Here is a 57,671-nt window from a genome sequence, read left to right as displayed (position 1 = left end):
ACTTCGACGCCGTCGGCGGCAGCGAGGTTGGCATGAAAGGTATCTCCAGGACCAAATACCAAATCAGCTTGGGTCTTTCCGTCCTTCTTCTGCTCCCATTCGCCCGTAAGGGATGGGGATTGGATCGTACTGCAGCCGGAGAGAATTACGGTTATTGCGAGGAAGGAGAGGAGGGTATAGGTTTTCATGACTTAATGGTCGTGGGTTTGATCGGTTCGGGTGACGTGACTTTGAGGGGGGGCGTGGGGACATCTCCATTGAAAGCAATCGCCTGGACAATGTGGCGGTACTCTTCCCGGTCCAGGAGGGTGAGAGCGTGATGGAGGCGCACGTAATAGAGTTTCTGGGAGATGGCCTTTTGAGTGCCGAGAATTTCATCGATGGCTTGCTCCCGCCGCTCACGGAATTGGTTGAGGTTGAGGTGCCAGGCGGTTCGAAGGGTTCGGATCTCTTCTCGTGACCGCTGTGCTGGGGCTGCGAATGACTCCAACTCCGTCATATCTGCCTTAACTTCATCGCGGTACCGGACGAATCTTGCCGGAGCCTCCTGTCCATCGAGGATGGATTCGATGTCGTCGATGAACCCCGGGCGGATGATTTCGGCAACGTATTCGGGGTCGTAGGACAGCCGTAATGCGAATGCGCGGATGAGAGGATGCATCTTCATCCGGTCGATCATGGCGAGGGCATCGTCCTGATCCTTTCCGAGGACCCGTTGGAGAACTTGTTGGCCCTGGCTGCGGAGAGATTCCGGAAGTTCAGGGAATTGGCGGTGATAGTCGTTGTCCGCGTCTCCGGGGCGCAGAAAGCTGGAAGCGGTAATCAGGGCGTCGGGAAATGCGGCATCGACCTCTAAAAACGAGCGTCCGGATTGAACCATGACCTCCCGACAAATTCCCGCCCGCCAGAGTTTCTCTTCCATGGCATCGAAAAGATTGGTGATGTGAAACAGGATGTCTGAGTGGCGGGTGAATCGGGAGGGACGCAGGTAACGGGGGAGAGACCGCTTCCCGCTTTTTACATCCTTCAGCGCCTCCCTGAGGACCGGATGACCTTGAAACTGTTCGTCGATCTTCGTGTCCGAGGTGTGGAAGGGAGCTCCGTCGAGATAGTCGAGCAGAAGGGAGAAGTCGTAACCGGTCACCGCACGGGTAGCGGTTTCCGAAAGCGGGGCCGCGAGTCCGGAGTGGGCAGTAATGAGGAAACCGGATCGGGAGGCCTCGACTCCGTTGCTCAATGGGTGTTGCCTGACGAGTCCGTCGACGAGGTCCGATCCTTGGGTGGCCCCGAGCCAATGAAGGGTTTCGGGGGACAAATCGTCGAGGTGTGAGGTGATCTCGTTCTGACGTTCCTGAATGGCCCTTTCCTCGATATCCCGGGCTTCGGGATCGTGAATTAAGGCGGATTCGTGCCGAAAGACGCGCTCTTCCAGAGAATCGAGTAAGACCGGGAGCCGTTCTTTGCGGTAGAGCTCCAGCTGGTCGAATCCCCGGGCTTCGGCGGTGGTTAGCCTTTTCTTGGAAAAGAAGATGGGGAAGAATTTGAGAGCAAATCCGATCGCGACCAGCAGAAAGGCTACAAGCATCGGGGTGAAGGGCAACGCACTCTTGCCGCCTCCGAGGGCCTTGTTCCCAACGATCATCGTTAAGGTTAGTGCAAGTGCCGGCAGAAGGGTGCGTATGCCGTAGCGGATCAGATAAGTTCCGGCGAGAACGCAGATATCCTTCGGCTGAATCACACGCCGAGCGCAAATGACGGAGGAGCGGAGTCCCGGGCTCTCTTTAATCTTAACCATTTAAGTCGTAAGCAGATGAATGGTTTCACAGGAGGATAAGGGAAGCAGCAAGAGGAAAACTCCAGCAAGATATCTATCGCAAATTCAAATGGATCAATCGGAGTTCGAAATTAAATTCTCTTGTCCTAGCTTTGCTCTAATAATAGAAAGCTATCGAATGAATCGTTACCTACTCCTCTCATTTGCGGCGGTTGCCTCGATTGTATCTCTACTCGTTGCCTGTGCAGAAGGTAGTTCTGCCGAACCGAATCCTATCACGGTTTTTGAGATTCAGGAGATGACTGATGGGATTCTCTCATTAATGCGAGAGAAAGAATACGAAGAGGTTCAAGCCATCATTTCTCCCTACAAAGAGGAGAGGCTGAATACGCGAGATGGTTTTTCAGCCTATGATTTATTTGTGTTTACCTTGGCCAGTCGTAGAGAAATGGGAGCACTTTTAGAGCATTGGATTGCGGCAAACCCAAAGACCTCAATTCCCTATACTCTCTACGGGGAGTGGGCAACAAAAGAGGCGTGGCGTTTTCGCGGTGGCAGTTGGGCTAGCCAAGTTACCGATGATGGATGGGATGGGTTTGAAACCTATTTGCAAAAAGCAAAGGATCGCTTGTTGATGGCCTACAAGATTGATCCGACGGATTATGTTGCCTGTTCGGAGATGATCACAGTTTCGATGGGCTTATCCGACAGAGAAGGAGTGGATCTCTGGTTCGATCGAGCTGTATCGATTGATCCCTTGTATTTTTCACCCTATGCAAAGAAGGCCTATGCACTTTATCCCAGATGGCTTGGTTCTTCTTGGGAGGTTTTCAGTTTTATCCAAGAGTATGCAGGTCTCGACCCTCGATTTGGCCAAATTGAAAGCGCTTGGTATGAAGCTGATTTTGAGGAAGAGGTAGAAGATCCAAACTCCGAAAAAGGAAAGCGTTGCCAACAAATCATCGAAGAATACCGGAAGGAATACCCGGATTCGGCCTTAGCTATGAGACTTCAGGCAGAATTGTATTGGCTGCAGGGAATGCAATCTGAGGCGTTAGAGTGGGCGAAGATGGCCGCAGAACAAGATCCGAGATCTCAGAATCTCTACCGGTACAGTCTATACCTATACAAAACGAATCGAGACCGAAAGGCGCTTGAATTGGCTGAGCGAGCTTTCGAATTGAATCCGGACAATGAAGATATTTCCACTCTCATCGGAAGGATAAACCACTACGGATTTGGAAATTACCGAGAAGCCATTGATGCTTATTCGCGGGCAATTGATCTTAAAAATGGGTTGAGGGTAACGACGCGAAAACGTGCGGATTGTTACTACTATATTGGAGAATATGAGAAAGCAGTAGCAGACTACCAGGCTTCGATCAACTATCGTCCCGATTATGCAAAGGCTCACAGGGGATTAGGCTGCGCCTACTACCGGATGGGAAATATCTTAGACGCCCAGAGAGCTTTTTCCACGGCAATGTATTTCGATCCGTCCGAGAGTGAGGAAATTAGTCAGTTCTTGGATCAGTTTGGAAATCTTTGATTCGGCATTTTTGCCGTCCTTGAATCTTTAGCGAAACTTCTTCCCGAGGATCGGAATTTCCTTTCGATGGAGGAAGATGACCACGAGTGAAGAAACAAAAACGGTGACGGCGAGGGCGAAAAGTGAGCCGTGGTCCGATTGACCGTCGATGGTCAGGACGATGCCGAGGACGGTTAGGTGTGCGACCAGGGCTCCGGAGATTACTCCGAGTGAGAGGATTGCTCCATAGATCACGGTTCTGGGAATCAGGATCATGATTCCCGCAAAGAGTTCCATGGTCCCCGAAAGATAGCGTCCCCAGGGTTCCGCATCCAGTTTTGTGAAAATGTAAACACTCTCTGGGGCTCCGGTGAATTTGAAGTAGAGGGTTTGCAGGAGAATGATGGCGGCTAACAGTTGGAAAACGTAGCTCACAATCCAAATTCCCGCTGAGTAGTGTTTTGCAGCAGTTTCGAGCATGATTTTGAAATCATCCGGCGGACCGGAGGATCGGGCAAGCTTCATTGTGCGGCAGAAAGAGCGGCATCTTCTCTGGGATAGGAGATCGGTGGATTTTGGGTGTGTGGAGGTCGAGACATGGGAGCTCGCGCTACTGGGGCAGTTCGTCTCAGTGGACGGGAGTAGGGTCAAAATACGAGTTGTCCTAATTCGCGGGATCGTCATTCTCCTTCATCATGAAGATAGTTTCGGCTCTTGGTTTGGCGTTCCTGTTCGGTCTCGTCGGTTGCGTGCAGTTTCAGGATAATATGGAATCGGATGATTATGATTCGAGTATCTCCGGTCTGAGCAAGAATGAGGAGCAACAGGTCAATGACTTTGAAGCCGCTGGCCAGTTGAATTCTTACGAGGCCAAGGAAATGGACGAATCGATTTCCGGTTCGGATATGTAGGTTCAGGAAAGAGGCGAAGAGGGTCTCTCACCGGGCTACAGCAAGTTGATCAGAAGGATAACTCCCAAAAGAAGGGCGAGGCCGATCAAGGCGAGCCGATCCCTGGGAGTCGTCGAAAGCATCGGGTTAATCCAGGGTTATTTGCGAGCCGTCGAATAAAGACGGGGCACGCGCTTGGTCACGCTGCAGAAAACCTCCCAAGGAATCGAGTCGGTCCATCGACTAAACTCGCTGACCGTGATTTCGGACGATTCCGATCGGCCGATGATCACCGCCTTTTCCCCGACTTCGAGGTTTTCAACTTTCGTGACGTCGACGACGGTCTGGTCCATCGTCACGCGGCCGAGAATCGGACAGCGTTGACCGCGGATCAGGACTTCGCCGCGATTGCTCGCCGCGGTTGGGATCCCGTCCCCGTATCCCGCCGTTAAGATGGCGGTCCGTATGCGTTCCTTGGTGACATAGGTCCGCCCATAACTGACCGGAGTTCCGGCCGGGAGAGACTTGATTAGGCCGACTCGGGTAAAAAACCGGAATACGGGTTCAATGGAAACCGAGTGAAAAACAGAGGACGGGTATTGGGTGACTCCGAATTGCAACAATCCGACGCGGACGGCGTTGAAGGGGTTGTTGCGGTCGAACGCTTCGGTGCCCGCGCTATTGTCGGCGTGGATGAGGAGGTCGTTCCTGTCTTCGAGTCCGGCCGCCCGTACCGCCTGCACAAACCGTGCTCTTTGCTCGCGAGTAAATTCGGGAGACTCGACGGCATCGGAGTAGTGGGTGTAAATTCCCCGAAGGCGAAGATTTTCAGACGAAGCGATTGTTTGAAAGACGCGAGTGGCTTCCTCATGCCAGACTCCGAGTCGACCCATGCCAGTATCGATTTTGACGTGGACGTCGAGCGTTTGGCCGAGGTTGCCGGCGGATTCGCTGAACCGGATGGCTTCCTCGCAGGAGGAGACGGTGGCGACGAGGCCGAGCTGGATCAGCGCATTTTCCTCCTCGGGAAGAACCGGTCCGAGGACGAGGATCGGCCAGCCCCGGGCGATTTCGAGGAGGCGGGCGCCTTCCTCTACATTGGCGACGGCAAATGCGTCTGCATTAGCCTGCATGAGCCGGGAGGCTGTCTGGTGGACGCCGTGGCCGTAGGCGTCGGCCTTGACGACGGCGACGTAGCGGACGCCTTGCGGTAGGTTGTCGCGAATGCGGCCGAGATTTCGTTCGAGGGCACCGAGGTCGATTTCAACCCAGCACCGATGCTGGTTGCTGTAGCTCATTGGGCGGGGAGAGTGGGGGTCCACTTTTTGTATTCAGTGGTGCCGGATTGCAGGGGTTCGATTGTGTTCGTCTCGACAAGAAAGCCCGGTTCACCGATGTGATGTGCGAGTGTCTCAATCTTGGGAAGGGATAGGGTCTGGCTGCCAGCCGGAGGGATCGCGCGGAGTCGTTCTCCGAGGACATATGCCGGGAGATCGATGTCAGCGGCGGGATCGCCTTCGACCACTTCGAGGGCGGATTCGGTCGCTGGATGGTTCTCCACCCGAAGAACGTTCCAGGCGTTGGTTCGCCAGGGGCTGATGAGGAGAAAGGGTTGATCCGTAATCGTTCGCTGGATCTCCCTGGCCGTCCAGACGAGCCCGGAATAACGGTATTTGGAAATTGAATTCGCGTGATTCGAAATTTCCCAGGTGGCCAGAAGCATCGCCAAGGAGCGTAGCCCCAGCAGGGATCCAGGGCCGCCGCTGTAAATCCAGGTGTGGAGGTCTGCGGGCTTGGTCTTTGTGCGGGCCAGAATTGCGCGAAGGGCTGGCGCGAGATTTTCGACGGAATTGCCTTCGACCGTTTCGGAGTCGATCCATTCTCGCCCCTGAAGAATCGCCGCATCGACACGGCGGCCTTCGGCGTTGACGACGAGGCGAAGCGAATCTCCGTCTCCCGGGTTCACTGGTAGGCGCGGCGAAGGTTGGTCGGGAGGATCCCGAGTTCGTCCCGGTATTTAGCGACGGTGCGGCGCGCAATCTTGAATCCCTTTTCCTTTAGGATCTCGACGATCGCCTGGTCGCTATAAGGTTTGGCAGAGTCTTCTCCTTCCACAATTTGCTGAATGGTATCCTTGATACTCCGGTTGGAGACAGATTGCCCGTCCTCGGTCAGATAGCCGGCGGTGAAGAAATACTTGAGTTCGAATATCCCATGGGGCGTATCGATGTATTTATTGGCGATAGCCCGCGAAACGGTGGTCTCGTGGACGCCAATGATTTCGGCGACTTGATTCATGGTCAGCGGTCGCAGTTTGGAAACGCCGTCCTCAAAGAAAGGTTTTTGCAGTTCGAGGAGTTGCCAAGCGATGCGTTCGACGGTCTGTTGCCGTTGCTCGATTGAGTTCATCAGGAATCGCCCGGAGCGGATTTTCTCACGCAGGTATTCCTTCTCCTTGCGGGGGAGTTTGCCTTGGGCGATGAGATCCTTGTAGACCCGGCTGATCCGGAGTCGAGGGATGTAGTCGTTGTTGAGGATGATGTGCCACTCCTCCTCTTCGTCCTTAAAAATCTTTACGTCTGGTACGATGACCCGGTTGTTATCCTCCGCAAAGCGGCGGCCGGGAGCGGGGTCGAGGTTGGCAATCTCTCCGAGAGCGCGATGAATGGTGTCTGCGTCGACTCCGAATTTGCGGGCAAGCTCGGGGATGCGGCGACGGAGGAGAAGGGCGTATTCCTCCCGCAGAATGCGGGCGGCAAGACTCTTTTCTTTGCCGGAAAGTTCCAGCTGCACGAGGAGGCATTCCTGGCGATCAACGGCACCGATCCCGACCGGATCGAAGGTCAGGAGGAGTTCGCGGGCCTTCTTGACCTTGTTCAGCGGTAGGTCTCCGAGGAGGGCGATGTTCTCGACGTCCTCATTGAGGAATCCTTCACGATCGAGGCTGCCGATCAAGTATTCCAAGGATTTCCGGTCCAAGGCATCCATTTCGGAAAGATCGGCCTGAGAAAGGAGATGCTCTTGCAGAGAGACTTCTCCGACAAAGGAATCGAAGAAGTGCTTGCGGCGCTCTTCCTCGTCGGAGCTCGGAGTCCGGACTGCGTAATCGCTGCCGATGTCGTCGCGCCAGTCTTCGTCCATCCGGTTGAGGAGCTCGTAGTCCTCTTTTTCAAAGTCCATCTCCCCGTCGGGTTCACTTTCGTTGGAATCCGGGGCCTCGCCCGTGTCGTCCAGGCTGACTCCCTCCATTGGGAGCTCCTCCAGAGTAGGATTAATCTGCAATTCTTCCAGAATCGAGGAACGCAGTTCCATCGCCGGTGCCTGAAGAATCTTCAGCGACTGACGTAGCTGCGGAGCGAGAACCAGGGACTGGGTCTGCTTCTGTAATTGCTGGAATCCTTGTTCGGGCACGGTATGATCCTTGCTAACCGATTAGATTCCCGACTGCAAGCGGTTCTGGAAGATTGTTGTTAAAAAGGCCCAGAAAATGCTTTAATCAAGATGATGTGTGTTTTGGCCGGAGCAATTGCCACCGGATCGAAGCATGCTCGGTCACTCCGGGGAATCTTTTCATAGATTTCGAGGATCCGCAGTAACTGGCATCGGATGGCCACGGTACACCAACCTCCTGCTCGAGCACGGGGAGATCTGGCGACCTGATCTCGATGGATCAGGCCGCAGACCAAATCATTCCCTTTACGACCTTCCCGGAGAGACATGGAGGTCTCTGGCTCGGGAGTCCGCAGAGCCCGGGTCTATCCTAGGCGAAGCGGAAGTGAACGACGTCGCCGTCCTCGACCAGATACTCTTTTCCCTCGAGGCGGTAGCGTCCGGCATCCCGGGCGGCTTGGATGCTGCCGGCAGAGATCAGGTCATTGAAGGAAACGACCTCGGCCTTGATGAAGCCTTTCTCAAAATCGGTGTGGATGACACCTGCGCACTGTGGGGCTTTCATCCCGACCCTGTAGGTCCACGCGCGAACTTCCTGAGGGCCAGCGGTCAGGTAGGATGCTAGGCCGAGGAGGTTGTAGGTGTTTTGGATGAGTCCACTGACTCCGGAGTCGGAGACGCCGAGTTCGGATAAATACTCCTTAGCTTCCTCGGGAGAAAAATCGATCAATTCGGACTCGGTTTGGGCACTGATGACGCAGACGCCGGCGTCGCCGCGATCCTTGGCATGCTTGCGCACGGCTTGGACGGTTTCCAGGGAATCCGGGTCCGCCAGGTCGGTGTCGGAGACATTGCAGGCGTAGAGAACCGGAATGGCCGAGAGGAGGTTCAGGCGAGGGAGAATCTCGTCTTCGCCTTCTTCAAGGGGGAGGGTAAAGGCGGCATGGCCCTCGTTGAGATGGGGGGTGAGGCGCTGGATGAGGGCCAGTTGCTTGGCCGCTTCCTTGTCGCCGCCGCGGGCTTTCTTCTGAACCTTGACCTCTTGACTCGAAAGGCTTTGCAGGTCGGCGAGTACGAGCTCGGTTTCAATGACCTCAATGTCGCGCACCGGATCGATTTCGCCCATATTGTGGACGACGTCGGCGTCTTCAAAACAGCGAACCACCTGTACGATCGCGTCGACCTCGCGAATGTTGGCGAGGAATTGATTTCCAAGGCCTTCTCCTTTGCTGGCCCCGGCGACGAGTCCGGCGATATCGACCATCTCAATGGCGGCAGGGATGATCTTCTGGCTGTTCTCAAGCTTGGCCAGAGGCTCGAGACGTTCGTCCGGAACGTTGACCACCCCTACGTTGGGCTCAATGGTGCAGAACGGGTAGTTCTGAGCCTCCGCCTTCCGCGTGCGCGTCAGGGCGTTGAACAGTGTGCTTTTTCCCACATTGGGGAGACCGACGATTCCAGCTTGTAGCATGGACTTTATCCATAGAGAATGATGGCTCCTGTCGAGCGATTCTTTTCATTTCTCTGATAAGCCTTGACAGTTTTTAAGGTTTTCGACTTTCTCCACTCTTTTTTCAAGAAATGGCTCTTAAGATCAGACTCCAAAGACACGGCAACCGTCACAACCCGTTCTATCGGGTAGTCGTTGCAGAGAACACCGCCCGTCGTGACGGCCGGTATGTTGAATTGCTCGGCACCTACGACCCTCAAAACAAGACTGAGGAAAAGCAGTGGAAGCTCGATCTCGATCGAGTCGACTACTGGCAGGAACACGGCGCCAAGCCAACCGACACGGTTCGCAGCTTGATTCGTCGCGCTCGCAAAGCGGCTCCCGAAGCTGCTGCAGCTCCTGCTGGCGAGGAAGCTCCTGCCCAAGAGAGCTAATTGAGTCGGGAGGTGTCCGGACTATTTCCGGGTACTTCTCGAAATCAAGTCGCCACCTCACGCTGCGGTTGTCACCTTGTCTGGTGATTAGTCATGCGCGAGGACAAGCAAGGGTATCGGGTCACGGCGGTCAGCTTCGCGCTGAACCTCGTACTCGGTAGTGCCAAGCTCGGAGCTGGACTCTGGTTCCACTCGAGTGCCTTGCTGGCGGATGGATTACACAGCCTGACGGATCTCGTATCCGATCTGGCTGTTTTTTTTGGTCTGGCCGTAGCCGGGATCCCCGAGGATGAAAATCATCCTTACGGTCACCACAAATTTGCGAGTTTCGCCCAGCTCTTTATCGGAATCCTCCTTTTTGCCCTTTCCGTGGGACTGGTGATCGCGGCGGTGATGGATTTTCAGAGGGATGAGTGGACCACCCCGGGAAGCGGTGCAGTTTGGGTCGCGGGCTTTTCTCTCCTCGCCAAGGAATGTATGTATTGGTGGACCCGTGCGGTCGCGGTCAAGATGCAGTCCGACCTCTTGATGGCCAATGCCTGGCATCATCGAACGGACAGTTTTTCCTCATTGGCGGTTTGTGTGGCACTGGTCGGTATTTGGATCGGTGGCCCTGGCTGGTCTTTTCTCGATCCGCTTCTTTCCTTGGTTCTCGGCGTGTGGTTGATCCGCGAAGCCTTCCGGATCTGTGCCCGTGCCGGAAATGATCTTCTCGATGCGGCCCCGAAGCGAGAGATCGTCGAAGATCTTCGTGAGCACATTCTTCCGATTGAAGGGGCGCGAGCTTATCACGATTTTCGGGCCCGGAAGATCGGGGATTTTTATGAGATCGATCTCCATCTGCAGGTGGACCCCCATATTTCGGTCGAGGAAGGGCATCAAATTGCCAAAGAGGTGAAAGATGAAATTCTTCGCACCCATCCGGAGGTGATTCGAGCCCTCGTTCACCTGGAACCGGCTACCCGCGAACATCTGTTGGAGAAAGGAATCTCCGATGTCCAAGAATCTCAGTAGCGCGGGTACTTGGGCCGAAGCGAGATAACGGAGACTCGGGTAGGCGGAGGTGTGATCGCCGATCAAGCTCCTCACCAACCCGAATGCGCCGTCAAGGTGGGGCAATTTCCCGTTGATCCGAGTCCCCACCGACAATTCCTGAAAATACCGGTTGCCCAAGGCGGTTCGGCTGCTAGAGATTGAGGGATGCTCGACATTCAAAAGCTGAGAGAAAACCCCGAGTGGTTTCGTGGACGCCTGGGCCGTAAGAAATTTTCTGCGGACCTTGATGAGGTGCTGCGCCTCGACGAATCGAGACGCCGGGCGGTAACCGATGCCGAAGCGGCACGGGCGAATCAGAATGCTGCCAACAAGGAAATGGCGGCCTTGAAAAAGGGCTCCGAAGAATTTATGGCGAAAGTCGGAGAGATGAAAAAGCTCTCCGCCGAGACCAAGTCTCTCGAAGCCTCGGCCAAGGAAGCGGACGAAGCCTTTAAGAATGCTTTTATGAAGCTCCCGAATGCGCCGTCGGATGAATCTCCCGATGGTCGGGGAGACGCGGACAACGTCGAAATCCGGCGGAGTGCTCATGATCTCGATTCCTATGCCACGGCGAAGGCTCACTTTGACCTTCCAGGGATCGACAAACTCCTAGATTTCGAGCGCGGGACCAAAGTTTCCGGAGCGGGTTTTCCGTTCTATCGGGGCGATCTGGCTCGGTTTGTTCGGGTGTTGATCGGCGCTTTCCTGGATCACAATGCATCCCGCGGGTATTCCGAAATTGCCGCTCCCTTGGTGGTCAATGCCGACAGTGCCCGGGCAACGGGGCAGCTGCCGGATAAAGAGGGACAGATGTATTCCTGCCGCGAAGAGGAGCTCTACCTCATCCCGACGGCAGAGGTTCCGGTCACGAATTTCTATCGCAACGAGATTATCGGTTCGGCCGATCTTCCCCTTAAGCATTCGGCTTACACCCCTTGTTTTCGCCGGGAGGCGGGAAGCTGGGGCGCTGACGTCCGCGGGCTCAACCGTCTTCACCAGTTCGACAAGGTCGAGATCGTGCGATGGGAGAAACCCGAGGACAGTGAGGCCGCTCATCTCGAGTTGCTCGGCGACGCGGAGGCCATTCTCCAAGCTCTCGACCTTCCGTACCGAGTGTTGGAAATCTGCAGTGGAGACATGGGCTTCCCGCACTTCCGCCAATTCGATTTGGAGGTCTTTGCAGCTGGGCAAAAGCGTTGGCTCGAGGTCTCGAGTTGCAGTAATTTCACCGACTTCCAAGCTCGCCGGGCCAATATTCGTTTCCGTCGTGAAGAAGGAGCCAAGCCAGAGTTCGTTCATACTTTGAACGGTTCCTCCTTGGCGATCCCCCGCGTCCTCGCCGCTCTTTTGGAAAATGGTTTCGACGGGGAATCGTCGGTGCGACTGCCCGAGTTCCTCGCCAGCCGTTTCGGGTCGGATGTCTTGAAGCTGCCGGTCTAAGGAAAAGAGTCCGGCGCACTTTCCGGACTTTTCCAGCATTTCCTTTTTCGCAAATCATTGATCGCCTAAATTTCATGAGAGCGGCTGTCCTCCCGTGTGGATGCTGCTAGCTCTCCCTGGAGCGGAAGCGCGATAGCGATTTCGACAAGGTGAGGCCAGGCAAAGGCCGGATGGGGAAAGGTTGAGACCGTGCTCAGATTCCAGTGGGGCATGGCTTCAGCCTTGTCCGCGCACAACCCAAATGGGATGTCTCTGACCAAGGCTATTCCCTCCGCGTTTCGATTTCGGGGTCTATCTGCTCGGACAAACCGCACCATCGGCCCACAGGAGAAGGAGGGGCTTCGCTTGCGAAATCCGCCGAAGCCTGGAGTGGTTCGACCCCAGTCCGGGCTGACGGCAAGGAGCCAACCCGAAGAAGAATGTGCACAAGGGCGACCTCCCAGAAGGTGGCGCTTCCACACTGCGCCAGTTTCCTGAGTGGCGGGAGAATCTGTCCCTGACTTCTGCCTGTCCTACGGTTGAACCCTCTTCGTCTATGAAGAGGGTTTCTCTCCGACCAGCTGGGCCATATCAGAGGGCAAAGAGGCGACGAGGGCAGGAAGTTCGAGGTTATTCTCCATTGACCAATCTCCGCAGTGCAGGGCTTGTCGATGGAAAGAAAGAGCGTGGGTTAAGCGCTCGGTCCAGCCCTCCCGGCAGAATTCCAGGTACAGAGTCTCGTCGGATCCGTACAGCTTCTCGCCGACGAGGGGATGGCCCATGTGCTGGGCATGTACGCGAATCTGGTGCTTGCGTCCCCCGTCGGTGACGACTTTGCAGAGAGTTTGGCCGTTGAAGGTGCGTAACGGATGGAAGTGGGTGCGGATCTTCGGATCGCGCTCGGTCGGCAGGGCGCGCATCTTGACCCGGACTTCACTCGTCTTGTCCGGGACGATGCGGTTCTCGATGACTTGCGATTCGGCTAGCTCTCCGTGAAGGACCGCGAAATAACTCTTCGTAACCTTGCGAGCCTCGACGCCCATCTGAATCGTGCGGGCGGCTCCCCGGTCTTTGGCAAAAACCACGATGCCGCTTGTTTCACGGTCGAGTCTGCTGACAAGGTGGAGCTTTTCGAGATTGAGGTACCGTTTGGCAGCGCCAACGAGGCTCGACCCGGGTCCCTTTTTCGAGGGGTGGCAGACGAGCCAACCGGGCTTGTCGACAGCGAGGACCCGATCATTTTCGAAGAGGATGGATTCGATAAATTCGCTTTCCGCAATCTCGGGAGCGTCGACTTGGACGGCGCGGGGATCGGGGATGATGGGGTTACTCATCGCTTGATCTGTTTTGAGGCTTTTATCAGGCAAGGGTTTTGCATCATAGTAAATCCATGGACCACTCGAACGATACCGCCAAGCCTCATCTGTGGAAGTTCCGCAAGGTGGGGAAGACATTTCAAGTCCAGCTGGAGTCACCTGACGATTTGAGGCATCTCAGGGAATTGGATCCAAAGTTATGGGTGGCCTTGAGTTGTCCGGTGGATGGGCTGGAGATCGATCGAAATACTCTCGCACTCATTGATGCGGATGGAGATGGACGCGTTCGCCTGGAGGAGGTAATTACCGCGGTCGAGTGGACTCTGCATCGGATGGGGGATCCCAGTGCTCTTTTCAATGGTGGCGATCTTCCGATTGATGCGATTTCTTCGGAAACGCCGGAGGGGAAAGCGATCACCATCTCGGCCCGCCAAATTCTGGAGAACACCAATGATCCGAATCCGGTGGACATTTCCGTCGGGGAAGCCGCGAACACGCGCGCGATATTTGGCCAGTCGAGGTTCAATGGGGATGGTATCATTGCCCGCGATGCGGTTGGGGACGAAGATTTGGGCCAAACCTTTGATGACATTATCAAAGTGAAGGGTTCGGTGCCCGACCTCAGTGGCCAACCGGGAATTGATTCGACCCGGGTGAAGGAATTTTTCGCCGAGCTCAGAAGTTATAACGAATGGTGGACTCAAGGGGAGAAGAGCTCGGCAGAGGAGGGCGAGGTCTTTCCATTGGGCTCCGAGACTCCGCCAGCATTTCAGGCCTTGGTCGCGGTAGAGAAAAAGATCGACGACTATTTTGCCCGCTGTCGATTGGCCAGTTTCGATGATCGGGCGTTGGATGCTCTCAATCGTGAGGCATCGCTCTTCGAGGCTGTCGCTAAAGAGGACTTCTCCATCTCACGCGCGGAAATTGTCGACCTGCCGCTTGCGAAAGTGGGTCCGCTTCAAGAGCTTCCGCTGCAGTCGGGAATCAACCCCGAATGGGCCGCTCGGATGAGCCAATTGCAGTCCAAGGTCTTGGGGCCGCTGCCGCTCGAGATTGGCGACACGCTCACGGCAAAGGAGTGGAGTGGGGTGAAAGAGGCATTCTCCCGCTACCGGAGTTGGCACGAATCCAAGCCTCCTGCGGCGGTTGAGGTTCTGGGAGTCGACCGGATTCGGAGCCTCATTGAATCGGATCAGGAATCCAGATTTCAGGAAATTCTTGCCGAAGAGGCGGCGTTGGCCGAACGAATGAAGGCTGTCACGGAGGTGGAGAAACTGGCCCGGATGAATCGTGACCTGATCCGAGTCCTACGCAACTTCGTGAACTTCGATGACTTCTACGAAGAGAATGAGGAGGCTATATTTCAGGCGGGAGTCCTTTACCTCGACGGACGGGAATGTCGACTATGCCTGAAAATCGAAGATCCGAACAAGCATGCACCGCTGGGAGGTTTGGCACGGGCCTTTCTCGCATATTGCGAATGCCGCCGAAAAGACTCCCCGAATAAATTTTACATCGCCGCGGTTTTTTCCGCTGGCGACTCTTCGAACCTCCTCGTCGGCCGTAATGGAGTCTTTCTCGATAAAAAAGGAAAGCTCTGGGATTCGACCGTCGTGAAAATCGTAGAGAACCCCATCAGCATTCACGAGGCCTTCTTCTTGCCCTATGTGCGAATCGGTCGGTTCATCAGCGAACAGGTCGAGAAATGGGCGACCTCCCGCGACAAGGCGATGCAGGAAAAAATGCAAACCGGAGTGACTCAGGTGAGTGCCAAGCCGAAAGGGCCCCCTCAGATGGGGCAGATCGGTGGAATCGCCGCCATGCTGGCAGCAGGAGGGATCGCTCTCGGTGCCGTCGGAGCAGGATTGGCCTCGCTCTTCTCAACTTTGGGAGAACTGCGCTATTGGGAGCTGCCCCTCGTTTTCGTCGGATTAATCCTTCTCGTTTCCCTTCCCTCCATGTTCATTGCCTGGATGCGTCTGCGAAAGAGGACCCTCGGTCCATTGCTGGACGCGGCCGGGTGGGCGGTTAACGGGAAAACCTTGATTAGCTTCCGCCTCGGGAAGTTGCTGACCCGACGGGCCACCCTTCCTCCGGGGGCGACCATCGAATTGGTCGGCGGAGCTGCGGCGCGGACCTGGCTTTGGGTGCTGCTCGGTCTCACTGTGGTGGCATCAGCGCTGGGTTGGGGCTTTATCCTCTTTCTGTAAAACGATTTCCGAAACTTCTCACTTTTGTTTTGCGCAGGGCACCGACCCCTCTCAATCTACTTTTCCAACATGGCGACAAACGGGATGGATACATTGGGCAGTCAGCTTGAAGAGGCACGAAAGAAAAAAGGTGTCTCCCTGCGTGAGGCTTCAGAAGCAACGAAAATTCGGATGGAATATCTGTCCCAATTTGAAGGCGACGACTTTGATATTCCACTCCCTCCGATCTATCAACGCGGCTTCGTAAAGATCTACGCCCGCTATCTGGGCGAGGACCCCGCTTGGTACGCTTCCGAAATTCAGGCCCGCCTGAACCGTAAGCAGGCGATTCAGACGAAGAATGACGTCCGCGCCTCTCTCGGCCAAATGGATTTGGCCTCCCGCCGCCGTCGCCAACAGACACCTTCCGCAGAGGGAGAGGGTGGGGCCGCCGTCGTCGAAGATGGTCCGGTGGAAGAAAAGCAACGCTGGGGCATGCCTCGGATTAAGATGCCGAACCTCCGCTCCAACAGCAGTGAAGTTGAGCCGGAGTATGATGACTTTGAAGAGTCCGGCGAACCCCTGGACCGTACCTTTTACATGAAGGTAGCCGCAATCGTCGGTTCGGTGACTGTTGCCGTGGTTCTCTTGATTGCCCTGGCTAAACTCATTCTCTCCGGAGGCGAAGAAACGCCAATAAATCCCGATTTGGCAAATGACTCAAACTCGGCACAAATCGTAGGAGCCGATCCAGCCGCGCCTTCCGCCGCCCAATCAGAGATCACCCTTCGCGCAACCGACGGCACGACCTATGTGCAGGTGAAAGATGCCGAGACCCAAAAAGTGTTAGGCCAATTTCCTCTAAATGCCGGCCAAAGCCGCACCGTTTCGGCCGATGGGGAGGTGATTATTCTCTACACCCAAGGAGAATTTCTGGAAGTTGAACGCGGAGGAGAAACCTTCGCACCAACCCGTTCGGGAACCGGCAAAATTCGAATCCAATAGTTAAGGAAAATCGTCGATGGATGAGGAAGTCAAAGAGCTGCAGGAAAACCTGAAAGAAAAGGAATCCCAGCAGGAACTCTTCGAAAAAAAAGTCTTCCTCATTGGCGAGTTACACACCCGTCGCGCTCTTCTCGCGAACCGATTGGGGCGGGTGAAAAGTGAATCGATGATGCGTCATGACGATGTCGAACACGAAGCCCGCAAGGAAGCAGAAGAACTCGGAGAGGAGATGGCCGGCATCTCAAAATCAATCACGGATTTCCGCCCAAAATCTCTGGATGATCTAAAATCTTTCCAAACGTCGACGCTCGAGCGGTTTGACGAGATGGAGAAGAAGATCGCCGTAGCGGAATCGAAACTGAGTTGATACGAATAGGCGATTTGCCACTTGGCAAACCTTATTGTAGGATGTTATTATATAACAGTTCTAAAAAATTAACGGATATTTGAATCCAAAAGTTATATCGGTATTATGGGTAGGAGAAGACATAAGGAATCGGACCAATTGGCGTATCATCATCTGATGAGTCGGACAGTGAATGGGGAGGCTCTCTTTGGTGACCGGGAGAGGGAGGTTTTGCGGAAGATGATTTGGCAGGTGGCTGATTTTTCTGGGGTTCGGGTGGTTACTTATGCGGTCATGAAGAACCATTTCCATATTTTGGTGGAGGTGCCGCCAGCAGGGACGGAGGTTTCGGATGCGGAGTTGGTTCGGCGGTATCGGAAGCTGTATCCTAAGCCTACTCCCTGGAATCCAATGCCTGCGGAGGTTTTGGAGGGGCATTTGAAGGATGACTTTCTTGATGGGAGGGAGTTGCGGAAGGAGCTGACCCGCCGGATGCATGATGTTTCGGAGTTTATGCGGACTCTGAAGCTCCGTTTTACGCTTTGGTTCAATCGCTCACGGGATCGGTTTGGGCCGCTTTGGTCGGCTCGTTTTAAGAGTGTTTTGGTCGAAGGGGATCGTTGGGCGCTACGGACGGTGGCGGCCTATATTGACTTGAACGCGGTTCGGGCGGGGTTGGTTTCGGATCCTAAGGATTATCGGTTTTGTGGGTATGCGGAGGCTCTTGGAGGTGGCCGATTGGCTCGGGCTGGGCTCTCTGTGGTGGATAAGGACCTGGCGGGGTATCGGCAGACTTTGTATGGGGCTGGCGGTGGTGAGAAAGAAGGGAAAGCGTCTATTTCTCACGAGGAGGCGGTGCGGGTTTTGCAAGAGGAGAAAGGGAAGTTGCCCTTGTCTGTGGTTTTGCGGTGCCGGGTGCGGTATTTCTCGGACGGGATGGTGCTGGGATCAGAGGAATTTGTGAGAAAGACCTTGGAAGACGAACCGGACGGGAAGCGAAATCGAAGGCCTCATTCTCTGCGAGGGAGCGACTGGAAGGGGCTGGCTGTGGGGACTGGCTTGCGGAAACGGTTGTTTCAGTAGGTTTTTGGGGGGAGGGCTTGTGAGTTTAACTTCCTCATTCTTTTGGCAGTAGATCGGATTGCAGTTTGACGAGGGCTGTGGCCGATAATCTTTGTTGATCCTCTTGTTCGACTGGCATTCAATCCGCGTAGATGTTCTATGCAGTGCCCTGAGTTAGTTTTGCGGCGTAACGGCCGGGGATTTACGCTACCCGAGGTGCTATTGGCGCTGGCTCTTTTGACGGTCGCTGCTGTTGCTGTCGGGGGGGCTGTTCGTTCTTCGCTGAACTTGTTGGGGCGAGCGCGAGAGGTCCGGCAGCCTCCGATCGGCTGGAGTGTTGCCCGGGATCAGGTTCTACTGGCAGAGAGTCGGGAGGAACTTGAGGAAGGGGACCGGATGAATCTGCCGAATGGCGATAGGGTTCGTTGGAGCGCGAATCTCGATGAGACGGAGATCCCCGATCTCTTTATGGTTGAGTTGGAGATTGAGGCGGGGGATCGGGAATCGAAAGAGAGGCTCTTTCTCTTTCGGCCTGACTGGTCCGTTTCGGTGGATCGGGGACCGTTGATGGATGATGCGAGGCGCGAGATTCAGAAGCGTCTGGATGAGGTAAATCGATGAGAGGGAGCGGGCGCAATGGATTCACCTTGGTCGAGGTGCTGATTGCTTTGGCATTGTCGGCTGCGATCTTTGCTGCGGCTTTGAATCTACTACTTGGCATCGTGGGAGCGTGGGAAAAGGCCCGAGCGGGCGATCTTCGGGCTGATGAGGATTTTCGTCTCTTTTCGTTCCTCCGCACTTATCTCGAGACTTCAGACGAAGAGGGGCTTGAAGTCAGGAATCTACCCGGAGATCGAGGGGAGATGTGGCTAACCTTTTCCATTGAGAACAGTCCATTGACCCGGGCTCTTTCGGAGGAGTGGTCCACTGAGAAATTTGCTTTGGTGACCGACCGGGATGCAATCCGTCTGGTGCCGGTGGTCGGAGATCAGGAGGATCGCCCCCGTATTGACGATGGCCTCGCCCTGTTCTCTGAGGGAGTCGAGCTTGAGTATTGGAACTGGGATGAAGATCGGGAGCGTTGGGAGGATGTTGAGCGATTGGAAGCTAGAGGAGTTCAGGAAGTTGAGGTGCCTCGGTACTTGCTGGTTCATTTTCCAGACGAGACGATCCGATGGATCAAATTAGGAAATGCTGAGGGAGATCTGGCGCTATGGTAAGAATGAATTTTCGCCAAGGCGGAGTTTTGCTGGTGGTACTCGGGGTTCTGGCGGCGATGGGGATGGTGGTTTCACTCTTGGCGAGTTATGCTCTTGAGCGATCCCTGCTTGCAGAGACCCGGGGTGGGGAGTCCCGGTCGGGAGTTGGATTGAGGCTTTCAAGCGCGATTGAAGCGGGCATGGCTTCGCTCCATGCGTTTGAGGAGATTGCGGAAGGGTTGCACGATCCTTCCGAGGGCTGGGGGCGGCCTGCTGAACTTCTGAGCGGCTGGCCGACGGAATTGGACGGGATTGAGGTGCAGATCTTTGATGAATCGAATCGTCCCGGTTTATCTCTTCTCGGGGAGGATCAACTACTGGATCTTTTAGAGGAATCGGGTTTCTCGAAGGGGGAAGCCTCGGAATTGCGGGATTTGCTTCTCGATTGGATGGATGAGGATGATGACGAGCGTTACCAAGGTCGGGAGAACTCGAATCTGGGACGCGGTCGTGATCCCTGGGTGCCGAATCGAATGCCAAAGTCCTGGAATGAGATTTGGTCGATTCCGGAGTGGGGGGAAGCGGCCTTCGACGGGCAAGGTGCGCTTTTGCCTTGGGCAGAGGAGTTTTCCTCGCGTTTCAGTCTCGATCACGATTCTCCAGCCAACATCAATTCGGTAGATCGGGAAATGGTGGAATGGTTGCACGATGCCGATGTCATTTCTTACCCGAGCTGGCTCGATGAGCGGGATGGTATCGATAATGAAGAGGGAACCGAAAATGATCGGGTTTTGACCGAATTGCCGGGAGGCGAGGACGGAGAGATGGGTGAACTTTTCTCGTCGGAAAGTCAGGTTCTTCGAATTCGCGCAAGTCTCCTCGTGGGCGAACGCTATGTTTGGAAGGAAGCCTGGATCGCGAAGGATTCCGAAGGTGAAGAACAAGAAGGTCAGCGTCCTGAACCCGTGAACTCGGAAGAGGGTGAAGCTGCCTGGGGGAATTGGAAACTCATCGATGTGCGGGAAGGGCTGTCCTTGGTTCTTGATGATGAGAAAAAAGAAGGGTAACTTTCCTGACATGAACGAGAAAGGAAAGAAAGGAGAAGGAGGACGCGTCGTCTTGGCGGCGAGTCGTCATTTCGTCTTTCAATCCTTCGAGCCAGTGGAAGGGATCCTGCCCAATGAGGCGGAGGAAGCCGCGGTCCTGGCATTTGAGGAAGAGCTCCCGTTTCCCGGGGAACAGGTGGCGATTGGTGTCTACTCGGATGTGGCGGGACGCGTGGCAGTATGGGGGTGCGATCGATCGGTGCTTCCCGAATGCGGAGGGGACGAGTTCCTCTTGCCGGAGTTTTTTCCGCTTTTGGGATGGAGCCGGAAAAACGGAACAATCGAGTATCTCGAAACGTTAGAGGGCGGTTGTCTGCTTTTCTTTGAGACGGGAGGAGTCATCCCGTCGGAAGTTATCGGCCTACAAAGCGCACCCGACAGTCCTGAATTTCGCTCAGAAGTGGAGTCTTCCTTTGAATTTTTGGGGCGGAAATTTTTGGGCATTGATTCGTTGACGAAGGTTTCGATTCAGAAAGTTTCGGCAGATTCCCGGGATCGATTTGTGGCGGTGGTTTTGTATCCGGACGGGGAGGAACGTTCGTGGTCGGTGGCGGATGAATCGCTGTGGAAAGCAGACCTGCGCCCGACCGAAGAGATCCAGAAATTCAGGACGGACAAGAAGTCGGCTGAACGCATTTGGGTCGGGGCCCGGATCGCTGCGGCCTTCATTCTCTTCTTGATCGTGGGTCAAGGTCTGCTCTGGGGGCTTGATTACTGGGTCGACGGGAAGGAATCGACCCAACGTCAATTGGCCCCGCGGGTCCGTTCGGTTGAGGAGAGAGCCGATCTCGCCGCGCGGCTGAATGATTTGGGCGAGTCGCGGGTGTCGGTCTTCGAGCGACTGGGAGATTTGAATCTGGTGCGGCCGGATGGAATTCAATTTCTGGATGTGACGTTCGATGAGCCGGACACCTTTCGGGTCGAAGGTCGCGTAACCAATGTCCGGGTGCTGAATGAATTTGTTGAGCGGTTGAAGAGCGACGAGCGCTTCTCCTTGACCGACGCCCCGCCACCGCGTACTCGCGATGGAAGGGTAGAGTTTGAGCTGTCGGTCCGCGTACCGAATCAGGGGGGAGCTCAGGGATGAATATCCGGGAACGGTTTTTTCGATTGAGCCTGCGCGAGCGTTTGATCGCGGTGGTTCTTCTTCTGGGAGTGGGAATCTTCTGGGCGTCTTCGATGTTGTCCGGCTATCGCGCGCTCATGGAGCGAAACCAGCGGGCTTCCGCAGAATTGGAGTTTCAGAAGACCGTCCTTTCGCGCGAGGATTCAGTTGAGGAGGAAATCGCTTCCCGCTTGGAGAGGATGGAGGCCCAGCGCACCCTGACGGCTTCTTCTTTCGTAGAGGCGGTAGACCAGTTTTCACGGGGTGTCGGACTCCGCCCCGATATGGATCCGGTGGAAACGATGAGCGGAGAGATGGTTTCGGTTCATCGGCTCGAGCTCTACTTCGACAATGTGGCAATTGTTCCGCTGATTGACTTTATTCGACGCTTGGAAAATGACGGCATTCCCGTTTCGATCGACTCGATGCTGCTTTCCGTTAACGAGAGATCGCCGGAGCGTCTTGACGTCTCCCTGCGCCTTGATGGCTTTGAATTTAATACCGGGCCAACCGGTTTAGCCTCCGCTCCATGAATCGTTTCTGCAAAATCCTATTTCTCTCTTTGATGGGGCTGATATTGATCGGCCCCGTAGCCCTCCGCGCTCAGCAGCCGGATCCGTTTCTCTTCGTCGATGCAGACATCGATACCGTTTTCCAGGAATTGGAGAGTCTGACAGGCCGATCCATTTTGCGCCCTCAGTCGATCCCCGCGATCCAGATCACCTTTCTCCCGAATCAGCCTCTGACCGAGGAGGAGAAAATCGTCGCCTTGGAGAGTCTGTTGAGTCTCAACGGCATCTCGCTGGTTGAGCTCTCGGAGAAGTTTTTGAAGGCGGTCCCCAGTGCTTCGATCATGAGCGAGGCCCCGACCTTGATTGTCGGATCCACGCTTGATCGGGAGCCGACGGAGGCCGTGTATGCGAAAATCTTTAAACTGGATTTTCTCACCGCCGAAGAAGCCACAACCGCAATCCAGCCGATCCTGGGAGGGGGGGGGCTCTTGTCGCTTCAGAAATCCAACTGGCTTTTGGTGACGGATTCGCTGACGAATTTGCAGAGGATCGAAACGATCCTCGACCAGATCGATAAGAAGCAGGCTTCGAAGGAAGAGGTGCGTTTCTTCCAGATCCGAAATATGCCTGCTGCGGATCTTCAGCAGAGTCTGGAGTCTTTTGCCAGTGGACCGCTGTCCCGGTATTTCTCCGGCAATACCGTCATCACCTCGGTCGAGCGGTCGAACCAGTTGGTCGTCGTCGCCCATCCGGATAGTATGGAGATGATCGAGAAGCTCATCGGAGAGTTCGATGTGGATGTTAAGCCACTGACCTCAAGCAAGGTTTTCTACATCCGTCACGCGATTGCGGAGGAGATCGCAACAGTGATTGAACAGCTGGTTTCGAACCAGCGGGAGAAAGAAGACGACGAGGTTACCGTCGACCGAGAGGGATCTCGCAACGAGGGTCCTTTGGGCTCGGCTCCCAACGCCCAAGGGCAGACGACCGTTGAGACATCGCGGACGACTCCGGAGGCAGCGGCTTTGGCCACCGCCGCGGTTGCGAAGAACGCCGGGCGAATGCAGTTCAGCCAATTTGCGAGCTTGGTTTTCGACGAACGCAGTAATGCCGTGATCGTATACGGGACGGATAGTGACATCGAGCAGATTGGGAAATTGATCGATCAGATCGATATCCTCCTCGCTCAGGTCCGCATCGAGGTCGTGATCGTTGAAGTGACCCTGGATGAGGACCAAGTGCGGGGCATTGATGCTTTCGGGATCCAGTACAATACCAACGGAGAGAATACTCTTAGCTTGGCCAACAACGGTGATGGCGGTCAGATCCCACTCAACATTGGTGGGTTGGCTGTGACTGCGTTGACTCTGCCCGATTTCTCAATGCAGACCGTATTCAACGTAGCCCGCGGGAATGGGGATGTCACCGTCCTCTCGGCACCGACGGTGATGACGACTCACAATCGTGAGGCTCATATCATCGTCGCGGAAACCCGGCCGATCGTAACGGGCTCGGTCATTAGTAATGATTCCAGTGCGACTCGCAGTAATGTGGAGTTTAAGGACATCGGGATTGAATTGACGGTGAAGCCCCTGATCGCCGAGACCGGGGTCATCCAGATGGAAATTCTCCAGACGGTGGAGAACATTGTTTCGATCATTTCCGATTCGGACAACCCGGATCTCAACGGTCAGCCGATCATTGGTACCCGAGAGGCAGAGTCTTTTGTCAGTGTGAAAGATCAGGAAATTATCGTCCTCGGAGGATTGCAGGAGCGGCAGCGAACTCTGGCCAAGAACAAATTGGCGGTCCTGGGAAATCTGCCCATTCTGGGGGACTGGCTCTTCACTCGCCGGACGGCTCAGGTTCGCACGCGCGAACTGCTGATCTTTATTAAGCCGAACGTTATGCTCGCACCTTCGGAGGCCAATCGGGATGCCATTCGTATGCTCGAAAATTTGGATGAGAAGGAGTCGGTGAAGAACTACCTTGAGAAGGGAGAGTTCGATTCGATGAAGATCCCGCGCATCAACCCCGACGTCGATGCGGTGGAGCCGATCGACAAGCAGATCGAGAACGAGACGGGAGAGGGGCCAGAGGAATGAGGAGGCTGCTGTCAGCCAGTTGCCTTCTTCTGGTGGGAGTCTCGCTGTGGGCGGAGACGGACTCCATTGAAAGCTTGGTAGAGCGTTCTCCCTTCTTACCGCACGGTTATCGCAAGTCTGAACCACCGCGTGAGCAAACATCGAGAGCTCCGGTCGCTGCGGCTGCGAGTCGCTTTGAATTGATTGGCGTTGTTGCCAAGGATGGGGAAGTGACGGTTTCGCTACGCCGCCGAGGAGAGAAGCGGGGGACATGGTTGGCTCCGGGCGAGTCGATCGAAGATGTGAAATTTATTCAATTTCATCTGGTCCGTCGGGAGGCAGTCGTCGAGACCGGTGGACGTCGAGAAACCATCCCTTTGAAGGCTCCGACCGTTACCGGTGAAATTCCGGCTGTGATCCCTCCACCGCCGGGAAGGGGAGGCTTTCCGACTTCTTCCTCGGCTGCGCCTAAACCGCAGGACGATGGCAATAGTTCGGTAAAGATTCCCGTTCGCCGTCGGGTAATCGTTCCCCAGAAATGAGCGGATCCGAACCAGAAGTCGTCTCGGAAGGTGTCGTTTCCGAGGAGGGGTTGTTGAAGGCCCTGGGAATCGAGTCCGACGAAGAATGGTTTGGCTGTGACCGATTGGGGAAGATTCGATACCTTTCGGAAAGACTGGGAATTTCAGAGAATGAGACTTCACGCCGGGTTGCGGCGGTCGCCAATCTCCCTTTCGTGGAGGACTTCGTCGTCGACGAGGACGCTCTTGTCGCCGTGCCGAGCAAGCTTCTGCACTCGCTGCAGTTCCTTCCGGTGAAACAGGATGAGGACTCTGAGGAAGGATTTTCCCTCGAGACGATGGTGGTGTGGCCGTTGAGCCCGTTGGAGAAACGCTGGATCCGCACTCTGAGCGGACGCTGGCCCACGGTCAAAATGAGCACACTCGACAAGGTGAGTGAGCGCATCACGGAACGATATGGAGTCGGTTCGGCAAGCCTTGAAGGCCAGCAGTCTTTGACCTCTCTGGAGGACGAAGAGGAGGTTGAAGACGAAGACGCCGCGGTGATCCGCTTCGTGAATGAGGTGATCCGACAGGCGTTGGAGAGCCGCGCCACGGATATTCATTTTGAACCTCATCGGGAAAAGCTGGCGATTCGCTATCGGATCGATGGCGAGCTGACCAAAGTGGCGGTCCCGGAAAATCTGCAAAGCTTTCAGGCCGCGATCATTTCTCGAATCAAGATCATGGCCCACCTGAATATTTCTGAGAGGCGTCGCCCTCAGGATGGCCGGATCGGATTCCATTTCGGCAAGGATGAGATTGATATTCGTATCTCAACCTTCCCCACACTTTACGGGGAAAGCGTCAGCTTGCGTTTGCTGAACCAGAAGAGTCAGGCCATGAGCGTCGATGATCTCGGCCTCCGGGAGTTTGAGAAGAATATCGTCGGGGAAGTCTTGAGGCGCCCCAACGGGATCATTTTGGTGACGGGTCCCACGGGGTCGGGGAAATCGACCTCGCTAAATGCATTCATCCGCATGATTCACTCGCCGAGCAAGCGGATCATGACGGTGGAGGATCCCGTTGAATATGAAGTGCCCGGCGTCAATCAGACTCAGATCCGCGAGGACCTAGGGCTGACCTTTGCGCGCTCGCTACGGCATATCTTGCGGCAGGATCCGGATATCATTATGGTCGGGGAAATTCGGGACCGCGACACGGCGGAGATCGCGATTCGTGCTTCTCTGACCGGGCACCTCGTGCTTTCTACGCTTCACACCAATGATGCCCCCGGGGCACTTACCCGGCTAATCGACATGGAGATCGAGCCCTTCCTGATCGCTTCGAGTGTCGAGCTCGTTATCGCTCAGCGCTTGGTTCGGCGACTCTGTTCGCACTGCTCGGAGAAGCGTCCGGTGCCTTCGGAAAGAGCTCTGGCGATGCGGCGCATGCTCGACTTGTCCCTTGAGGGATTTGATGCCGAGAACTTAGAGCTCACCTATCCGGTGGGTTGCGAATGGTGTCGTGGCCTGGGTTATCGCGGTCGTGTTGGAGTTTTTGAAATGCTGCAGGTCCAGAGAGCTGCGCATGATTTGGTCCTTGAGCGAGCGTCTTCCAAGAAAATCCGCGAGGCGGCGGTGGGTGATGGCATGAAGACGCTGCAACAAAGCGCTTGGGATCTGATGTTGTCAGGAATTTCATCTCCTGAAGAAGCGCTGCGGCACGTTCGCACAATGGAAGAGGACTCTTAGTCATCCGCATCGATGGCAAAGTTTAGCTATACGGCGCGAGACGCTTCCGGCCAGTCAACCCGTGGAGAGGTCGAGGCCTCGGACCGAGTACAGGCCACTCGAAGGCTACGGGGCATGGGGCTGCGTCCGACGAGTATTCAGGAAGCGGTTTCGAAAAAGCGAACGACTCAGAAGGAGAAATCCGGCAAGAAAGTGGCACCCCCAGGGGATGTGCAGGTGGATGCCTTCCTGAAAATGCTCTTGGGTCTGGTGAAAGGGGGAATGGCCATCGGAGATGCTGTGCGCAACCTGCGAGACCGCGCGACTTCTCCGCGATTGCAAAGCCTCGCGGCAGCGGTGTGGGCGAGGTTGAGTGATGGATCTACCTTGGGCCAGGCTCTCAAGGATGCGGCCCCGGGCCGGAGTCGTGATACCATGAATACGGTCATCGAGATCGGCGAGCAGACCGGAAACCTTCCACCAATCCTCGAGGAGTTGTTGGCTCAGCGGGACGAGAGCCGCGACGTGCGACGAAAGCTCATCGGGAGTCTGCTGTATCCGACATTTTTGTTCGGCATGGCGCTGGCCGTGGCGGCGTTTCTTTTATTCTTTTTGATGCCGCGGGTCCAATCCACTGTCGAAGGATTGGGTTCGGGGCTTTCTCCCTTTGCGGCCTTTTTGATTGGGGCCTCCAATGTCCTCCTGCTGGCAGCTCCCATCCTGGCGGTCACGGTATTGATTGCCTTTTTGATTTCTTTGGTCGTGCGCCGGACGCCCGAGGGGCGGTTCAAGTATGACCGATTCTTGCTGAAGGTTCCGATCGTGGGAGCGATTGTTCGTGATTCGGAAGTTTACCGTCTCTGCAGTATTCTTTCCTTGCTGCTCGGGAGCGGAATCCACGCATCGCAGGCTTTTTCGCTGACCCGACAGGCAATCCGGAATCTGGAGCTACGCAGGCGTTTTGAAGAAGTGCGTAACCTCGTGAATGAGGGTGCCTCGGTGGCCGTCTCCTTGCAACAGCACGGCCTGCTCAATCCGACGGCCTCCGACCTCTTGAAGGTGGGCGAGGAGACCGGAGAACTCTCTTCCGGGTTTGAGACCCTGCGGGAAGAATACCGCGAGTCGTTGAGCAATCGACTCCGCAATCTGACGATCATTGTCTCTGGAGCGGCGATCGGGGGAGCCTTTCTCTTTGTGACCATGGTCGCCTTGGCGGTGGTCACGTCAATTTTCCAAGTCGGGAATTCGATCGGGTTGTAGGGCGGTCCTTTTTTTGAAAAAGATGCGAGATGCTCTCAGCGGGAGTATGGATGCAGCATCGAGGCAGTTGAGAGATGCCGAGCGGGAGAGTTCTATACGGAAGGTTTAGAGCACCGGATTTCCAGCACGAGGAGCTCCTATTATTTCGAAGTTTTTGAATGAGTGAGGCATAAAAAGTAGCACAGGCTGCCAGCCTGTGTTTCCCGCTCGGAAAAGGCCTCGCCAGAGCCTAGAAAAGAAAGGAGTGGTGAGCGGCGACTCCGACGGTGACGCCATCTGCGGTCGCCCAAGTGGCATTTTGTTTCGGCCGGGCAATGTCTCCGGCGGCAAAAACTCCGGGGACGGTGGTCATGCGCTCTTCGTTGGTCTTAATGAATTCCCCGAACGGACCTTCCTCGAATTCGCAGCCGAGCTGTTGGGCCAGATCGCTATTCTGGCGGGTTGCCGGTGCGATGTAGAGGGCGTCTACGGGAGAGTGGCGTCCATCTTCTAGTTCCAAATAGGCCAGCGATTCTCCTTCTCCCTGAAGAGCGGTGACGGGAGCGGGTTCGATCTCGATCCCGCGTTCGTGCAATTGTGCCAGGGACTCCTCCTCTGGCTGGGATTCTCCATTGAGGTAGAGGGTGGTGGGACCCCAGTCCGAGACGACAATGGCTTGGAGAATGGAGATCGAGGATAGATAGAGGACGCCCAAATGACGGTCGCTGAACTCATACCCGTGGCAGTAAGGGCAGTGGAGGACCGTCTTGCCCCAGCGCTCTTGAAGGCCGGGTATGGTCGGGAGCTGGTCGGAGAGGCCGTAGGCAAGAATGAGTCGGGAGGATTTGAACGTGCGCTCGGTGGATAATTTTACCGAGAAACCGTCGGGGATCGCTTTTGCCTCCACTGCGCGTTTGTCGATGAAATGAACCGAAGGGTAGGAGGTAAGCTGTTTACGAGCTCGGGTGAGAATGGTCTGTGGGTCGACCCCATCCATTCCGAGGAGGCCATGGGAGTGGTCTGCAAAGCGGTTGCGGGGTGAGCCCTTATCGACGATGCAGACTGATCGACGAGCGCGGGCGATGTACAAGGCGGCGCTCAATCCAGCGAAACTGCCTCCAATGATGATAACGTCAAAATCCATGATGGCGGCAAGGGGCAGGTCGTTGCGGAAAACAACGAGTGAATAAGGGGTTGGGAGGCATGGGTAATTTTTCGTGGGGGGAATCTCAGGCAATGATCGATGCATCATCCTGATCAACGAGGAATAAGGGTGAATGGGATCTGGAGTAGCGGAGGGGCGTCGTAAAGTACAGCATTAGGAAAAGTTGTGACATGTCGATTCCGGAGCGAGTGTTTCGGTGAATCAAAATAGAGTTAGGTTTCATTTCTCGCTTGCCTGAAATAGTGAACAAAATATCACTATAAATCATGAGCCTCTCTTCTCGTTCCTTTGACCAAATCTGCACCGAAGTGAGGGCTCGGTTTCCCTCGGCTTTTTCGTCAACACGGAGAGGCTCGGAGGAGACGGGCGAGGACCTCTCTTCCTGGATTCGGGGTTGCATCGAGACTCCGGGGTTAACGCAGGTGACGACTCGACCTCGAAGGACTTCGGGAAGCTTGGAGGTGCTTCTGGAATTGGTGGAGGAGACACAGCGCCGCCGTCTGCGCATGGTTTGGGTGGATCCCTGCAACTGCCTCGACCCAGTGACGGCGTTTGATCGCTCCTACCCGCACCTGTTGTGGACGCGCGGGGGCGGCCTGTCAGAGGCGATTCGCGTTGCGGATACTGTCTTGCGAGACGAGAATTTCCCCTTTGTCTGCCTGGATGGAGTCCTCTTGTCGGCAGAAGAGTGGAAGAGGGTGCCGTTGAATCGCTGGTACCGATTGCAACGCCTGGCGCAGCGGAAGGGGGCCAGTCTGATCCTTTGGACGCCGCCAATGGTGGTTCCGGCAGCGACTCAGCGTTGGCACCTCTCTGCAGATTGGGCTTTTCCCGACTGCTTCAATGCGTCCCGAGAGGATTTGAGGGGCGGAATTTCACTCGTTTCCGCCGATGGACAAGCTGCGACTCAGGACGCCGGTCCTGCTGATGGAGGGCCATTCGTTTCGGCGATGGGCAGGGAGATCGGATCCGAGAAGGCAGGATGAGGGAGACGCGGTGAGGTGTTTGCGGTTATCCGAATTCCCAATTTTCCTCTGGAGGCTGCTCTTTGGCGTCAGGAGGAGGATTCGCCATCTCCTTGCGCTGTGGCAGTGCGAGAGGATCGAACGTCCGTGTTGGCCTGTGTCGACGATGAGGCACGGAAGCAAGGAGTCGCCCCGGGGATGTCCACGGCGCGGGCTCTGGCGCGGTGTTCGCATCTGGCCGTCTTGGAGAAGAACCCGTCGGCGGAAGAGTCGGCGATGGGATGGCTGATTGCTCTCGGTTTCGGGGTCTCTCCTCGAGTTGAGGCGACTGCCGCCGGAGAGGTTACAGTCGATCTGCGCGGGGTGAAGAATCTTGAGGAGATGGCCGGGCAGATTGCGGACCGGGCAGATCGGGCCGGGATCGCGATCCGGGTGGGCATTTCGGACACTCCGGAGCGAGCCCAGTGGGCGTCTTACGGGAGGTCACATCTTTCCCATGCGGTGACGGATGAAGGGCTTTTCGGGGGGATGGGGCTTCACGAGATTCCATTGCCGGCAGAGATTCTCAGGCGCTTGCGGGAGTGGGGGTTGACCTGTCTTCTCGAGTTCGTCCGCTTTGCCAAAGGGGCTGTTGCCAGCCGTCTCGGGCCTGAAGGGGTTCTCCTCTGGGAGCGGATGAAAGGACGCCGTGCCCGGCTGCTGACCGTCATTGAGGAGCCCCCTGTCTTTCGGCGGGAGATGGAGTTGGAGCATCGGGTCGAGACCCTCGATCAGGCTCTGTTCATCATTCGTCGCTTGTTGGAAGAGGTTTGTTCCTCGCTCCTGGCTGCAGGAAAGATCGCCCGCTCTTTGGAGCTTTTCTGGCGCACGGAGGCCAAGGTTGAAGGAGGCCATGGCTTTGCGCTCCCGGAAGCCACGGCACGCGTGACCCCGCTCTTTGCCATGATCGAGGCGTATCTCTCGGGGGTGCGGACAGAGGCGGCACTCCAGCTCATCGGTCTCGAGGCTGAACCGGGCGATCCACTCCCCGAGCAGCGGGACTTTTTCGAGATTTCGGCGAAGAGCCCCTTTCAGTTTCAAGAAACGGTGGGAAGGATTCAGGGCTTTCTCGGCGAGGAAAAGGTAGGAGTCCCCGTCCGCGAGCCCACCCATCATCCCGACGCCTGCGAGCTGGTGCCCGCCTCGACCCGAATCCAGGTTGAAGAGGGAGCCATGACGTACGGGAAGAACCTCGGGCCCGCCTTGCGACGCTTCCGTCCTCCGCGGCCCATTGAGGTCTGGTGTGAGGAGGGGAGGCCGGTGCGTTGTATCTGGAAGCGCTCGTCTCATCGCATCCAGGCCGTACGGGGCCCGTGGCGCATCTCCGGAGATTGGTGGGATCCTCGCTACCGATGGTCGCAGGAGGAGTGGGATGTCGAGTGGGGTAGCCAGTTCTTCTGTCGATTGGTTCGTGTTCCCAGCGGAAAATGGCGCTGGGAGGGGGTGTATGATTAGCAGAAATACTAATCTTTTTTGAGAGGTTGTCGGATGGCATCCGACTTGCTAGCTTCCAGACCCGTGAAAAGCCTTCTCCGATTTCTCGCAGCCTCTTTATTAATAAGACTGAATCTCAGTAGCAAGTTTTTTCAAAGATCTTTGAACAAAAGGGTTGCTTGGGGAGAAAACGGGCCTCTAACGTTTTTTAGTAGTTTCCTTTATGCCCTCCATCATTCCTGAGGAGGGCTTTCGCACTTTTATTTATCAACCTGAGATCTCCGAGAATTGAAACGGTCATCCTTTTTAGGACGCTTGGCAGCCGGCATAGGCGCAGTCTTGCTCTTCACCCGTACCGGGGCTTCGGCACGGCCGGAGAACGGTTCGGTGTCGAATCCTGCCACCAACGCTCACTTTCGCCCGGCACCACGCCAGGTCCAGCGCCCGGAAGGGGATTTCCAGTAGAATCTCATGGCTAACGTCTTCCCCTCCTGGATAAACCGAGCCCCACTCCGAATCATTGGCTGCCTATTGCTAGTGGTCGGTGGGATCATCTCTGGTATCTACTATTACATGACGCCGAAGTGGGCGCGGGTTGGATACGAGCCGGTGCAGCCGGTGGCATTCAGCCACGACATTCACGTCTCCCAATTGGGGATGGATTGCCGTTACTGCCACACTTTTGTCGATCGCTCCGAGCACTCGAACGTGCCGGCGACGAACACCTGCATGGCCTGCCACAGCATGGTGCAGACGGATTCTCCGGCATTGCAGCCCGTGCGTGATAGTTATGCGAACGGTGAGCCGATCCCCTGGGTTCGCGTTCACAAGACTCCGGATTACGTATTTTTCAACCACTCCGTGCACGTGAATCGCGGAGTCAGCTGCGTGGAGTGTCACGGACAGGTCAACGAAATGGAAACGGTATACCACGCCAAGCCACTTTCGATGGCCTTCTGCTTGGATTGTCACCGCAATCCGGAGAAGCACATTCGCCCCTTGGACAAAGTTTACGACCTCACCTGGAAGCCCGAGTCGGAAAAGGCTCAGCTGGAAATGGGTGAGGAGCTCGTTCAGCACTGGAAAGTCAACCCACCGGAGTCCTGCTCTGGTTGCCACCGATGAAGGAGGAGATGGATAACGAATTCAACGCCCTGGAGGGCAAGACTGGTTCTCGCTACTGGAAGAGCCTCGATGATCTCGCGGACACTCCGGCATTTCAGGAATGGGCCGAACGGGAATTCCCTCAAGGGGCTTCGGAGCTGCAGGGATTCAATCGTCGCCATTTCATGAAGATCATGGCCGCCTCCTTCGGGTTGGCGGGAGTCGGATTGACGGGGTGCCGTCGTCCGAAGCACGAGATCCTTCCCTACGTGCAGCAGCCGGAAAACATCATTCCGGGCGTGCCTCAGTTCTACTCTTCATCCCACCCAACACCTTGGGAAAACGTACCGGTCGTGGTCGAGACGCACCAGGCCCGTCCGACCAAGATTGAAGGGAACCCGAGCTACCTCGCAGGCGGGGGAGCGACCGACAGCTTTACGCAGGCCAGTGTTCTGGATCTCTACGATCCATCCCGCGCCAAGCGGAATGTCCGCGGGCCCAAGAGCCTCGACCGTGCCGCCGTGAAGGATTTGCTGGCAAACTGGTCGGGTCAAATGGCCAGCACTCAAGGAGCGGGATTTGCCTTCTTGGCCGAGCATAGCACTTCGCCCAGCCGTCGTGCCCTTGTTGCGGACCTGAAGAAAAAATTCCCGAAGGCCATTTGGTCTGAGTATGAGCCGCTCGACTATTCTGCCGCTGATCGTGCCTCCGAAACCTATTGGGGGGAGCCGGTCCGGGTGATCAACGATTACTCGAAAGCCAGTCGCGTGCTGTCCGTAGGAAGCGACTTCATGGGAACGGATCCAGGTTCCACGGAGGCCACCCGATCCTTCAGCCGAGCTCGCAAGGTTGACGATCCGAAGAAGGCCGACCAGATGAACCGCCTCTATGTGGTCGAAGGTGACTTTAGCCTGAGCGGTGCCGCCGCCGACCACCGTCTCCGTCTTTCCGCTTCACAGCATGAAGCTTTCCTCATCGCCTTGGCTCAGGAACTTCTGAGTTTGGGAGCCGAAGGGAATGGAGACATCGCAGGCCTCGTTCGAGGGATGCCAGTCGACGATTCGGTTCCGCTCGATTGGGTGAACGCTTGCGCCAAAGATCTTTATGATCACCAGGGCGAATCGGTCTTGGTCGTTTCTCCGGGAGCGGAGGAGCGGGTACAGTGGATCGCCTTCTTCATTAATGAGTTGCTCGGCGCTCCAGGAAATACGCAGCGCTTGCTGAAACTTCCTGCGTCCCAAGCCGTTTCCATCCAGGATCTGGCGAAGGAACTGAAGGCCGGTAAGGTTGATACTCTTTTCATCCTCGGCGGAAATCCCGTCTATAATGCCCCGGCCGACCTCAATTGGCCGTTGGTGCAGCAGCAGGCGGGTGAAGTCGTTCGTTTCGGTTACTGGAACGATGAGACCTCGGCCTCGACCGGAACCCACCTTCTCGTCCCTCATTATCTCGAGACTTGGAGCGACGGGGAAACGCGGGATGGCACCCTCGTTCCGGTTCAGCCGATGATCGAACCGCTGATGGACTCCTTCAGCGAAATCGAAATTCTCGCCAGCCTTTGTGGGAAGACCGAGACCGACCCTTATGCCATCGTGCAGGCGACCTATGCCAAACGCTCCGGCAACGGGGGCGCGGGCTTTGCCACCTTCTTGGCGGTAGGAGTTCTTCCCGAGAGCGGCTATGATGAGATCAAGCCATCTGTGGCGGGCGGCGGAGTCATCGCAGCCCTAAACGCGAATCCGGCTCCAGCACCCGGCGTCGTTTCCGCGAAGAACCTCGAAGTTCTCTTCACCCCGAGCAGTCACACTCTCGACGGTCGTTACGCCAACAACGGCTGGATGATGGAGTGTCCGGACTCAATGACCAAGCTGACTTGGGACAATGCGATCCTCATCAGCCCTCGATTGGCCAAGGAGCTGCAGGAAGAGAGCGGACTGGAAATTTTTCAAGACCCGAACGTGATGACCGAGACCGGTCAGCTTCAGCGCAATACCGCTCAGTTTAAGCGGGGCAAGGAGCAGGCCTTGGTGGGAGTCCTTTCCGTCAATGGCACCGAACTACGTGGACCGATCCACGTTCTTCCCGGTCTGGCGAACTATACGGTCGTTGTTCCGGTTGGTTTCGGCCGTGACATCAGCGGTCCCGTAGGGCAGGGCGTTGGTTTTAACGCCTATCCGGCGATGCCTTCGACCAATCGCTGGTCGACGACTGGAGCGAGCCTCCAAGTTACGGACGAAGTCTATCCGCTGGCAAACACCCAAGAGCACTGGTCGATGGAAGGCCGCGCGCTCATGCGGGAAGGCACCGTTGAAGAATTTGCCGAATCTCCGGACTTCGTTTCCAAAATGGGGATGGAATCGCACTCGCCTCCCATCTACGGGAATGCGAAGGACATGCCTCTCCAGCAAAAGGTGACCGAGATTCCCAAGGGGGGATCCCTCTACAAGACTCCGGAGTTCACCGCTCCGCAGCAATGGGGAATGGCGATCGACTTGAACCTTTGCACAGGGTGTAACTCGTGCGTCGTCGCCTGTCAGAGTGAAAACAACATCCCGATCGTCGGTAAGGACCAGGTCCTCCGCGGGCGCGAGATGCACTGGATTCGCCTCGACCGCTACTTTGCCTCTCAGGAGAAGGATGAATCCGGGATACCGGAAGAAGTCCAAGTCGCATTCCAGGGCATGGCTTGTAACCACTGTGAACTGGCTCCCTGTGAGACGGTTTGCCCGGTCAACGCCACGGTTCACGATGAACAGGGCTTGAACGTGATGGCCTACAACCGTTGCGTGGGAACCCGTTATTGCGCGAACAATTGCCCGTATAAGGTGCGCCGCTTTAACTTCTTCGATTGGAATAAACGTTCCGACGGACATTTCTACGAAGGGCCTCTTGGACCCTCTGGGCCGGCAAAACCGATCAAGATGCAGAAGAATCCCGACGTGACCGTGCGTATGCGTGGCGTCATGGAGAAGTGCACCTACTGCGTGCAGCGGATTGAATCGGCCAAGATCAACCAAAAGGTCAAAGCCAAAGACTCTGCCGATATCAAGGTTCCCGATGGCACCATCAAAGTGGCTTGCCAGCAGGTTTGTGCCGCCGACGCCATCTCCTTCGGCGACATCACCGATACGGAATCCGAAGTCTACAAGTGGAAGCAATCTCCGCGCGACTATTCCGTCTTGGGCTACTTGAACACCCGTCCTCGGACCACCTATCTGGCGAAGCTTCGCAATCCGAACCCTTCGATGCCGAAGAAGTATCGCTACGACCAGCCCTTCGGACGTCAAAATTACGAAGAGCGTTTCGGGCATGGTTCCGGACACGGCGAGCACGGGGAAGGACATGGCCATGACAGCCACGTAGACGAGCACGGCCATGGCGCGGAACACGCAGAGCCAACCTCAGGAAAATCTGAACACTCCAATCACGGAGAATCATCCGCCCATTGACAATCAACGGAAGAGTATTTGACCCGACATGCCAACTTTAGCGGAAGCATCCGATAACACGCCACGGCCGGCCGTCCTGAACAAGGTAAAGCCGATCGAACTCCCTCGTCGGCCCCTGGTTCTCAATGATCGCAGTTACAATTGGGTAACGGAGAAGGTCTGCGGAATCGTCGAAGGCAAGACCCCCACCTGGTGGTGGATCTCCTTCGCCATTGCCGGAGGCATGGCCAGTTTCACCTTAATGGGACTCATCTACCTCGTATCGACCGGGGTAGGGGTTTGGGGCCTCGCCAACCCAATCAATTGGGGTTGGGCCATCGTCAACTTCGTGTTCTGGATTGGTATTGGCCACGCCGGAACTCTGATTTCCGCCGTTCTCTGTCTTCTGAAGCAGCGCTGGCGGACCTCGATTAACCGAACGGCGGAGGCGATGACCATCTTCGCGGTGGTCTGCGCGGGGATTTTCCCGCTCTTCCACGTAGGTCGTGTCTGGTTTGCGTGGTGGCTCTTCCCGCTGCCGAATGCCAACTGGATTTGGCCAAACTTCCGCAGTCCGCTGGAGTGGGACGTTTTCGCGGTCTCGACCTACGGAACGGTCTCCATCCTTTTCTGGTACATGGGGATGATTCCCGATTTGGGGACTCTTCGTGACCGGGCCAAGGCGACGTGGCGAAGGGTGTTCTACGGAGTGCTCGCCATGGGCTGGCGTAATTCCAGCCGTCACTGGCACAATTACGAAATGGCCTACCTGCTCTTGGCAGGGATCTCCACTCCGCTTGTGTTGTCCGTGCACACCATCGTGTCCTTCGACTTTGCGGCTTCGGTTCTCCCCGGGTGGCACACGACCATTTTCCCACCTTACTTTGTGGCGGGGGCGATTTTCTCCGGGTTCGGAATGGTCCTGACCCTGATTCTCCCGCTCCGGGCGGTCTATGGGCTTCACGACCTGGTGAACCAATATCACATCGATGCGATGTGTAAGATCGTCTTGGCCACCGGGAGCATGGTCGGCTACGCCTACATGATGGAGTTCTTCATCGCTTGGTATGGAGCCAACCCGTATGAAGGATTCGCTTTCATCAACCGTGCGTTCGGCCAGTATGCCTGGGCCTACTGGATCATGGTCTCCTGCAATGTGATCTGCCCGCAGCTCTTCTGGTTCAAGAAGATCCGCCAGAACATTGGGCTGGTCTGGATCATCTCGATCTTTGTGAACGTGGGAATGTGGTTTGAGCGTTTCGTGATCACCGTCTCTTCGCTCGCAAACGACTTCCTTCCCAGCTCCTGGGGATACTACTCACCGACGATCGTCGATATCTTCACCTTCTTTGGAACTTTCGGAGTCTTCTCCGTTCTCTTCCTTCTCTTCCTTCGGTTCCTTCCGTTGATTGCCTTCTCCGAAGTGAAGGCGCTCAGCTTGCCTCAGGCCGATCCTCACAATCATGACCATCCGCAGAATCGTAACCCGAAAGGAGCTCATTGATGTCCGTTAAAGATAAAAACATCTTTGGCATCGCGGCGACCTTCCGGACCGCACCCGATGTTTACCACGCCTGTGAAAAGGTGAGGGATGCCGGTTATACCCGCTGGGATTCTTACACACCTTTCCCGATCCACGGCATCCACCACGCCATGGGCCTAAAGCGCTCGAAGGTGCCTATTTTCACCTTCCTCGGGGGGATGACTGGATTTCTTACGGGGCTCTCGATCGTCTCCTACATGAATTTCAATTACCCACTGATCGTGGGCGGAAAACCGTACTTCAGTCCGGTCTTCCCGTTTCCGATCTTTTACGAATTGACCATTTTGCTCGCGGCCTTCGGAACCCTCGGGGGCATGTTTATTCTGAACCGTCTTCCGCGGCATCACCACCCGCTTTTCGACTACGAACCGTTTTTGAAAACCTCCGACGACAGTTTTATGATCGTCATCGAGTCGACGGATCCCACCTTCGATGAAGAGAAGGTGCGATCGGTCCTGACAGAAGCCGGTGGCGAGGACATCAACATCATTAAGGCGGAGGACTGATCACGATGCGTTACTTTTTCGCCATTTATATCGCCGTTGTCATCGCGGTCGTCGCCATCCTCGGATTCCGTGGGGATAAGAGTGAAAAGACTCCTTGGATGATTTTTCCGGACATGGATAATCAGCCGCGGTACAAGCCGCAGGCGACCAACCATTATTTCCAAGATCGCATGAACGACCGTCCGAAGCCAGCGGGTGCCGTGATTCGCGGCCAGGGCTGGGAGGTCAAAGAGACCTTCAGCGCCGATTTCGCTGAAGACTTTTCCGACTCGACCGTTTTCTACGAAGGGAAGAACGAGGATGGATCTTGGGCCACTGAGTTTCCGATCGACGTCGATAATGCGACGATGGAACTGGGACGTCAGAAATATGATATTTTCTGCAAGGTCTGCCACGGTGCTGTTGGAAACGGCAAGGGCATCACTTCGAAATACGGGGTGATTCCGGCCAACCTCCTGCAGCAGAATTATCACGAAATGCCTGCGGGCCAGATTTTTAACACCATCACCAACGGGAAAAATACCATGTTTGGCTACGGTGAGAAAATAACGCCCGAAGAACGTTGGGCCATTATTCTTTATGTTCGTGCACTGCAGCTCTCTCAGAGCGCCTCAATCGAAGATGTTCCTGCTGACAAAAGAAAGGAGTTGGGACTATGAGTGAGGCAACCACCAAGACATATTCCGGCACGATGGCCGGAGAGGGCAGCAAGTGGCCGCTTCAGATGGTCTTCCTGGTAATCGGGTTGGCCGGAATGGGCCTCGCCTTGATCGGGTTGATTCTCGGTCTCGTCAATCACGACGCCCGCCCAGTGTTGAGCTGGCTGATCGGCGTGGCTTTCTGGCTTTCGATCCTTCTCGGGTCGCTCTTCATGGTCCTGCTTTTTCATCTTTTTGATGCAGGTTGGTCCGTCATTGCCCGTCGGCAGTTGGAGCACCTTTTAGGGGGGCTTAAATGGGTCGCGATTATCTTCCTCCCGCTCCTGATGATTACCTGGTTCTATTCAGACCCCGGCATCCTCTGGAAGTGGATGAACCCTGACCACATGCTTCCTTCCGGGCACACGGTGGCGCAAGACGTTCTCTATGAGTCGAAGTCGGCTTTCTTGAACCGGTTCTCGTTTACCCTGCAGGCCTTCATCTTCTTTGGAGCGTTCCTCTTTTTCGCTTCGATGATGCGGAAGCACTCCTTTGGGTTGGATCGTGACGGTGATGCGCGTCATGTTCACGCAATGCGGAAACTGGCCGCGGCCGGGATCTTCGTCTGCGCCTTGTCCGCTACCTTCGGTGCGATCAACTGGTTCATGAGCTTGGAGTACCACTGGTTCTCGACCATGTATGGGGTTTGGTTCTTCGCCGGATGCATGCGCTCCGCGATCGCCGTCCTCCTCATCATTCTCTTTTTCCAGTCGAGTCGGGGAGATCTGAAGGGCATTCATAACGAATCCCACAACTACCTCCTCGGGTGCATGGCGCTGGCGTTTACCGTCTTCTGGGCCTACATCAGCTTCTCGCAGTATTTCCTAATCTACCAAGCGAATATTCCGGAAGAAACCTTCTGGTACAAGATTCGTCACGTGAACGCGGACGGAGCGACCAACTCCTGGTGGTGGATCGGCCTCTGCCTGATCTTCTGCCACTTCCTCCTGCCATTCCTTTTCCTTCTCTTCTACAAGACCAAGGTGAAGGTGAAGCTAATCCTCTTTGTGGCGAGTTGGATTTTGGTTTTCCACTTGGTAGACCTCTACTTCAACATCTTGCCTACGAAGATTGCCCCGGCTGACAACATCCTGAATTACGAAGTGCGTCAGTTCTCGATCACCTTCTGGGATCTGTCCATGATCGTCGGCCTCGGTGGAATTGTCCTCTGGGCCTATCGCAAGAGCCTCTCCGAAAACAGTCCAATTCCGCTGCGCGACCCGCGGATCGACGAGTCTATTCACTGCCATGAGTGATTCTGAAATCGAAACTTCCTGGGGAAATCGTACCCTGTCCGTCATCGGCGGGGTGGGGTTCATCCTCCTCTTCCTCTTAATTCTCTGGCTGGCCTATCTACCGTACCGGCCGGAGCCCATCTCCGAGGTCCTGGCCGAGACTCGCCTGCAGAACCTCCAAGAGATTCGCAATGCCAGTGCGGAGGTCATCGACTCCTACGGAGTGGTGAATCCGAATGAGGGGATCTACCGGATCCCAGTCGAGGAGGCTATGAGATTGACGGTCGAGCAGTACCGGACATCTTCCTCCGAGAAGGAATCCGAATAGTATGCTCGAGTGGAACAACCTGCTGATTATTGCCGTCTTGGTTCTCGCCGCCGCGCTTTTTGCCTCGGCGGTGTATGCCCTTTTTTGGGCGGCGAAGAACGGTCAGCTGGACAACTTCGAGAATAGCGCGAAATCCATTTTTACAGAAGAAGAGCCGGAAGGGGAGGTCATTGACTCCTTTCCCGGCAAGAAAGCCTCGGCGAAAAAATCGCCAAAAAAATAGTCCATTTGAATGTCAACCGAATCTGTCACCATTGAGCCTCCTAAGCCGGCTGCCGAAACCAAGGGCATTTACGGCAATCGTTCGGCGGATGAGCGGGTCGCCCTCAGTGTAATTGACTCGTCGATGAAAGTCGGCGGCGTATTTTTCGTCTGCTGTGGAGTCGCCTGGCTTTTGATCGGATCCCTTCTGGGGTTTGCGGCTTCCTTTAAACTCCACAATCCCGATTTCCTCGCCTCGATCCCGGAGTTGACCTTCGGCCGTGTTCGTTCTGCCCACCTGAACGCCATGACCTACGGTTGGGCCAACAATGCCGTGTTTGCGGTGGGTCTCTGGATCATGGCACGCCTCTGCCGGGCTCCCGTCCGTCACGGTGGTCTCCTGATCATTGCCGGAGCTATGTGGAACATCGGTGTCTTGATCGGCGTCCGAGGCATCCTCTTTGGCGACATGACGTCGGTTGAGTGGTTGGAAATCCCAACTTACATTACTCCGGTTCTTGCCCTGTCATACGCGTTGATCGGGGTCTGGGGTATTCTTGCCTTTCATCATCGGAAGGGGGAGCACGTCTACGTCTCCCAGTGGTACATTCTCGGGGCGCTCTTCTGGTTTCCGTGGATCTACACCGTGGCGCAGATGCTCATCTTTTTTGCTCCGGCCCGTGGAACCGTGCAAGCGATCACCAATTGGTGGTTCGCCCATAACGTTCTGGGTCTCTGGTATACTCCCGTGGGTTTGGGCGCGGTTTACTACTTGATCCCCAAAATTCTGGGCCGTCCGATCCACAGCTATTACCTTTCGATTCTCGGGTTCTGGTCACTCGCCTTGTTCTACAACTGGGCAGGGGTTCACCACCTGATCGGTGGCCCGATTCCCCTTTGGCTCCAGACGGCCGGGATCGTCGGTAGTATCGGAATGGTCATTCCGGTGGTCGTCGTCGCGGTGAATCACCATATGACGGTGACGGGATGTTTTCGGCAGGTCTGGAACAGTCCGACCTTACGGTTTATTGTCTTCGGGGCGGTTTCCTACACCGCCGTCAGTCTTCTTGGCTCAATGATGGCCATTCCGGAAGTCAACGTCGTCACCCACTTTACGCACTTCACCGTTGCCCACGCCCACCACGGTGCGTACGCGTTCTTCACCATGGTGATGTTTGGTTCCATTTACTTTATGGTTCCACGCCTCATTCAACGGGAATGGCCGTCTGCGACGTTGATCCGCATTCACTTTTGGACCTGCGGACTCGGTGTCGGAATCTACATTGTCGGACTCTCGATCGGAGGCTGGATGCAGGGGATGATGATGAACAACCCGGAAATTCCCTTCCTGGAAATTGTTCAATACATGGTTCCCTGGCTTATGTCCCGGTCCGTCGCTGGTATCCTCATGACGATTGGGCATTGCGCTTTTGCGATCAACGTTGCCTGGATTCTTCTCGGGCCGAAAGTAGCTGAGCCGAAGGTAACCTTCGCCAAAAAGGCGACCGCCTAAAATTGAAGAAGACGATCCGATGAAGAATCTTCCACTCCTTTTCCTGGGCATCTTTTTCACCGTGGCCTTTTCCTGGTCCGGATTGATCCTTTCCTCGCAGATCCAGTACGGCGGATTGACGCCGACCACGGCGACCGAGAACGAAGAAGGTGTTCCCACTCCGGGTGAAACCCTGTATCCACGGACCCCCTCGGGGATTGCCGAACAGGGTAAGCGGGTATACATCCGCGAAGGCTGCATGTATTGCCACTCCCAGCAGGTCCGACCACAAGGCTTCGGGGCCGACTTTGAGCGCGGTTGGGGCCCAAGACAGACCGTCCCCCGGGATTATATCCTCCAAGACCGCGTCCTTCTCGGAACGATGCGTACCGGTCCGGATCTAGCCGACGTCGGCGGACGCGGATTGACAGCCACTTGGCATCACCAGCACCTTTACAATCCGCAGATCACCTCTCCTGGGTCCATCATGCCTCCTTTCGCCTACCTATACGAAGTGCGCAAGATCGACGGAAAGCCGTCTCCAGACGCCATCCCCGTATCCGAGGACACCGGATACGCACCCGGCCCCGGCTACGAAGTCGTCCCAACTGAAGACGCCAAGACCCTCGTCGCCTACCTCCTGAGTCTCAAGGTGAACTACGAGCTGCCCGAAGCGAAGTTCACCGAGTAAGATTTCGCCAAAGTAGGGGAGTAGCTTCAGCTGCCCCCATCCCGCGTCGTTTTCGCTTAGGTTTCTCAGTAGCCTCTCCGTCCAGCAAGGCCGCGCAGCTAAAGCTGAGCGGGTACTTTACTCTGCTATTTTCCAGTGTGAGCCAATTGGATCTACGGCATGGACATAGCGCTTCGGCAGTTTCGTCGAAATCCAGATGAATTTCTGACCTCCAAAACCTTCCCTTAATCATCCTCGAAGTAGTTCGGTCTTGTGGGTGGCGGAGCAGCAAGTCTAGGATTATGCGATGAGTCGGAGGCCTATTGAATCTTGAGACGCCGTTTCAGCGGTCATGTGTTTTCTCTCATGACTTTGGCGGAAGAAAAAATCGATGAAGATAAAGCATCTTGGAGCTAGCGAGTGATCGGAGGAACAAAGAGTCTCATGAGGTTTCTGGAGCTTTTGTTGATCTCCGGTCTGGTCGCTGGAGTTGGGTATTTTCTTCAACCTCTGTCGAGTGACCCTTACCAAGTGACACTCTCGGAATTGCGGTCAAGCCCCGGGTTTTCCGAGATTCTCTGGCTCGACGCTCGATCCGCGAACGATTACGAAAGCGACCATGTTGAGGATGCGGTTCATCTAAATGAGGATGCGTGGGAAGACGGTCTGGAACAATTTGTCGAGGTTTGGGAACCGGGTAGGCGGGTCGTAGTTTATTGCGACGATCAAGCCTGCGGCTCGAGTCAAGCGGTCGCTGAAAGGTTGCGTAAGGAATTGCTGATCGAAAAGATTTTCTTCCTACGAGGCGGGTGGAGCGTTTTGAAAGAACAGGAGGATTGGTGAAGAGATTTGGCGAATATTTCTGCCGAGTTCTTCTTTCCGGCGTTCTGGCCTACGCAGGAATCGTTAAGCTCCTGGATCCGAACGACTTCCTCTCGGCCGTCCTTTCGTTTCGAGTGCTGTCCGGTCTTCCCGCTGGTGTAGCGACCTATTGGATTCCTGCTTTGGAGGTCATTCTCGCCGTAGCCCTCTGGATCCCGCGCTATCGGCTTGTCGCTGCTGCCGCTTCGACGCTTCTTTTGGTGGCATTTACGGTTTTGATTGGGGTCGCTTGGGTTCGGGGAATCGATCTCACTTGTGGTTGTTTCGGGAAGGTGAGCGAGGGTTCGGCCAATTATCCATTTCTCTTGATTCGCGATCTCGTGTTGGCGCTGCTGGCCGCATGGCTCTGGAAGATTGCTCATTCTGGGTTTTCTCGTGAGGAGGACAGGTGAAAATCTAATTGCCAGCGTCATTCCCGAATGGCACTAGTTAAGAGGTTGTATGGAATGGGAACCTCCCCACCCCCGACATAGTCGGGGGTCCCCCCTCTCCTACTCGTAGGAGGGGAGTCAGGAAATTACAGAAAGACTCCTCCCCTGCTACAGGGGAGGGGGACCGTCGCCAGACGGTGGAGGGGTTCCTCTTCAAAAGTCGTGAATATCAAAATTTCCCCGCTAAAACCCTTAAACTAGTGACATTCGCGTCATTCCCCTCCATTACCTCTACCGAGTATGCTCCGAAAATTGACTTTCCTCAGCCTTTTGTCCTTTCGCCTGGTTTGCTCTGTCCACGCTGATGGGGAGTTGGAGTGGGAGTCGAAATCACTGGTCTTGGAATGTCCGGTCGGGGCGGAGAAGCTGACCGCCGAGTTTCGTTTTCAGAACTTAGGGTCCGAAGCGGTAGAGATCGTTGCGGTTACTTCCAGTTGTGGCTGCACCGTGCCGGAACTCACGAAAAAAATATACGAGCCTGAAGAAGAAGGAACATTGAGTGCCATTTTCACCATTGGCGATCGTACCGGGCCCCAGCGAAAGGTGCTTCAGGTGCGCACCCGCGTGGTCGGTGAAGAGACAGAATCTCGAACCAGCCTTTCGTTTCGCACAGACGTCCCGCAGGCGGGCTCGGTTCAACCGCGGATGATTCTCTGGCGTGTTGGAGAAGATTTTGAGGCGAAACCGGTGCGGATCGAGTCTCAGCCGGGGTTTTCGTGGCGTATTGCTGAGCCGGATAAGGAACTGCCGTTCGAGGTCTCGAGATCCGAGGAAGATGAGGTGGGTGTTGACGTTCTCTTGCTTCAGCCAAAAGCGAATGCGAGGCGAATGAAGTCGTCGATTACGGTCGAGTTTCTCGATGAGGAGGAAAATGTCGTGGGCGAGTCGAAGGTCTTTTTGATCGTTCGTTGAGAAGGCGTTTGCTCTGCGAACGCATCCTTTTCGATTGCCATTTCGAGCAACTTTCCTTTTTCCCAACGCCGATGAATCGATGGCTGGTTTGGACAATCTGTGGAATCAACGTGTTGTTGGTGGCCTTTCTCGGTTGGAGAATCCTTGGAAAGGAGAGGCGATCTCGACCTGTCCCAATTCAGACTCGCCAAGAAGAACATAGTGTTGAAGCCCTGGAGGATGCCAGTGAGTCGGTTCGGGTAGATCTTCTGGCCGGAAATTCTGACAAGAATACTGATTGGCTGGGTATCCTCTCAAGGCACCCTGCCGTTTCTTCCGAGATATGGTCTGCGAACTTCGACGAAACCCTTCAAGCTATCCAGGAATCCATTGTCGAATCACCATCCCCGCTCGCTCGACTGCGGGCACGCGAGATAGTTTTCAATCGATTCGGAATGGTGCCGGAAGTTGCGCCAGTCCTCTTACAAGAATGGTCTCGGACGGTCCAAGACGAGCAATTATCGAGCGCGGAAAGAAGGAGCGCTTTGGTTCTTCTCGTCAAACTGATTCTAAACCGTTCGGAGGGTCTTTCGAAAACAGGGTTTGTATCATTCTCGAATGCCCTCTCGACCGCATCTGAGGAACCCGGGTTACTTCCGGTGGTTGTGGAAGGGTGGGGCGTTCTCCAACGTCGCGGGAGGAGTGATGTCGCCTTGCGAACCTTTTCGGCGGAGGACATTCAGAATCATTACGTAGCTTCCCCCCGAGCCGCCGCTCTCGATCTGCAATACTTGAAAGTGTTCGACTTGATCCATCCAAGTGCCGGATGGAGGGATTACCGTGATTGGCTCGGATCCAAATTTCCAGCGGTTCGCCAGGAGGCGGCCCGACAGATTCAACGAACGGGAACCGCAGATACAATTTTGTGGCTACGATCAGAATCCTATGAGGATCCGGATCAGGAATTGATTCGCTTGAGTCTAATTGAATATTTGGCTTCGCAAGGAATGAATTGAACCATGAGTACTTCGAACTCCATATCCGCTGATCCCATCGAAATTCAGAAGTGGCGTCGGCGATTTTTTATTCAGCTAGGGTTGCTTCTGGTTTTATTGGTTGGTTCTGGAATTGCCTTCGTCCTTGCCGTTTCCGGCGACCAAGAGCCTCCCATGACCAAAGAGGAAGTGATTGAAGGCGGAAGGCTTCGCGGAAAAGCTTTATTTTGGGAGTGCGAGGAGTTCGGCCCGCATCTCAACTATTCGAAGGAGGAGTTTCTTTCAGTCCTTAAAAAAGAACGCTATGAGTTTCCGGGGATTCCGGCGGAATACCTGGAGGACTACGGAGGGGCAATGTGGGATGAATACACTCGGTTGAAGGAAGAGCGGTATTCACAGTTTGGTGATTGAATTGATTTATTGATTGAAGCAATGGAAGTCACATTGTTCTGTCACCTACTTGAGAAAAATTGGGCGCAGATTTTTCGTCCCGTGGCCGGACTATAGATTTCGTAGGCCGGACGCAAAATCGTCGAACTTCACCTGCAAAAGAAGATCGCGTGAGGTTAGGCTGATATTTTTGGAGTTCGAGTATGGGGTGTGGGGGATTTACCCAATTGCGAGATATTCTTCTTCGATGCTCTGTATAACTATTGACAGATTTCAGACTAGTTTTCTTGATTCCTTTTCAATTCTCTTATCGATCAAAACGGTGAGAATAATTTCCTCTAATTAAACATTTGGCCTCCCCTTATACTGCTGATGAAAGCGACATCTCGCCTGATTTTTCTGTTATTCTCTGCTCCTTTGATTGCCTCTGCCGGTGAGACCGCAGCTGGCACGGTTATTGAGATATCCGGAATTGGATCATTCGTTGTGATCTCCTCGCTCTTTCTGTCTTGGAAGCAAATGCCGGAAGCGGCTCGATCTTCGATCCTGCAAACACTCTTCTTCTGGAAAAAATGAACCTTTGGAGACAATCCATGAAGGTTTCAACAGTTGAAAATATTCTCCGCCTCGGCGGAGCTTTTTTTTGTTTCGCTGTTCTATCGAGCATCCCTTCTTATGCGCAAGTATCCTTGCCCTATGAGGTCGATTTTGAAGAGGTGGAAGGCTATTTCGTCGATGACCTCCCCTTGCCGTTCATTGTAACTGGAACGGCGTCGGTCACCACGCTGGATTCCTTCTCTGGTTCGCAATCCGTTCTACTCTTGCCGGGACAAACCGGTGCAGTTCTCGATCTATCTTTTAATGGAGCCGCCGTTTCGTCGATCCAGTTCGTCGACTTTTTTCTCAAGCCAGTATTTACTCCGACCGCAAGTCTCCCGGCTTTTGCCAATCCCGGATCTGTAGCGATGACTGCAGTGGTAGGGGAATCGGATGGGGTTGTCGGAGAAGTCTGGGCTGCTAATGGTGCTGGTTTGGGCGATGCAGAGTGGCTTGAAACAGGTTGGGATGTTTCCGCGACTGAAGGAACTGCTGATCAATGGATTCGTTTTACCTACCGCCTCGATTATGCAGCTGGGCTTTGGGATTTGTATTTGAACAATTCCCTCGTTCTCGCTGACCTGACTTTCCTCGATTTATCGGCAACGAGCCTCAGCTCCTTCCAACTGCGGGGAGATTTGGATAAAGATATTTTCTTCGATTACTTTTATGCGGGCGGGGTCAACCCACTGTTCGAGGACGAAGATCAAGACGGAATCGATGATGACTACGAATCTTCTCACGGGCTCTCGACCAGTATCGATGATCGCGATGATGACCCGGATTTTGACGCTCTTTCCAATATCGAAGAGTATCTCAATGGGCTTTCGGCAGGGTCTTCGGACACTGATGGTGACGGCATTCCCGATGGCATTGAAATTGCCGAAGGAACCGATCCCTTAGTTGCCGACCGGGATGGTCTTGCGTCATTACCTTTTTCTGAAAACTTTGAGTCCGATGTCATAGGTTTCGTTCCTTTCACCTCTTTCAACACGCCTTTAGGAGGAGCTTCGCTTTTGGTAACGGACCAAGAAGTCGCACCAGAGGGGCTTAAAAGTCTACAAATTGAGAATTTCGATGATGCAGACGGTGTAGTTCAATACTTCGCGGGTTCAGGCGAGTCCGTCATTTGGCTCGATTTTAATGGTAGGCTCGGGTGGTTCCCGGACGGTGAGGTTCCAGAAATTAGTAAGGGTAGTGCGGGCGTCTTTTATCAGCGAGAAGATGGCCGATTCCTTGCTCTGGATGGGCAAGGTGATGGCGGAGGTGTCTATCACTCCGTTGGATCGGAAGCCGATCCCGATTCTTGGAGAAGGATAACGGTCCGTCTCGACTATGGTTCTCAGAGTTGGTCTCTCTGGGTTGACGACGTGAGAGTTGCTTCCGAATACGGATTCGCTTGGAACAGTCCATACTTGAGTCGGTTTAAGGCAACGGGGGTTGCTGGTTCCGAGATTGGTATCGATGCCGTTTCGATTTCGACGGAGGAGCCGCTAGGCTTAGATGATGACGGAGACGGGATGGATTCCATGTGGGAACGGCAATTTGGACTGGATCCGGATGATCCGTCGGATGCGGATCTTGATAGTGATGGTGATCATTGGATTGCGGTTGAAGAGTATCGCTTAGAACTGGATCCTAACTCTCCGGAAGCCTCGGTTCTTCCCTATTTTGACGGTTTTGAGAGGTATCCAAACGGAACGAACCTTGATGGTCAGAATCAATGGGTACTTCCTCTTGGGACTGGGACCGCTGTGCCAGGAAGGCAAGAGGCGTTTGAAGGTGCTCAAAGTCTAGGGCTCGCGGGATCCGCAGAGGGAACAGTTGTCGCGGAGAATCACTTTATGGCTCCATTCGAGAATATTGTTACCGTTCGAATGGTCCTCAAGCCTCAAGGAATATCAGGGAATGGTCCTGAGATCACTTCCGACACGACTTCGGCTTTCTTTTTCAATCAAGACGGAATTTTAACGTATTATGACGGCAGCACAGAGAATTGGACGCCATCAACTCATGGGGCAATCGATTTCGAAAAATGGCAAAAGGTCTCGATGGAAATGGATTATTCCGGAGAAACGTATTCAATTTGGCTGAACGAGGCGGTTTTAGTTGAGGATGTTGCATTTGCATCTCCAGCGGCTGAGTTCAAAAAACTCCGTCTTATTGAGACTTCCGAAGAAAATTCCTGGATTGATGGCATTGCGATCTTTCCTTCTGCCGAACGTGACTTTGATGGCATGGGAGATTCTTGGGAAATTCTCCATTTCGGGGACCTTTCTCAGAATGGTGAAGATGATTACGATGGGGATTCCCTCTCAAACCGGCTTGAATATGAGTACGGGACAGACCCAACCTCGACGTCTGATTCCGAACCCGATGGAATGCCCGATGAATGGGAGATATTCCATGGTCTAAATGTAGGCGTAGACGATGGGGATTTGGACAAAGATGGAGATGGTCTCAGTAATTTGCTCGAATTCCAAAATGGAACGAATCCAACGGATATCGATTCTGACAATGATGGATTGTCGGATGGACGGGAAATCGAAGTAGGAACACAGACTCTCATTATGGATTCGGACGGTGATGGTTTGTTCGACGGAAGCGAAGTGGATCTATTCGGGACCAACCCTCTTCTCAAAGATTCCGATAGCGATGGATTTAACGATCGGATGGAGCTAGTTGTCTATAATACCGATCCGAACAACCCCGGTAGTCGGCCACTTGCCTCCGGCCCCATCACAAGTCCTGTAAATGTAGATCCTCCGGCTGGGACTTCTTACGATGTTTACTACGGAGTTAAGCCAGGCGGCGGATATAGGTTCGGTAGACTGATCGAAGTATCAATTCCACGAAAACCCGTTGGCCGCGGATGGGCTGTTTCAGAGTCAGAATTTGTCCCTGATTATTCTGTAGCCTCACAAGAGCTCTATTACAGTGCTCTCGGATCGAGCGCTCCACACGATGAGGTCTTTATTTTCACAACTCAGGAATTTCCCTTCTGGCCCGTTGGCAAGGGCTGGGTGACAGGAACGAATACGATTCATGCTGATCTAAGTATTCCTTCACGGGATATTTATTCGTCTCCACTGGATTCACCGACCGAACTTATTTTCTCTAACTCTCCTTCGGGGGGAGAACGAGTCGGAAAGGGGTGGATTACTGGAGTAAATAGGATGGAGCCGGACTATTTTGTCCCCTCGCAGACGATATATTATGGTCCAGCTTATGTGGGCGCAACCACTTACACTTATAGAACGGAATCACTTATCCCCAATCACCAGGTAGATGCCGGTCGAGGATGGGTCGTTTCTGACGATAAGATCTCTCCAGACTACAGTGTGAGCTGGTACACCGTATACGACGGGAAATTGTCCCTGTTCTCTCCTCACAACGCCGTCTCTACGCTTTACAGGAGCGGTGGTGCGAACGGTCAGGTCGAAGGGGCTGGTTGGATTACGTCTCCCTTCACGTTTGATCAATCTGATGTATTTTCCGATAATCCTTCCGCAATTTGGGCCTATCAGAACGGATTCGATTTCTATAACGATAAGGTCGTCAACACCGCGAAAGGTCGGAACGGAGATTTCGACAACGATGGATTCTCGAATGGCGAGGAATACCAAGCGGGGACGGACCCGAGGGATCCAAATAGTTCGCCAGTACATGGCTCCGGCGATCTGAATGAATATCTGGATTCCGACGACGACGGATTAATTGATCTCTTGGAAATTTCCATCGGCACCGATCCCTATTACTTCGATACAGACGGAGATCTCCTTCCCGATGGATTCGAACATTATAGCGCTCATTTGGATCCACTGGTTCCCGAGAATAATATCCATCTCGATTTCGATGGAGATGGATTGTCGGACTTTGAGGAGTCCAATTATGGCACCAATCCGGATCTTTGGGATACCGACGGGGATGGAGTCTCTGATGGAATAGAAATGGGTCTGGGATCGAATCCACGGGACTATAGCGAAAAACCGTTCGTCCCTTCAGATTTTTACGGCCCGGATCTAGATGATGCCAATGCCGAACCGATTGGTGATCTCGGAGGCGGCTATGGTGCGAGTCCATCTCGATACTCGATCGAAGGAGAAATCGGAGATCATTCGGGGTCTCATTCGGAACGGTGGCGGCTTCAGATCGGAGAGTTCCATGCTACTAGCGATGGGTTTGGAATCGTTTCGGATTACGATCTAAACCTTCGCAGCGACCGATATTACGAGGTTTCTCTACACCATGAAGGAACCAATGCCGATGAGCCGGATTACGATTACACCGCAACTGTTGATCCTACCGGGTTTGTCCTTGTCGATATGGACGGTCTTTTGGGAACGGTCGACGACAGCTTTGGCTGGTCCCAATCGAAAGCCTACTTGGTTCCGATTGGTGGGATCGGCTATTCCGAAAGTTATTCCGGGGGAGACGCGGTTGGCCCTCGCTACCGTAAGGTTGCACTGAATGGCCGCCCGCTCTCCGACGAAAAACCTGAGGAGGAGGACGAGTCAGATTCCGCCGAAGAAGAAACCTATGTGGATGCGTTCGATCTCTCTCTCCATCACGATACCTCTTTAGTCTATGTGCCTGTCGGTGCCAGTGACTTTGTCTTACAGGTTAACGCATCTTCTCGTGAGACCAGTTGGTCGAACCGTTCCGGATTGCGTCCTCATGAACAATTGACGCTCCCCTTTGGGGTGGGGTGGAACTCGAATCTCTGTGCCTACGTGGAAGTGGTTGAGGTCCTCGGGGACAACACCGACGACCCCACCACGGTCAATGTCATCGATGAAAACGGACGTTCCCAGCGTTTCGGAACCCCAGACATGGAGACATTCTTTCCTTGGCCGTCTTCCCGGGTCGATCGGAAAACCTACTTGAACCAACTCAAAATTTCCGAAGATGGCGAGGAATTCACCCTGATCAAGAAATTTGGCACGGAGGTGAGATACCTGAAGTCGGATGCATGGTTTATGTATACGACGGACCGAGTCGGAGGTAGCTATAAGGTTCGCCGGCACACTTACTGGCGTCTTGATGTGGCCAAAGACCGTTATGAAAACCAGATTAAGTATGACTACGGCACTTCCGGAGTCTCATTGATCCCAGAAAGAATTCGGATTTTGGATCGGACAGATTCTTCCGGTGATTTTCAGGATATTCATATCAACCGAAGTGAGGATGCTCGCCGAGTTGAATCGATCGCTGACCCCCGGGGAAATGTCATTTCATTTGATTATACCCTGACGAATTCGATTTCCGGTTCAACGAGTGATCCGGTTGATAGTGACTCTCTCTCCTATGAATATCCGACACTTGATGAAGTTCACTTCCCAGATGGGACCTCTCGCTCGTATACCTATGAAGTCGCCTCTGACCGGGAGTATACAGATTCGCGTACGACTTGGCACTACCATGCCAACCTGAAGACGGTAACCGACAAAAACGCGAATACCTATACCTTCAATTACGATTTTGACCGCACGAAGGAATATTATTCCGGTGGTGGAGGGATAACAGGGATTCTGATTCCGCGCACGGCAATGCCGGCCGACATCTACGATGCAGCAGCGGCTATCCTGAATTCCGGGCCGACACAGGGGGGCAGCGGATCCGGCTCTTACAAGAAGCAATACGGTCTTCCCCGCCACGTTTCTTCGGTGGTTCTCCCGGGTGGAATTGGCACAAGCACTTTCTCGAAAACTGAGGATACACTGGTTAAGTTTGGTCGCGAGTTCGAAGCCACTTCGGGCACAGTCGTCACCGATGTTCTCGATAACGAAACCACCTACGCTTTCGAGGGAGTTCACGGGGAAGTTGTCGACGACGATTCGGTCGGCAGTGCGGTCTCGCTCGAATGGATGGTCTATTACACTGAGATGACGATTACCCATCCGGATGAGCTGGGGACCGAGTCTTTTGTCTTCGACCTGCCCTCCGGTCTGAGTCTGAGAAGCATGACGGATTTTTCGGGGAACACCACGACTTGGGATTATGAGGACGCGCTGGATCCCGAGCATATTGTGCCGGTGCTCGAATCGGAACCGACATTTATGACGACTTGGGCGGACCCCACTCGCAAGACCGATGCGTTGGGTCGTGTCGAGACCTATCAATACGGAAATTACCGAGTGATGTCGCAGGTGGTTGATGTCTTCGGAACAACAACGGAGTGGACGGTTGATTCATTGGGGCGCCGGATCGATAAGACCGTTACCGGCCGTCAGTCAAATCCTCTTCTCCGGGAAAGCTACACCTATGATAATCCTGCCTTTCCGGGTTTCATGACCTTCCAGGCAACCGAGGCTTTTGCCAACCGGAGCGGGAAGGCCTGGGAAGAGGATTTGGTGACCCAATTTGTTCCCGACGAATACGGAAGAGTTCTCCTGAAGATTGTCGATCCAGGTGGGTTGGATCTTTCCACCGAGTACACTTACGACCAGAATAACAACCGGGAAAGTGTCGAAGATTCCCGGAGCTATACGACCAACTTCTATTACGATTCTCTAAATCGCTTGATCCGCACCGATTTTCCGGCTGCGGGCACCTCAAACGGTATTCAGGTCACATCGGTGCGTCGCCTTTACGACCCCAGAGGCAATCTCGTCTGTGAGGTCGACGAAGAGGGTCGTTACACTTTTCATGAATACGACGAATTGTCCCGCCGCGTGAAAACGATTCGCGACATGGACGATTCAGGATTGCCAACGCTTCCGTCAATCTCAGAGCCGCAGATTTTGGAAATCGGTAACCGCGGCACCGCAACCGCCCAAGACCTCGTCACCGAGTTCACCTACAATCAGGTCAACTCTCTTACGAGCACGAAGGACCCGCGGGATGTCATCACCCGGCATTTTTACGACGCAATCCAACGGGTGCGCCACACTTATTCCAACTTCTCTCTCGGCGACGCCGATGAGGATGGCGTAGAGTCTGGGAGTTCGGTCTACTCGGATGCGGATAAGACTCATACCGAATATCTCTACCAAACGGAGCGTAATCCGGGTGTCAGTGCCTTCGACTCCGAGGGTTTCAAACCCACGCAAATCATCCAGCATGACGCAGTGCAGGGAATCTCGGGAACTTGGACTCTCACCAGCGATTTCTTCTACGATGCGGACTATCGTGAGGTGGAGAATCGCATTGAATACGAGCCCGGCCAATTTGCGGAGACGACAACCGAATACGGAAACATTCTGAATGGGAAAGAAGCGCTGGTAATCACGATCACGGATCCGATCGGCAAGGTTTCAAAATCGTTCCGCGACGGTTTGGGCAGGGTGGTCGAATCTCGCGATGCCGTCGGCAGTGCCGATCAAATCGTGACCGAAACTCTTTACTCCAGCACCGGCCTCGTCTGGAGGACCATCGATCCGCGGGGCGCACGCACCGAGAGCGACTACGATGCGGCGGGCCGACCGGTCAAAGTGTGGCAGCCCGACCCCGACACCGGCCTCGTCTCGGCGGCTACCTCACCCATGACGGAAACGATCTACGACGATGCCGGCAATGTTCATCAGAGCATCAACCCGCGCGGCAAGGTTTGGATCTACAATCATGATGCCCGCAATCGCAAAATCAGCGAGACGGCACCGGCTTTTCTCGACAAGGACGGCCTATCCAAGAACCCCGTTACCGTATTTTCCTACGACGGGGTGGGGAACGTTATCCTGAAGCAGGATCCGCTGGGGTTGGTGACTACGACGGATTACGATCACGCCAATCGCCCCTATCTCGCCACGACCTCGGCTGTGCCCGTCTTTAATTCCGATACGGGAACCGTTTCCTCAGAAGTGCTGCAGACCGAGACCGAGTATGACGGGAATGGAAACCCAGTCCGCGTCACAGACTCGAACGGAAGCCGAACCGTAAATTTCTACGATGCCCTGAACCGGATGACCGCCTCCGCGACCAACCCGGACGACGGCGACCCCTCGACCACGGAGGGTGCGCCCTCCCCTGGGGATATCGTGGTCTCCTACCTCTACGACGACGCGGGCAACCGCATTCTCGTCGAAGACGGCGAGGGCGCTCTCACCGCCTTCCGCTACGACGGCATGGGGCGTAACACACGGACCATCTGGGATTTCGGCTCGGAGCTGCAGAGAACGAAGACGGTGAACTTCGACGAGGTCGTCATGACCTCTCGGACCGACGAGAAGGGGCAGGTCACCAACTATTTCTACGATGATCTTCATCGTCTAGAAGACGTTTCGAACGTCGGTCGTTCCGTCGATAATCGTCATTACGAATACGATAATAACGGCAACATCCTCTCGATTTCCTACCCGTATGACCCGGCCACGCACCGTGAAGTCGTGAATGAATTCGACTTCCTGAATCGTGTCACGGAGGAAACCTCGGCTGGAGTGACCCACGGTTACAAGTACGATAAAGCGGGGAATACCTTGGAGGTCACTTACGGACTCACTAGCCGTCAGATCATTTCCACCTACGACGATCTGAACCGCCTCAAGACGATGACTGAAGGCGGTCGCGCGACCGAATATTTTTACGACGAAGACGGCAACGTCACCCGCAAGGAACTTGCGAACGGAGTCACCGTCGAGAGCGTCTACGACCTTCTCGGTCGCAAGAAAACCTCGACCAAGACGGCCCCGGGGGCGACGGATCCTTTCTCCTCCTACACCTACGCTCACGACGGAGTGGGGAACCTCTGCGAAATCCAGGAGGCCTATCCGGGCGGTCAGCTTACCTACCGCGAGGTGCGCAATGCTTACGATCACACCTATCGCCTCGACACGGAAACGATTCTCTCCGGTGGGATCACCACCCTCACCGACTACGATTACGACGACGCCAACAACCGCATACGCAAGGGTCTTACGGAAGGGTCCGACCCTGAAGAGGTGACCACGTATGAATACGGCGACGGGTCTGCCGTCAGCGGAGGCAACAGCAATCAGCTTGTCCGCACGATTCTGCCGGATCAGAGCGAGGTGACGTATACCTACGATGCCAACGGCAACCGTAGAACTAGGACTGAAGGCGGAAATATCGATACTTACCATTATGACTACGAGAACCGCCTTCTTTCTCTCGTTTACCAGACTGGAGATAGCGACACCGGAACTTACAATTATGAATACGACCACCGCACTCGCCGCGTCGTTCGCGACGAAAGTGCGATCACAGGCCGGGAGTTGCACATCGTCTCCTTCTCGCACGGCCTTTCTGTCCAGGAGCATATCGACGTCGTCAGCGCGACTCCCGATGTCGAGTATATCCGCGGTTCCGACTACGGTGGGGGGATTGGTGGACTCCTTTACAGCTTACGTTCCGGCACGCCTTCCTTCAAACACTACAACTCGCGAGGGGACGTGGTCGCGGCCACCGACGCCTCCGGTTCTTTGACTTACCAGGCTGCCTACGAAGCCTTCGGCAAACACGGCGACACCCCGACTTCGGAAGAGTGGGGCACCAACCCCGATCCGCAACAGGCCAATACCAAAGACGAAGATCCGACGGGTCTTCTCAACGAAGGCTTCCGCTACCGCGATTTGGATACCGGCACCTTTATCACGCGCGATCCGCTTGGATTTATCGACGGCCCAAATGTTTATACTTACGTCGTTCAGAATCCGTGGACGTTCTTCGATCCGCTGGGGTTAAGTGTCCAACATCGCTATGACGATGAGGGAAATCTTGTTGGCCATGACGTAAATGGTCACTACTACTCCCGCAAGGAAACTGAAGACGGAGTCGAGTATCAGCATGACGACGGAACAGTTTTTCACTCAGCAAAAGATGTGCTTGATGATTCTGCTCGACGTGTGGAAGATAAGAAGTGGAACGGGGTTCCAGCGGAGTATCGAGATATAGTTTCCTCTTCTACGGGGATGGCCAGGTTTCGCCCGGATGAGGTCAATGATATAACCGGTGAAATGTCGGGTGTTCGGGATAATTTTACCGGGAGTCCTTTTCAAATGAACGATATGAGCCCGTTTCTTTATCATTCGACCGGAATAGCTTTTACTGTCGAAACGGGATTATCTCCACTCATAGTTGCTCCCGCCCCGATGGCAAGCGGAGATATCACAGTGTATGTTGGTATGTTCGGGAAAGACGGGCTAAATATAGTTGTCACTGGCGGCGGAAACCTTGGAATGCCGGGAGTTGTCGGAGATAAGAATGATGCTCATTTTGGAGCGTATTCGGGCGCGGGGCTAGACGGTCCATTTATCTCGAATTCTCGGTCAGTGGGAGAGTTTAAAACCATTAACAATATATCTTCAGGCAATGTCGGTTACGGTGCATTTAGTGGTTCTTTCGAGTTCGGGAGAAGTGATGATGGTAGCATTCGCAGTGTTTCCGGCGGTATTTTCATGCCCAGCGTTTGGGCGGCGGGAGCGAATATCCATAATTATACTAGTGAAGAAGTGTATTCTACCGGTGACTGAGACATCGTAGGTTGATTTTCTTTTGTAAGGTCATTGATGAGATCAGAAAGATAGATTTTATGATTTTCAGACTAGAAATTTTTGTATGGCTGATAGTGATAGCTTTTATGTTTTCCGTGTACCTTGGTCGATATTTTTGGGTGTGTAGGATCTTCGATAAGGGAAATGGCTATTTGATTAAGTCGTGGATACCCTTTTGCAGTGTATTCATTCGGGATTCGGATGTAGTTTTTTTTGAAAGGCGTGGTTTTCTTGGAGCGATTTCAATCGTATTTTCTCATCCAAGATCTATTGCAGTAGGTGCTTTTACAGGGTTAGAACCATATTGGGTCATCAGACTTGAGGATGGTAGATGTGTAGGTGCTGGAAGAAGCAGTTTTTGCCATTATTTCCCCCGATGGGTTGGCAGGTTTAGCGATTCGGGGCGTCCAGACGGAGGGGATACCAGAAACACGTCAAGTCTTGATCTTCGACAAATCCCTCCCCTCACACTCCGAGAACTCCCGCGTCCCCGGCCAACGGATACGAATCGGCGCGTTTCGACCGCCCCCCGAATCACCCCCTGCCTTCCCCGTCCGGCCCTTTGGATTGGGGAGGGTCCGCGTCTTTCGCACAACAACTTTATGTCCAATCCCGCCATTATCCTTCCTGGAACTCGCAGGCTTCGTTCGGAAGGGGCGGGTTTTGACATAAAGTGGGGTTGTGCGAGTTGCGGACGGAAGTGGGGCCGGGCCGGGGAAGGCAGGGGGTGATTCGGGGGGCTCCGTTGTCTTCGATTCGGAGACTCCCCGGTGTCGCGGCAATGTTCCCTCCAGGGCTTCGCCCTTGCGCGCTCCTTTGTCGCTTTGCCCGAGGGTTAGCTTCCGCATCGGATTCCGATGCTCCAAAACATAACGGCACCCCGCGCCCGGCGGCAACGGCCATCCGCAGGGCT

46 protein-coding genes and 1 pseudogene (1 of these 47 running past the window's edge) are annotated in these 57,671 nt (G+C 54.7%); 37 read left to right on the top strand and 10 right to left on the bottom strand.

Translation table 11 applies throughout. The features are described 5' to 3' along the window. A protein-coding gene (locus tag H5P30_RS15190) for a hypothetical protein (protein WP_185693767.1) crosses the window boundary here: on the bottom strand, positions 1-188 show its 5' portion. The gene continues 208 nt to the left of window position 1, outside the view; the window shows 188 of its 396 coding nt (coding positions 1-188); its start codon is at positions 186-188; its stop codon lies off the left edge, out of view. Beyond that, positions 185-1,795 (bottom strand): hypothetical protein, encoded by a 1,611-nt coding sequence (locus tag H5P30_RS15185; protein ID WP_185693766.1) that lies wholly within the window; start codon positions 1,793-1,795, stop codon positions 185-187. The genes H5P30_RS15190 and H5P30_RS15185 overlap by 4 nt, the downstream gene beginning before the upstream one ends. 88 nt (positions 1,796-1,883) lie before the next feature. On the opposite strand from H5P30_RS15185, the gene H5P30_RS15180 reads away from it, so the two are divergent. Beyond that, positions 1,884-3,323, top strand: a complete 1,440-nt coding sequence (locus H5P30_RS15180; RefSeq protein WP_185693765.1) for a tetratricopeptide repeat protein — start codon at positions 1,884-1,886, stop codon at positions 3,321-3,323. 27 nt (positions 3,324-3,350) lie between these two features. Here H5P30_RS15180 and H5P30_RS15175 read toward each other — a convergent pair whose 3' ends face one another. After that, on the bottom strand, positions 3,351-3,827 hold the full coding sequence (locus tag H5P30_RS15175) for a hypothetical protein (protein ID WP_221774383.1): 477 nt from the start codon (positions 3,825-3,827) through the stop codon (positions 3,351-3,353). Between the two features lie 170 nt (positions 3,828-3,997). On the opposite strand from H5P30_RS15175, the gene H5P30_RS15170 reads away from it, so the two are divergent. Further along, the gene (locus H5P30_RS15170; protein ID WP_185693764.1) at positions 3,998-4,213 is read left to right on the top strand and encodes a hypothetical protein; all 216 of its coding nucleotides are present in this window, start codon (positions 3,998-4,000) and stop codon (positions 4,211-4,213) included. A 137-nt stretch (positions 4,214-4,350) separates the two neighbouring features. Here the strand turns inward: H5P30_RS15170 and alr are convergent, their stop codons facing one another. The 4 genes from alr to ychF all read right to left on the bottom strand — a co-directional run bounded on the left by alr (position 4,351) and on the right by ychF (position 9,053). Then, positions 4,351-5,490, bottom strand: a complete 1,140-nt coding sequence (alr, locus tag H5P30_RS15165) for an alanine racemase (protein WP_185693763.1) — start codon at positions 5,488-5,490, stop codon at positions 4,351-4,353. Beyond that, a complete protein-coding gene (locus tag H5P30_RS15160) occupies positions 5,487-6,158 on the bottom strand; it encodes a hypothetical protein (RefSeq protein WP_185693762.1) in 672 nt (223 codons plus the stop codon). The genes alr and H5P30_RS15160 overlap by 4 nt, the downstream gene beginning before the upstream one ends. Then, positions 6,155-7,603, bottom strand: a complete 1,449-nt coding sequence (rpoN, locus tag H5P30_RS15155; RefSeq protein WP_185693761.1) for an RNA polymerase factor sigma-54 — start codon at positions 7,601-7,603, stop codon at positions 6,155-6,157. The genes H5P30_RS15160 and rpoN overlap by 4 nt, the downstream gene beginning before the upstream one ends. A gap of 349 nt (positions 7,604-7,952) precedes the next feature. After that, positions 7,953-9,053 (bottom strand): redox-regulated ATPase YchF, encoded by a 1,101-nt coding sequence (gene ychF / locus H5P30_RS15150; protein ID WP_185693760.1) that lies wholly within the window; start codon positions 9,051-9,053, stop codon positions 7,953-7,955. Positions 9,054-9,163: 110 nt separating this feature from the next. On the opposite strand from ychF, the gene rpsP reads away from it, so the two are divergent. The 3 genes from rpsP to serS all read left to right on the top strand — a co-directional run bounded on the left by rpsP (position 9,164) and on the right by serS (position 11,941). Further along, the gene (gene rpsP / locus H5P30_RS15145; protein WP_185693759.1) at positions 9,164-9,466 is read left to right on the top strand and encodes a 30S ribosomal protein S16; all 303 of its coding nucleotides are present in this window, start codon (positions 9,164-9,166) and stop codon (positions 9,464-9,466) included. Positions 9,467-9,559: 93 nt separating this feature from the next. Next, positions 9,560-10,480, top strand: a complete 921-nt coding sequence (locus tag H5P30_RS15140; RefSeq protein ID WP_185693758.1) for a cation diffusion facilitator family transporter — start codon at positions 9,560-9,562, stop codon at positions 10,478-10,480. A 186-nt stretch (positions 10,481-10,666) separates the two neighbouring features. Further along, entirely contained in the window at positions 10,667-11,941 is a 1,275-nt protein-coding gene (serS, locus tag H5P30_RS15135) for a serine--tRNA ligase (protein WP_185693757.1), read from the top strand. A gap of 533 nt (positions 11,942-12,474) precedes the next feature. Here serS and H5P30_RS15130 read toward each other — a convergent pair. After that, complete coding sequence (locus tag H5P30_RS15130; protein ID WP_185693756.1) at positions 12,475-13,254, bottom strand: RluA family pseudouridine synthase; 780 nt, start codon at positions 13,252-13,254, stop codon at positions 12,475-12,477. A 56-nt stretch (positions 13,255-13,310) separates the two neighbouring features. Between H5P30_RS15130 and H5P30_RS15125 the strand changes: the two genes are divergently transcribed. The 13 genes from H5P30_RS15125 (at position 13,311) to H5P30_RS15065 (ending at position 27,337) form a co-directional block, all read left to right on the top strand. Then, positions 13,311-15,446 (top strand): hypothetical protein, encoded by a 2,136-nt coding sequence (locus H5P30_RS15125; RefSeq protein ID WP_185693755.1) that lies wholly within the window; start codon positions 13,311-13,313, stop codon positions 15,444-15,446. A gap of 69 nt (positions 15,447-15,515) precedes the next feature. Then, a complete protein-coding gene (locus H5P30_RS15120) occupies positions 15,516-16,430 on the top strand; it encodes a helix-turn-helix domain-containing protein (protein ID WP_185693754.1) in 915 nt (304 codons plus the stop codon). Positions 16,431-16,446: 16 nt separating this feature from the next. Next, positions 16,447-16,797 carry a hypothetical protein gene (locus H5P30_RS15115; RefSeq protein ID WP_185693753.1) on the top strand — a complete coding sequence of 117 codons (351 nt, stop codon included), beginning with the start codon at positions 16,447-16,449 and terminating at the stop codon, positions 16,795-16,797. Between the two features lie 105 nt (positions 16,798-16,902). Next, positions 16,903-17,859 carry a transposase gene (locus H5P30_RS15110; RefSeq protein ID WP_185693752.1) on the top strand — a complete coding sequence of 319 codons (957 nt, stop codon included), beginning with the start codon at positions 16,903-16,905 and terminating at the stop codon, positions 17,857-17,859. Between the two features lie 138 nt (positions 17,860-17,997). After that, the gene (locus H5P30_RS15105) at positions 17,998-18,459 is read left to right on the top strand and encodes a prepilin-type N-terminal cleavage/methylation domain-containing protein (protein ID WP_185693751.1); all 462 of its coding nucleotides are present in this window, start codon (positions 17,998-18,000) and stop codon (positions 18,457-18,459) included. Further along, positions 18,456-19,058, top strand: a complete 603-nt coding sequence (locus H5P30_RS15100; RefSeq protein WP_185693750.1) for a prepilin-type N-terminal cleavage/methylation domain-containing protein — start codon at positions 18,456-18,458, stop codon at positions 19,056-19,058. Before H5P30_RS15105 ends, H5P30_RS15100 begins: the two co-directional genes overlap by 4 nt. Positions 19,059-19,060: 2 nt before the next feature. Further along, a complete protein-coding gene (locus H5P30_RS15095) occupies positions 19,061-20,104 on the top strand; it encodes a type II secretion system protein GspK (protein ID WP_185693749.1) in 1,044 nt (347 codons plus the stop codon). Positions 20,105-20,114: 10 nt separating this feature from the next. After that, the gene (locus H5P30_RS15090) at positions 20,115-21,230 is read left to right on the top strand and encodes a hypothetical protein (protein ID WP_185693748.1); all 1,116 of its coding nucleotides are present in this window, start codon (positions 20,115-20,117) and stop codon (positions 21,228-21,230) included. Beyond that, on the top strand, positions 21,227-21,781 hold the full coding sequence (locus H5P30_RS15085) for a hypothetical protein (protein ID WP_185693747.1): 555 nt from the start codon (positions 21,227-21,229) through the stop codon (positions 21,779-21,781). The genes H5P30_RS15090 and H5P30_RS15085 overlap by 4 nt, the downstream gene beginning before the upstream one ends. Continuing rightward, positions 21,778-23,865 (top strand): secretin N-terminal domain-containing protein, encoded by a 2,088-nt coding sequence (locus tag H5P30_RS15080; protein ID WP_185693746.1) that lies wholly within the window; start codon positions 21,778-21,780, stop codon positions 23,863-23,865. Before H5P30_RS15085 ends, H5P30_RS15080 begins: the two co-directional genes overlap by 4 nt. After that, positions 23,862-24,386, top strand: coding sequence for a hypothetical protein (locus H5P30_RS15075; protein WP_185693745.1), 525 nt, complete (start codon positions 23,862-23,864; stop codon positions 24,384-24,386). The genes H5P30_RS15080 and H5P30_RS15075 overlap by 4 nt, the downstream gene beginning before the upstream one ends. Next, on the top strand, positions 24,383-26,098 hold the full coding sequence (locus H5P30_RS15070) for a GspE/PulE family protein (protein ID WP_185693744.1): 1,716 nt from the start codon (positions 24,383-24,385) through the stop codon (positions 26,096-26,098). The genes H5P30_RS15075 and H5P30_RS15070 overlap by 4 nt, the downstream gene beginning before the upstream one ends. A gap of 12 nt (positions 26,099-26,110) precedes the next feature. Beyond that, complete coding sequence (locus H5P30_RS15065; RefSeq protein ID WP_185693743.1) at positions 26,111-27,337, top strand: type II secretion system F family protein; 1,227 nt, start codon at positions 26,111-26,113, stop codon at positions 27,335-27,337. A 229-nt stretch (positions 27,338-27,566) separates the two neighbouring features. Here H5P30_RS15065 and H5P30_RS15060 read toward each other — a convergent pair whose 3' ends face one another. Further along, positions 27,567-28,568 (bottom strand): NAD(P)/FAD-dependent oxidoreductase, encoded by a 1,002-nt coding sequence (locus H5P30_RS15060; protein ID WP_221774382.1) that lies wholly within the window; start codon positions 28,566-28,568, stop codon positions 27,567-27,569. A 179-nt stretch (positions 28,569-28,747) separates the two neighbouring features. On the opposite strand from H5P30_RS15060, the gene H5P30_RS15055 reads away from it, so the two are divergent. From H5P30_RS15055 to H5P30_RS14965, 19 genes are all read left to right on the top strand, one after another. After that, the gene (locus tag H5P30_RS15055) at positions 28,748-29,467 is read left to right on the top strand and encodes a hypothetical protein (protein WP_185693742.1); all 720 of its coding nucleotides are present in this window, start codon (positions 28,748-28,750) and stop codon (positions 29,465-29,467) included. 99 nt (positions 29,468-29,566) lie between these two features. Then, a complete protein-coding gene (locus H5P30_RS15050; protein ID WP_185693741.1) occupies positions 29,567-30,940 on the top strand; it encodes a Y-family DNA polymerase in 1,374 nt (457 codons plus the stop codon). 450 nt (positions 30,941-31,390) lie between these two features. Then, positions 31,391-32,044, top strand: a complete 654-nt coding sequence (locus H5P30_RS15045; RefSeq protein WP_185693740.1) for a cytochrome c3 family protein — start codon at positions 31,391-31,393, stop codon at positions 32,042-32,044. 8 nt (positions 32,045-32,052) lie between these two features. Beyond that, entirely contained in the window at positions 32,053-35,472 is a 3,420-nt protein-coding gene (locus H5P30_RS15040; RefSeq protein WP_185693739.1) for a TAT-variant-translocated molybdopterin oxidoreductase, read from the top strand. A 28-nt stretch (positions 35,473-35,500) separates the two neighbouring features. After that, complete coding sequence (gene nrfD, locus H5P30_RS15035) at positions 35,501-36,955, top strand: NrfD/PsrC family molybdoenzyme membrane anchor subunit (protein WP_185693738.1); 1,455 nt, start codon at positions 35,501-35,503, stop codon at positions 36,953-36,955. After that, positions 36,955-37,500 carry a DUF3341 domain-containing protein gene (locus tag H5P30_RS15030; protein WP_185693737.1) on the top strand — a complete coding sequence of 182 codons (546 nt, stop codon included), beginning with the start codon at positions 36,955-36,957 and terminating at the stop codon, positions 37,498-37,500. Before nrfD ends, H5P30_RS15030 begins: the two co-directional genes overlap by 1 nt. A gap of 5 nt (positions 37,501-37,505) precedes the next feature. After that, entirely contained in the window at positions 37,506-38,159 is a 654-nt protein-coding gene (locus H5P30_RS15025) for a c-type cytochrome (RefSeq protein WP_185693736.1), read from the top strand. Further along, positions 38,156-39,454: a hypothetical protein gene (locus tag H5P30_RS15020; RefSeq protein WP_185693735.1), complete on the top strand. Its 1,299-nt coding sequence runs from the start codon at positions 38,156-38,158 to the stop codon at positions 39,452-39,454. Before H5P30_RS15025 ends, H5P30_RS15020 begins: the two co-directional genes overlap by 4 nt. Further along, complete coding sequence (locus tag H5P30_RS15015; RefSeq protein ID WP_185693734.1) at positions 39,447-39,761, top strand: hypothetical protein; 315 nt, start codon at positions 39,447-39,449, stop codon at positions 39,759-39,761. Before H5P30_RS15020 ends, H5P30_RS15015 begins: the two co-directional genes overlap by 8 nt. A gap of 1 nt (position 39,762) precedes the next feature. Continuing rightward, complete coding sequence (locus tag H5P30_RS15010) at positions 39,763-39,984, top strand: cbb3-type cytochrome oxidase assembly protein (protein WP_185693733.1); 222 nt, start codon at positions 39,763-39,765, stop codon at positions 39,982-39,984. Between the two features lie 9 nt (positions 39,985-39,993). Next, on the top strand, positions 39,994-41,475 hold the full coding sequence (locus H5P30_RS15005) for a cbb3-type cytochrome c oxidase subunit I (RefSeq protein WP_185693732.1): 1,482 nt from the start codon (positions 39,994-39,996) through the stop codon (positions 41,473-41,475). Positions 41,476-41,494: 19 nt separating this feature from the next. After that, positions 41,495-42,145 carry a cbb3-type cytochrome c oxidase subunit II gene (locus H5P30_RS15000; RefSeq protein WP_185693731.1) on the top strand — a complete coding sequence of 217 codons (651 nt, stop codon included), beginning with the start codon at positions 41,495-41,497 and terminating at the stop codon, positions 42,143-42,145. 423 nt (positions 42,146-42,568) lie between these two features. After that, a complete protein-coding gene (locus H5P30_RS14995; protein ID WP_185693730.1) occupies positions 42,569-42,967 on the top strand; it encodes a rhodanese-like domain-containing protein in 399 nt (132 codons plus the stop codon). Next, on the top strand, positions 42,964-43,398 hold the full coding sequence (locus H5P30_RS14990; RefSeq protein WP_185693729.1) for a MauE/DoxX family redox-associated membrane protein: 435 nt from the start codon (positions 42,964-42,966) through the stop codon (positions 43,396-43,398). The genes H5P30_RS14995 and H5P30_RS14990 overlap by 4 nt, the downstream gene beginning before the upstream one ends. A 279-nt stretch (positions 43,399-43,677) precedes the next feature. After that, positions 43,678-44,349, top strand: coding sequence for a DUF1573 domain-containing protein (locus tag H5P30_RS14985; RefSeq protein ID WP_185693728.1), 672 nt, complete (start codon positions 43,678-43,680; stop codon positions 44,347-44,349). A 71-nt stretch (positions 44,350-44,420) separates the two neighbouring features. Further along, positions 44,421-45,344 (top strand): hypothetical protein, encoded by a 924-nt coding sequence (locus H5P30_RS14980; RefSeq protein ID WP_185693727.1) that lies wholly within the window; start codon positions 44,421-44,423, stop codon positions 45,342-45,344. 3 nt (positions 45,345-45,347) lie between these two features. Further along, positions 45,348-45,734, top strand: a complete 387-nt coding sequence (locus tag H5P30_RS14975; RefSeq protein WP_185693726.1) for a hypothetical protein — start codon at positions 45,348-45,350, stop codon at positions 45,732-45,734. A gap of 351 nt (positions 45,735-46,085) precedes the next feature. Beyond that, complete coding sequence (locus H5P30_RS14970; protein WP_185693725.1) at positions 46,086-46,289, top strand: hypothetical protein; 204 nt, start codon at positions 46,086-46,088, stop codon at positions 46,287-46,289. Between the two features lie 17 nt (positions 46,290-46,306). Then, positions 46,307-56,737, top strand: a complete 10,431-nt coding sequence (locus tag H5P30_RS14965) for an RHS repeat protein (RefSeq protein WP_185693724.1) — start codon at positions 46,307-46,309, stop codon at positions 56,735-56,737. A gap of 455 nt (positions 56,738-57,192) precedes the next feature. Here the strand turns inward: H5P30_RS14965 and H5P30_RS21905 are convergent. Beyond that, positions 57,193-57,671 (bottom strand): annotated as a pseudogene (locus tag H5P30_RS21905) (hypothetical protein); the annotation flags it as partial.

The sequence above is a fragment of the Puniceicoccus vermicola genome (assembly GCF_014230055.1).
GTDB classification, from domain to species: Bacteria; Verrucomicrobiota; Verrucomicrobiia; order Opitutales; family Puniceicoccaceae; genus Puniceicoccus; species Puniceicoccus vermicola.
Note: the sequence above shows the minus strand (reverse complement) of the source record. Positions and strands in the feature narration are given on the sequence as shown.

What these genes read in the sequence shown, in the direction of transcription:
- H5P30_RS15040 (WP_185693739.1), top strand. Translation starts at nt 32,053, where the DNA reads ATGGATAACGAATTCAACGCCCTGGAGGGCAAGACTGGTTCTCGCTAC.
- H5P30_RS15030 (WP_185693737.1), top strand. Translation starts at nt 36,955, where the DNA reads ATGTCCGTTAAAGATAAAAACATCTTTGGCATCGCGGCGACCTTCCGG.
- H5P30_RS14985 (WP_185693728.1), top strand. Translation starts at nt 43,678, where the DNA reads ATGCTCCGAAAATTGACTTTCCTCAGCCTTTTGTCCTTTCGCCTGGTT.
- H5P30_RS15085 (WP_185693747.1), top strand. Translation starts at nt 21,227, where the DNA reads ATGAATATCCGGGAACGGTTTTTTCGATTGAGCCTGCGCGAGCGTTTG.
- H5P30_RS15045 (WP_185693740.1), top strand. Translation starts at nt 31,391, where the DNA reads ATGGCTAACGTCTTCCCCTCCTGGATAAACCGAGCCCCACTCCGAATC.
- H5P30_RS15115 (WP_185693753.1), top strand. Translation starts at nt 16,447, where the DNA reads ATGGATGAGGAAGTCAAAGAGCTGCAGGAAAACCTGAAAGAAAAGGAA.
- H5P30_RS15130 (WP_185693756.1), bottom strand. Translation starts at nt 13,254, where the DNA reads ATGAGTAACCCCATCATCCCCGATCCCCGCGCCGTCCAAGTCGACGCT.
- H5P30_RS15080 (WP_185693746.1), top strand. Translation starts at nt 21,778, where the DNA reads ATGAATCGTTTCTGCAAAATCCTATTTCTCTCTTTGATGGGGCTGATA.
- H5P30_RS15075 (WP_185693745.1), top strand. Translation starts at nt 23,862, where the DNA reads ATGAGGAGGCTGCTGTCAGCCAGTTGCCTTCTTCTGGTGGGAGTCTCG.
- H5P30_RS14995 (WP_185693730.1), top strand. Translation starts at nt 42,569, where the DNA reads ATGAGGTTTCTGGAGCTTTTGTTGATCTCCGGTCTGGTCGCTGGAGTT.
- H5P30_RS14975 (WP_185693726.1), top strand. Translation starts at nt 45,348, where the DNA reads ATGAGTACTTCGAACTCCATATCCGCTGATCCCATCGAAATTCAGAAG.
- alr (WP_185693763.1), bottom strand. Translation starts at nt 5,490, where the DNA reads ATGAGCTACAGCAACCAGCATCGGTGCTGGGTTGAAATCGACCTCGGT.
- H5P30_RS14965 (WP_185693724.1), top strand. Translation starts at nt 46,307, where the DNA reads ATGAAGGTTTCAACAGTTGAAAATATTCTCCGCCTCGGCGGAGCTTTT.
- rpsP (WP_185693759.1), top strand. Translation starts at nt 9,164, where the DNA reads ATGGCTCTTAAGATCAGACTCCAAAGACACGGCAACCGTCACAACCCG.
- H5P30_RS15185 (WP_185693766.1), bottom strand. Translation starts at nt 1,795, where the DNA reads ATGGTTAAGATTAAAGAGAGCCCGGGACTCCGCTCCTCCGTCATTTGC.
- H5P30_RS15170 (WP_185693764.1), top strand. Translation starts at nt 3,998, where the DNA reads ATGAAGATAGTTTCGGCTCTTGGTTTGGCGTTCCTGTTCGGTCTCGTC.
- H5P30_RS15065 (WP_185693743.1), top strand. Translation starts at nt 26,111, where the DNA reads ATGGCAAAGTTTAGCTATACGGCGCGAGACGCTTCCGGCCAGTCAACC.
- H5P30_RS14970 (WP_185693725.1), top strand. Translation starts at nt 46,086, where the DNA reads ATGAAAGCGACATCTCGCCTGATTTTTCTGTTATTCTCTGCTCCTTTG.
- H5P30_RS15005 (WP_185693732.1), top strand. Translation starts at nt 39,994, where the DNA reads ATGTCAACCGAATCTGTCACCATTGAGCCTCCTAAGCCGGCTGCCGAA.
- H5P30_RS15175 (WP_221774383.1), bottom strand. Translation starts at nt 3,827, where the DNA reads ATGAAGCTTGCCCGATCCTCCGGTCCGCCGGATGATTTCAAAATCATG.
- H5P30_RS15015 (WP_185693734.1), top strand. Translation starts at nt 39,447, where the DNA reads ATGAGTGATTCTGAAATCGAAACTTCCTGGGGAAATCGTACCCTGTCC.
- H5P30_RS15180 (WP_185693765.1), top strand. Translation starts at nt 1,884, where the DNA reads ATGGATCAATCGGAGTTCGAAATTAAATTCTCTTGTCCTAGCTTTGCT.
- nrfD (WP_185693738.1), top strand. Translation starts at nt 35,501, where the DNA reads ATGCCAACTTTAGCGGAAGCATCCGATAACACGCCACGGCCGGCCGTC.
- H5P30_RS15125 (WP_185693755.1), top strand. Translation starts at nt 13,311, where the DNA reads ATGGACCACTCGAACGATACCGCCAAGCCTCATCTGTGGAAGTTCCGC.
- H5P30_RS15140 (WP_185693758.1), top strand. Translation starts at nt 9,560, where the DNA reads ATGCGCGAGGACAAGCAAGGGTATCGGGTCACGGCGGTCAGCTTCGCG.
- H5P30_RS15100 (WP_185693750.1), top strand. Translation starts at nt 18,456, where the DNA reads ATGAGAGGGAGCGGGCGCAATGGATTCACCTTGGTCGAGGTGCTGATT.
- H5P30_RS15055 (WP_185693742.1), top strand. Translation starts at nt 28,748, where the DNA reads ATGAGCCTCTCTTCTCGTTCCTTTGACCAAATCTGCACCGAAGTGAGG.
- H5P30_RS14980 (WP_185693727.1), top strand. Translation starts at nt 44,421, where the DNA reads ATGAATCGATGGCTGGTTTGGACAATCTGTGGAATCAACGTGTTGTTG.
- H5P30_RS15025 (WP_185693736.1), top strand. Translation starts at nt 37,506, where the DNA reads ATGCGTTACTTTTTCGCCATTTATATCGCCGTTGTCATCGCGGTCGTC.
- H5P30_RS15060 (WP_221774382.1), bottom strand. Translation starts at nt 28,568, where the DNA reads ATGATGCATCGATCATTGCCTGAGATTCCCCCCACGAAAAATTACCCA.
- H5P30_RS15110 (WP_185693752.1), top strand. Translation starts at nt 16,903, where the DNA reads ATGGGTAGGAGAAGACATAAGGAATCGGACCAATTGGCGTATCATCAT.
- H5P30_RS15000 (WP_185693731.1), top strand. Translation starts at nt 41,495, where the DNA reads ATGAAGAATCTTCCACTCCTTTTCCTGGGCATCTTTTTCACCGTGGCC.
- H5P30_RS15020 (WP_185693735.1), top strand. Translation starts at nt 38,156, where the DNA reads ATGAGTGAGGCAACCACCAAGACATATTCCGGCACGATGGCCGGAGAG.
- H5P30_RS15120 (WP_185693754.1), top strand. Translation starts at nt 15,516, where the DNA reads ATGGCGACAAACGGGATGGATACATTGGGCAGTCAGCTTGAAGAGGCA.
- H5P30_RS15095 (WP_185693749.1), top strand. Translation starts at nt 19,061, where the DNA reads ATGAATTTTCGCCAAGGCGGAGTTTTGCTGGTGGTACTCGGGGTTCTG.
- ychF (WP_185693760.1), bottom strand. Translation starts at nt 9,053, where the DNA reads ATGCTACAAGCTGGAATCGTCGGTCTCCCCAATGTGGGAAAAAGCACA.
- H5P30_RS15010 (WP_185693733.1), top strand. Translation starts at nt 39,763, where the DNA reads ATGCTCGAGTGGAACAACCTGCTGATTATTGCCGTCTTGGTTCTCGCC.
- H5P30_RS15105 (WP_185693751.1), top strand. Translation starts at nt 17,998, where the DNA reads ATGCAGTGCCCTGAGTTAGTTTTGCGGCGTAACGGCCGGGGATTTACG.
- H5P30_RS15070 (WP_185693744.1), top strand. Translation starts at nt 24,383, where the DNA reads ATGAGCGGATCCGAACCAGAAGTCGTCTCGGAAGGTGTCGTTTCCGAG.
- H5P30_RS15090 (WP_185693748.1), top strand. Translation starts at nt 20,115, where the DNA reads ATGAACGAGAAAGGAAAGAAAGGAGAAGGAGGACGCGTCGTCTTGGCG.
- serS (WP_185693757.1), top strand. Translation starts at nt 10,667, where the DNA reads ATGCTCGACATTCAAAAGCTGAGAGAAAACCCCGAGTGGTTTCGTGGA.